This is a genomic window from Leptolyngbya sp. AN02str, assembly GCF_050565595.1.
Classification (GTDB): domain Bacteria; phylum Cyanobacteriota; class Cyanobacteriia; order Elainellales; family Elainellaceae; genus Kaiparowitsia.
Genome location: NZ_JBNXVR010000014.1, coordinates 1 through 51,867 on the forward strand (window position 1 = coordinate 1; position 51,867 = coordinate 51,867).

Genomic DNA, 51,867 nt, shown 5'->3' on the forward strand with positions numbered 1-51,867 from the left:
CAATAACACCCGCAATCAGTCCCAAGTGGTCCAAGTTCTCGATCTGCAAGGGGGCGATCCTAACTCGTCTCCCTCAGCTTATCCCCACTCCCTTTAATTCCCAGAGCAACCTGCGGAATGTCGGCTTCAAGAATGTTTGAGCTGTCAAAAAAAAGCTTTCATCTCTCAACTTCATCTCCCAAGTTTGGGAAGAAGTTTAGTTTGACGGTGTTGACCGAATAACACGAGCTGGGCGGCCATTTCTATGGCGGACTGGTCACGGGCGATCGCATCCAGGGTGAAATTTAGGTTTACAGCAAGGAGTAGAAATGACCAACCGGCCCTTGTCCATGGCCAATGCGCAAGGAGTGCAGCAATGCATGAGTGACATAATGCTTGGCAACCTGTACCGATTCCATGAGCGATCGCCCAAGCGCCAGGTTCGCTGCGATCGCCGCCGACAGGGTGCAGCCTGTGCCATGGGTATCCACCGTATCGATGGTTTGCGTGTGTAGCACCTCGAAGCGATCGCCCTCGATCAGCACATCAACTCCGCGCAGGTCGCCCGTCATACCGCCACCCTTCACCAACACCGCACTTGGCCCCAGCGATTGAATTGCTTTTGCAGCAGCCTTCATGTCATCCAGTGTGTTAATTTCCTGTCCGCTGAGCATTTGGGCTTCGTAGCGATTGGGGGTCAGGATCGTAGCCAAGGGGATGAGCCGCTGGCGCAACGTGGCGATCGCCACATCATCAATCAACTGGGCACCCGTGCGCGACACCATGACTGGATCGACGACCAAATTGGGCAGCGCCAGCTGTTCGGCTTGCTCGGCTACCGCAGCAATAATGCCAGAGTTGAGTAACATACCCGTTTTGACCCCATGAACCCCAATGTCACTAATGACGGCCGTCATTTGAGCGACGACTGCTTCTGGGGGCAGCGCATCCACCCGCGTTACTCCCTGCGTATTTTGCGCGGTAATGCAGGTTAGGGCGCTTGTGCCATGTACCCGATGAAAGGAGAATGTTCGCAAATCGGCCTGAATGCCAGCTCCACCGCCGCTATCAGAACCAGCAATGGTCATTGCAATGCGAATGTTGGGATCGGGAGTTGCCGCCATGGATCGTGCAAGGGTAAATCAGGTCACTTTTCATCCTATAGCAATCGCTCGGTGGCTTTGTTGAATTGAGAAATGCTGGATTCGCAGATGGATTCGCACTGTGAAGCGCCCTTGGGATTCTAAAATTGTTAGGGAACTCTTCGTGGTGGATAGTAGACCGTGGCTTTCAATGTAGGTTTGTTGGGTTTGGGAACCGTTGGTGCAGGCACAGCAGAAATTCTGCTGAACCCAGAATTGCGTCATCCCCTGCTGAGCGAGATTGCAATTACTCGGGTGGGCGTGCGATCGCTCGACAAGCCCCGTCCTATTGAGCTGCCTCAAAACCTGCTCACCACAAATCTGGATGACATTGTGACCGACCCCACCATTGATATTGTGGTGGAGGTCATCGGTGGGCTAGAGCCGGCGCGATCGCTAATCTTAAAGGCGATCGCCAATGGTAAGCATGTGGTTACCGCCAACAAAGCCGTCATTGCCCGCTACAGCGAAGAAATCTTTGATGCAGCTAATGCCGCAGGCGTGTATGTCATGATTGAGGCGGCCGTTGCAGGTGGCATCCCGGTCATTCAGCCGCTCAAGCAATCGCTTAGCGTCAACCGCATTCAGCGCATTACCGGCATTGTCAACGGCACCACCAACTACATCCTTACACGCATGCAGCGCGAGGGAGCCGACTTTGGTGAGGTGCTGGCCGATGCCCAGCGGCTAGGCTACGCCGAGGCCGATCCCACCGCCGACGTTGATGGCCTGGATGCGGCTGATAAAATTGCCATTCTCGCCTCGCTAGCCTTTGGTGGCCGCATCAAGCTGGATGATGTTTATTGTGAAGGCATTCGCCACATTAGCGCTGCCGATATTGCCTACGCTGAAAAATTGGGTTTTGTGATTAAGCTGCTGGCAACGGCGCTGCGCGAACCGCCCGCCAGTCCAGAGGACACCACCGATCATCTTCAAGTGCGGGTGCACCCAACCCTGCTTCCCAAAACCCATCCCCTTGCCAGCGTGAACGATGTGTACAACGCAATTTTGGTTGAGGCCGATCCGGTCGGTCAGGTGATGCTGTTTGGTCGGGGGGCTGGTATGGGGCCGACCGCCAGCGCCGTTGTATCGGATATCCAAAATATTGTGGCGTTGCTCAAGTCTTCGGGCCGCAATCCTGACGAGCTGCATCCGCTGTTGGCCTGCATTCACGAGCATTACTGCACTATTAGCCCCATGGATGAATTGGTTACTCGGTTCTATGCGCGCTTTTTAACGCAAGACATGCCGGGTGTGATTGGCAAAATTGGCACTTGCTTTGGCCAGCATGATGTGAGTTTGGAATCGGTGGTGCAAATCGGTTTCCAAAATAATTTGGCCGAAATTGTGGTGGTTACTCACGATGTGCGTGAAGGCAATTTTCGTGCTGCCTTGGCCGATATTCGATCGCTCCAGGGTTTGGCCGAAATCCCGAGTGTGCTAAGGGTGCTGTAGGGTGCTTGCTTCATTCCCTACCTTTGGTGGCGATCGCATCAAGAATCGAGAGCTAGCATTTCACAACTCTATTGATAAAGTTGTGAAATCTGGAATCCTTTATTGCGGTATGGGTCACCATAGTTTCTTGCCGAATAGCCTTTTGCTGCATGAATCGTTGTGCGGTTCCGTCGGGCAACGATTCATGCAGTAGCTCTCCATTAAGTTGCTGCAATCCGTGTTTACTGTCCGCTCCAAAGTGCTGGCATATCAAAACTGATGCGATCGCATTGGGTTCATCCATGCTTGATTGAAATCTCAGGATACGATCAGTTCTTTGCGATGCGATCGCCGTCATCTGCTAAAAGTTAGATCTTTGCGATATTCATGACAAGTAATATTGATGACACTTAATTGCGCGATTCTACGGAGTTTAGCCTTTAATAACATTTACATTGTGATGAATTCATCATCAAGTTTTATCAAAAAAAACGTCTCTCACCATAAGGTTTAGTGATAAAAAATCTCTTTATGATTGATCCCCAGAATCCTGAAGTTGGTAGGTTGGGCGATCGCCAAGACCCTTGTTTAGTAAGGACTCAAAGGTTTGTTTCAGCCTAGGTTTTAGGGCGTTTAATCAATACATCCTATCCAAAACATAGATTAAGTATTTGATTAAGGTTTTCAAAAAAACAACAAAAAATCAAGAACGAGTAAGTCAAAATAAGAGAATGCTAAATCGTTTTTGAAAATTCCCAAATTTCAGAAATTTCAGCCCAAAACTTGACCAAATCTATATCTCGCGAGACACTTGTTGCAGCGTAAATATGAGCCAAAATGCCCATAGCTACATCATTTTGGGTTCGACTTGGTAATCATCTTTACATTCTTGTGGAGGAGTGATGGTGAAATCTACTTTACTAATCAAACAGGTTCTTCTTGCATGTAGCATTGCCATCTCGGCATTCGTATCTAGCCAATCGGCTAGTCATGCAGACACGATTGAATCTTTAGAAGCGCAAAATTCTCCCAGCTCGGCACAAACCCTGCCAGCGGTTGAATCTACCCCCTTGGTTCCCGAAGCAACACCTTCCTTAACTGAACAGCCCACACTAGAGCAAACCCAGCAAGCATCGGAGCAGCTAAATTCTGAGCCCGTTGCCTCTGAATCCGTTGCATCAGAAGCGGCAGAATTGCCAAATGCCCCAGATTCTGCGATGGGTGTTGAGCCCATGGAAGCGCCCGCAGAAGCTACCGCCGAAGTGATGCCTGCCACAACTCCAGCCGATGCAGTCAGTGCAGAGCCTAATGCGCCAACGGCTGCTGAAGCACCGAGTGAAATCTACCTGAACCCCTCGATTCAAACTCCGACGGGAACTGCAGCCGACCTTTTGGCTGAGCCTGTTGTGCCATCCCTGACCCCAATGACTATCTCTGAGCCTGGTGTGCTGGAAGAGTCTCAGCCAATTCGCCAAGCTCAAACCTTTGGTCAGCTTGAGCGTCGATTCACGTTTAGCTACATTGGTGTCGGAGCCAACATCGGCATTACTGGCGATCCGGCCTTGGGAGATACCAGCTTTGCTGTTCTCAGCAAGATTGCCCTCAATCCATACCTTTCGGCTCGTCCTAGTGCTCTATTTGGCGACGATGTTTCTTTCCTACTGCCTGTAACCTATGATTTTGCGATCGCTGAGCCAGGTGGCTTTGCTCCGTTCGTGGGTGGTGGTTTGGCGATCAGCACAGGCGATGGAGAGGCGTTAGATCTATTGCTGACCGCAGGTCTTGATGTGCCTGTTACGGATACAGTAGCCCTAACAGCCAGCGCAAATATTGCCCCGTTCGACACGTTTGACTTTGGAGTATTGCTAGGGGTCAGCTATATCTTTGACTCTCGTACCGTTGTTACGCGATCGGGGCAAGCGGTTGTTTCCGATACGGTCGATGAAGTGACCGATGCTGCTGGAAACGTGATCGCTCAACTGCCTGCTGGCCGCTCGGTGAATCCTAGCTTTATCGGTGTTGGTGGCAATATTGGCATTGGTGGAGATACTGCCCTATCGGATAGTAGCTTTGCCGTGGTCAGCAAATTTACGATCGCTGACTATGTTTCTTTACGTCCTTCACTGTTGATTGGCGATAGTGTCACAGCTCTGGTACCGGTGACCTACGATTTTGCCCCTATCCGAACCGAGTATATTACGCTTGCTCCTTATCTTGGGGCAGGTTTTGCGGTTACCTTTGACGATGACAGCGAATTTGATTTGCTCCTGTCCGGCGGGCTTGATATCCCCGTTACAGATCAAATTGCTGTGACAACCGGAATCAATTTTGCAGTGCTGGATAGCTTCGATATTGGAGCCTTAATCGGTATTGTTTACACATTTGATCCTTTCTAAGTACCCCGACACCATTAAAACCAGACCTTAAAACTTTGTGCCGACCGCTTAGCGATCGGCACAAAGTTTTAAGATTTTATGTTGTTCTAATGGCTCATCACTGAATTAACGAACGGTGGGCTTTTTATTGCATCCTTCGGCTTTCTCAATCTTGTCGTGCCCACTGTAGACAGCATAAGTGCGATGCACATATGCTGTCGGCATCGCACTCTTAATCGCACTCTCACATATCGCCATAAAAACATCAGCCAACTGATAACGAGATTGGCTGGTGGTTACAATTTCTTTTCCATTGAAAATAGATGTAGCGGACAAGATGCGATCGCCCCTTAAGTTTGTCACTCAGGTGAGCAGCATTGCCTAGGCAGAGGGCATGAGCTGCGACTCTGCAATGATTTTTAGTTCCAAGTATGAGACGAGTTGGCATCGGACCTTGCCCCAACTAGTTGCGTTCGTGAGCCATCTCACGAATCAAAGGAATGCGGGAGCGAATGTAGTCACTCACGAGATACTCGTCTTTGGAGTTGAGGTTTTGGTCATGCCTGAACTGATTGACAAGCCACCGTTCTAGGCTGTTGTCGTCTAAGTTGAGCAGGACACTAGATTGAGTGTCTTCGATGAAAGACCAAAACCGATGAATCAGAAAAGGAGTCATTGATTGACCTCCTTAAGGTTTTCTTTATATTCGTTTATACCATAACGGTATTTTCAGAACTGTGGATTAGGCAACACACAAGTCGATACAACTCGATGAAAGCTGTAATATTTCGATAGTGTTCCTTAAAGTTTTGTCTGCTGTTCCGTGATGTTGTGTGATGTTGTGCCGTGGGACGAGCAGCCGTCATGGCAATTATTGGTCAAAGAGATGTGGTTTCCTGTTCTTGGATCGACATTGACACCGTTCACAGTATGGTGGGGTTCATGAACAAAAATGTGTCTTAGGATAGGTTTCGCCTTGAAGCTTGCGCACACCTAATGTGGGCTTAAGTTGGATTTTACATAATCTTGCATGGGGTTCATCACTGGTGCTTTCTATTGTGGACGGACGGGGGAAACCTGTGTGTCGCTAGAGATGAAGCGATGCATGTTGTAATCAACAGCAATTCAACTTGTAAAGTAAGAATTCAATTCTCTAACTATTCACCGCATTTGTTTTGTTCGTCTACAAAGCCTTTGGCTGATTGCACTCGACAACGTCTCTCTGCACATGAATGGACGATCGCACCATGGTTTGATAGAAAGCAATTGATGAGGGCGATCGCTCTTGTCTGTCGATGGGAAACACACCATCATCAATCATCAGCATGTCCAGAGCGGCTTTGAATAAGAAAGAACAAAAAACGGGTTTGCAATTAAAGCAAACCCGTTTCTGTTGCCTGTAGTACTCAACCCATGAGGTCTTCGCAGGCATGAATCAACTAACATTAATCAAGCGATCGCAGCACGCTCGACAACATTCCTATCAGTTGATCAATGTGATGAGTTTCGATAATGAGCGGTGGCGACAAAGCGATAATATCGCCAGTAGTGCGAATCAGTAATCCTGCTTCATACGCCCGCAAAAACGCCTCAAATGCTCTAGCTCCAGGCTTCCCAGGTCTAGATTCTAGTTCAATGCCTGCCACCAGGCCAATGTTCCGAATGTCTATCACATGGGGCAAATCTTTGAGGGAATGCACTGCATTTTGCCAGTAGTCAGCAAGATCATGTCCTCGTTGGAACAATCCTTCTTCTTCGTAAATATCGAGCGTGGCCAAAGCTGCTGCACATGCCATTGGATGGCCCGAATAGGTATAGCCATGGAACAGCTCGATAGCATTATCCGGCCCATGCATAAACGCTTCGTAAATGTGCTTGCGCACAAACACCGCCCCCATGGGTATCGTACCGTTGGTAATGCCCTTGGCTACAGTAATCATGTCGGGCAACACGTCAAAATGCTCGGCTGCAAAGGGGCTACCCAACCGACCAAAGCCTGTAATCACTTCATCAAAAATCAGCAAAATTCCATGCTTATCGCAGATTTGGCGTAGACGCTGCAAATAGCCTTTGGGCGGAATTAATACGCCTGTTGAACCTGCAACAGGCTCGACGATGACAGCGGCAATGTTAGAGGCATCATGCAGGGCAACCAATCGTTCCAATTCATCTGCCAAATGGGCGCCCCATTCTGGCTGGCCCTGGCTAAAGGCATTGTGCTCCAAATTGTGGGTGTGAGGTAGGTGATCAACTCCATTCAGCAAACTGCCAAAAAACTTGCGGTTGGGGCCAATGCCGCCAACGGAAATACCGCCAAAGTTGACCCCGTGGTAGCCGCGCTCGCGTCCAATCAAGCGTTGGCGTGTGCCTTGTCCTGTTACACGATGGTAGGCGATCGCAATCTTAAGGGCTGATTCTACGGCTTCGGAGCCAGAGTTAGCATAGAACACATGGTTCAAGTCCCCGGGTAGCATGTTGGCTAAGCGCGTTGCTAACTCAAACGGGCCAGGATGCCCCATTTGAAATGTAGGCCCAAAGTCCAGCGTAGCAGCTTGCTTGCTCACGGCTTCTACAATGCGAGTTCGACAGTGGCCTGCGTTGACACACCACAGTCCTGCGGTGCCATCTAACACCTGTCGTCCATCTTCGGTGGTGTAGTGCATATCCTTGGCAGACACAAAGATACGCGGATTGGACTTGAACTGACGGTTTGCGGTAAACGGCATCCAAAATGCATCTAGTTCAGGACGTTGCCCAGCCGTCAGTTCCGAATGAGTTAGTTCTTGTACCATAATGGTTCACTCGTTGTATTGCTTAGTTTTACCTAAAGCGAAAAGCATAAACGGATTAAAATTGTCAGCAATTTCTAACAGAAACAACGCTTTGATTCGGCTATTTTCTCCACACAAATCCATAGAAAAAACTGTGGAATTGCAAGGATTTCTAGGTGATCAACGGCGAAAGTTTGGTAAAAGGATGTCTGAAAAGTCCAAAAATCGCTCACCCTTCGGGAAGCGCAACGCTCTACATCCCCCAGCCCCTTCTCCCAAATTTGGGAGAAGGGGAGCTGCAAACCCTTTCCCCTCTCCCAAATTTGGGAGAGGGGAACACAAAGGGTAAGGACAATACACGAAGCTTTAGGCACTTTTCAGATGTCCTCTAAGGCGTAGAACTGTCCAAGCGTGCTGATGCTGGCTATTCTAACCTTCGGGCGATCGCTTTGCCTGTGCAACGAATCAGCGATTAACAATTTTCAACTATGCATGGTTACAAAAAGCGGTGGAAGAACAACTCTTCCACCGCTTTCTAGAACCAATCTATGGGTTCAATTTGGTTGAATCGGGCGATCGCTATTCAGCACCTTGCGGGAGCAATTCCCGCTTCTCGCCCGGAGAAACCTTGACTACGCCATCATCACCCACGTCTACCAGGGCAACATCGCCATTCTGAATCCGACCCGATAGAATCTCTTCGGCTAGCGAGTCCTCTAGCAGGCGCATAATGGCTCGACGTAGTGGACGCGCTCCGTAGCTGGGGTTGTACCCTTCTTCTACCAATCGATCCTTAAACTTCTCGGTAACTTCTAGGGTAATGCCCTGCTCGCTCAAGCGTCCGGTCACTTCCTTCAGCAGAATGTCGGCGATATGCTTCACCTCATCCTTCGTGAGCTGACGGAAGACAATGATCTCATCGACCCGGTTGAGGAATTCAGGACGGAAGTATTGCTTCAGTTCCTCATTCACCAACGAGCGAATGCGATTGTATTGAGACTCGGAAGGCGCATCGGTCGAGAAGTCGAAACCGAGGCCACCACCACCTTTTTCGATCACCTTCGAACCAATGTTCGAGGTCATGATCAGCAGCGTGTTCTTAAAGTCCACTGTACGCCCCTTGGCATCGGTCAAGCGACCATCTTCCAGGATTTGCAGCAGCATGTTGAACACGTCGGGGTGTGCTTTTTCGATTTCGTCGAACAGCACTACGGTGTAGGGACGACGGCGTACAGCCTCAGTTAGCTGGCCACCTTCGTTGTACCCAACGTAACCCGGAGGAGAACCGATGAGTTTGGAGACGGTGTGGCGCTCCATGTACTCCGACATATCCAGACGAATCATGGCGTCTTCGGAGCCAAAGAAGTAAGCAGCCAGAGCCTTTGTTAGCTCCGTCTTACCAACCCCGGTAGGACCAGAGAAGATGAAGCTAGCAATCGGACGGTTGGGGTTCTTCAATCCCACCCGTGCCCGACGAATGGCGCGTGATACGGCCTTCACGGCTTCATCCTGACCAATGATGCGACCATGGAGAGTATCTTCCATATGCAGCAGCTTCTCGGATTCGGTTTCCGTCAGCTTGTTGACGGGAACGCCTGTCCAGGAGGCTACAATTTGGGCGATGTCCTCTTCAGTCACCACAGGCGATGCATCTTCGCCATCGGTTGATTCTGTCTTCTTGGTTTGAGCGATCGACCGAATCTCAGCCTTGATCTCCATTTCGCGATCGCGCAGTTCGCCAGCCCGGTCAAAGTCTTGAGAACGCACAGCGTCGTCCTTATCCTTCAACACTTGACGTAACTCTTTATCTAACTCTTTGGCTGCCGGAGGAAGCTGGGAGTTAATTAGGCGCACTCGAGACCCGGCCTCGTCGATCAAGTCGATGGCCTTGTCCGGCAGGTAGCGATCGCTAATGTAGCGATCAGAGAGCTTGGCAGCAGCTTCCAGGGCTTCGTCTGAAATTTTGAGCTTGTGGTGCTGCTCGTAGCGATCGCGCAGACCCCGCAAAATCTCAATCGTTTCATCCACCGTGGGTTCGCCCACCATCACCGGCTGGAAGCGGCGCTCTAGCGCAGCATCTCGCTCAATGTGCTTACGGTACTCATCCAGCGTGGTGGCACCGATACACTGCAGCTCACCCCGAGCCAGCGCTGGCTTGAGAATGTTGGCAGCGTCGATGGCTCCTTCCGCAGCACCTGCGCCGATCAGCGTATGAACCTCGTCAATCACCAGAATGACATTCCCCGCTTGGCGAATCTCATCCATGATTTTCTTCAGGCGCTCTTCAAACTCACCTCGATATTTGGTGCCTGCAACCAGTAAACCAATATCCAGCGTAACCACGCGCTTTTCTTCCAAAATGTCAGGCACATCGCCATTGGCAATGCGCTGAGCCAAACCTTCGGCGATCGCCGTTTTACCGACACCGGGCTCACCAATGAGCACGGGGTTGTTTTTCGTGCGTCTGCCCAGAATCTGAATTACACGCTCAATTTCTTTCTGACGACCAACCACTGGGTCAAGCTTCCCTTCCCCAGCCATTTGCGTCAGGTTTGAACCAAACTCATCCAGGGTCGGGGTTTTGGTGCGTCCTTGGCTGCCGCCGGTCGAAACTTCCGCAGTTTCACCCAGCATACGGATCACCTGAGTTCGAACCTTCGTTAAGTCAACCCCTAGGTTTTCAAGCACTCGGGCTGCAACACCTTCCCCTTCTCGAATTAATCCCAACAGAAGATGCTCGGTGCCAATGTAGTTGTGACCCAGCTGGCGAGCTTCTTCCAAAGACAATTCCAGAACTCGCTTGGCTCGAGGCGTAAACGGAATCTCGACAGCGACGAAACCAGAGCCACGCCCGATAATTTTCTCAACTTCAATACGAGCGTCTTTCAGGTTGACACCCATCGATTTGAGCACTTTGGCGGCGACGCCGGTCCCTTCTCCAATCAGACCCAGGAGGATCTGTTCTGTACCTACAAAGTTGTGACCCAGGCGACGTGCTTCTTCCTGGGCAAGCATGATCACCTTAATGGCTTTCTCTGTGAAGCGTTCAAACATGGCGGTCTATATCACCTGCTGCGTGCCGGTACGCTGATTCTAGCATAGGGTACAGCGAATCAATCTGCTGACGCGGAGGTAACAGCAGACCGATGATCCCATCATTTTGGGGGTAAGGGGTGTTGGAGACGAAACTTAAGGGCGAAGCCAGGCAAGCTAACCGTTGATTAATCAAGCCTTTACCTGACGTGAGAGAAAGTGTTGCGCAAACGATCGCAACCCCGTAGGCAATAGTGCTTAGAAGTGTGGGTTTCTGTCAAGAGGAAGATTCAGGTTTTTTGAATAATGCCGGGTCCAGGTTCAGATGCCAGCCCGATTGATGCAGGCGATCGCTCACCTGAAGCTGCCACTGAGCCAACGTTGTATCAAAATCTGGCCTCTTTAAACTGTTGTTCCACAAAATGAGCGCATCTTCTTCGGGATTTTGGTAGTAGCGTTTGCGTGTACCAACCGACTGGAAGCCAAACTTTTGATAGAGGGCGATCGCAGCCGTATTGGAAGGACGCACCTCTAGTGTGGCCCATGACATGCCCTGCTGTTGCCCCGCACCCAACAGCGACCACAGCATTGCCTGACCTAGCCCCTGCCCACGATAGACCGGGTCAACCATCAGGATCGTAATGTGGGCTTCTTCCAAAATCATCCACAAGCAGCCCAGCGCCACCAGAGCAGAATGAGAAACACTGCTTAGACCGTGAGAGGCTTCGTTGAATGCAGGTGTTGGATAAGAGGGGTAGATTTGAGCTGTCTTGCCAGAGGTAAGATTTGCAGCTTCCAGCCGTTGTGAGCCAATGCCTTCTTGTCGCATTTCGACCGGGTTCGTCGTTTGCAACGTCAACAACACCGCATTGGAGCTGTCTAGTTCGCGCTGATAGCCCTCCGCAGTCCACAGCCCACCCAAACACCGTTGATCAAGCTCGACTGCTGCTAACACCTGGTCAGCCGTGAGCGGTTGCAACACAAGATTTCTCACAACACTTCCCGCTGGATGTGGCTTTATGCACAGCCCTGGATTGTACACTAGGTAAAGATTAAGCTGCCATTTAAAAGCTAAATTCGGTCTGAACCGTGACAACCGAATCTAGGATGGCGATTTTGTGTTCTAGCTTAACCCTTATTGCCTGTTCTCAATTTTAAGGATAACGACCCGATGGTATCGACTCCTCTAGCCGTCAGTGAAAATTCTGGCCTTCAGTATTTGCCCAATGTTACTCCAGAGGCTCCATCGCCCAACCAGCACTTAATGCCGCTGACGGCTCGGGTCAACGAGCACGATCATCTTGAAATTGGTGGCTGTGATGTGGTCACGTTGGTACAGCAGTTTGGTTCGCCACTTTATATTTTGGATGAGGAAACGCTGCGAACGGCTTGCCGCCAGTACCGGGATGCGTTTCGGCAGCATTATCCCGGTGAGTCGCTGGTGATTTATGCCTCGAAGGCATGGAACTGTTTGGCGGTGTGTGCGATCGCTGCCAGTGAAGGGTTGGGCATTGATGTTGTATCTGCTGGAGAGCTGCACACTGCCCTAACCGCAGGAGTTGATCCCAGCAAAATTTACGTGCATGGTAATAACAAGTCGGTGGATGAGCTGAAGATGGCGATCGCCGCGAACGTCACCATTGTGGCCGACAACTGGCTTGAGCTAGAAACCTTGGCTCAGCTTGAGAGCGATGGTCCTATCCGCATCATGCTACGGCTAACGCCAGGGATTGAGTGCCATACTCACGAATACATTCGCACGGGCCACCTAGATAGTAAGTTTGGCTTTGATCCCGACCAGTTGGAGTCGGTCTTTGAATTTGTGAGTCAGCATCCCAACCTCAACTGTATTGGTTTGCATGCTCACATCGGCTCGCAAATTTTTGAGCTACAGCCCCACCAAGATTTGGGTGGCGTGATGGTGCAGTGGCTCCTCAAAGCGGCAGAGTATGGCCTTACGATTGAGGAACTGGACATTGGTGGTGGACTGGGCATTCGCTATACCGAGTCTGATGATCCTCCAAGTATTGACCAGTGGGCTAAGGTTGTCTGCCAAGCTGTGGCTAAAGCTTGCCAAGAGCGAGGTATTGCACTGCCTAAGCTGATTGCAGAACCTGGGCGATCGCTGATTGGATCGGCCTGTGTTACGGCTTACACCATGGGTAGCCAAAAAACGATCCCCAGCATTCGCACGTATGTGACGGTGGATGGCGGCATGTCGGATAATCCGCGCCCGATCACCTATCAGTCGCTGTATCGCACCGTTGTGGCCAACAAAATGTCGGCACCCATGACGGAAACCGTGGCCATCGCCGGAAAGCATTGCGAATCGGGCGACATTTTGATCAAACAAGCTCAACTTCCCAGCACCACCCCTGGTGATATTCTCGTCGTCATGGGAACGGGAGCATACAATTACAGCATGGCCTCAAACTACAATCGTCTGACCCGTCCGGCGGCAGTCCTCGTTTCCCAAGGCGAAGCCAACGTCATTTTGCAACGAGAAACCCTTGCCGATCTCATCCGTCACGACTGTTTGCCTGAGCGCCTGTCCCAATCAACGAGCGAATGATGTTTGGAGCTTAGCCCTCCTCCAAACGGATGGTTATGTTTGGGTTCTACCCAGTGCAACGGTAGAACCCTCGATCGGATGTTTTCCTGATTTCCTTGCATGATGCGGTATTGCTTGCTGTTACTGTTGACCATTGCCTCAGTGGTTAAGCGTCTATCGCTGACGATTCGGGCTTAAGATCAAATCCAAACCAATCTGATGGGTTCTCTGCTTAACCAATGGCTGACAAATCTGGGCTGGATTCTGTCCCCGCAGTTTTTAGTTGATCTGGCCCTTGTTCTGGTGTTGACCTACATGGTGTTGGTCATTATCGGCGATCGCCGTACCCTGTGGATGGTTCGCGGCCTGATTGTGCTTATGTTCGCCTCGGCACTGAGCAACGCCCTACAACTGCGACTGCTTAGCTTTGTTTTAGAAAAATTAGTGATTGGCTCTGCGGTCGCGCTTGCATTTATCTTGCAGGCCGAATTTCGACGACTGTTGGAGCAATTGGGACGCTTCGAAATTTGGCAACTCTTCAAGCCTTCAACAGATGCCATTCCCAAGTCCGACAGTGTCATTGATGAGATCGTGGATGCCATTAAGGAGCTGTCTCAAAATCGTACGGGGGCATTGCTGTTGCTAGAAACCAATCGCCCTATGGATGAGCGCGATTTCTCGGTGCCGGGAGTTCGCATCAACGCAGAAGTCTCTAAAGAGCTGCTGCAAACGATTTTTCAAACCTCAACGCTGTTACACGATGGAGCTGTGCTCATTCGGGCGTCGCGCATTGTGTCGGCTGGGGTTATTTTGCCGCTTTCGGAGCGCTCGGCATCGCGGCAACTGGGCACTCGGCACCGCGCCGCGATGGGAATTACCGAACGGGTCGAAAATTGTCTCTGCGTTGTTGTATCAGAAGAAACGGGGTCAATTTCCCTGGCGGAACGGGGTATTCTAAATCGACCCCTAACCAGCAGTAAACTGAGAGAACTCCTGATTGCTCGCTTTTCTCAGACGAGCGATCGCGAACCCGTAGCCCCCCAACTGCGAAGTTTGGGCCGCCAACTTCGAGATAGGGTAAAGTCTATTGTCACTCGACCATCTCGTATATCTTCGTCGGCTTCCCGGAGACAAAATGACAGCAAAGCAAAGCGTTTTTAGTGAGTTACCTGTAGATTTGAGTCGAGACCGTTTGCCCAAGCATGTGGCTGTCATTATGGATGGCAATGGGCGATGGGCCAAGCAGCGCGGCTTGCCCCGCATTATGGGCCACCGTCGCGGTGTCGATGCGCTGAAAGATCTGCTGCGATGCTGCAAGGATTGGGGAATCGAGGCACTAACGGCCTATGCCTTTTCAACTGAAAACTGGGGGCGTCCACTGGAAGAGGTGGACTTTTTAATGACTCTGTTTGAGCGGGTGTTGCGTCAAGAACTGCGTGAAATGCAGGCCGAGAATGTGAAGATTCGGTTTGCGGGCAATTTGGCGGCGCTGCCTGCTTCGTTGCAGGCTGAAATTGAGCGATCTATGGAGGAAACGCGCAACAATACGGGCACTCAGTTTACGGTAGCAACCAACTATGGTGGTCGCCAAGAGATTGTGCAGGCATGCCGAGCGATCGCCCAAAAGGTTCAGCAGGGCCAACTTCAGCCCGATGATATTGATGAGGCGCTGTTTGAACGGTACTTGTACACCGCGGGCGATCGCGATCCCGATTTGCTCATTCGCACCAGTGGGGAAATGCGCATTAGCAACTTTTTGCTATGGCAAGTTGCCTACTCAGAGCTGTACGTGACCGATACGCTGTGGCCCGATTTCGATCGGTCAGAATTTCACCAAGCGCTATGTTCCTATCAAAAGCGCGATCGCCGCTTTGGCAAGGTATCTTGAACCCGTCTTCAAGTCAAAATTCGTTAAGGTTATTACACCTGTTCAACGCACCTGTTTCACCCTCAAGGTCCGCTAAAGATGACATCATCTAGATCTTGGCGGCTCAGCGAGTATTTGAACGTTCGAACAATGTCTTCTCCGGTATCGCCTGCGCCAATGTAACGCACCGTCAGTGCATCTACATCCATTATCAGCTCAGCCTGCCAGGTGGCTTGGCGCAGCGACCAGATGTGTAGTTCTTCTGTATTTTGCTGGCATCCGTGATCGAGGAGCCAAGCTTCAATATCAGGAAGAGGATGGTTGTAGAGCGGAGTTTCGGGCGGCGGTAGCGACATAGCTTCTTGGAACATGGCTGGAACGGGTTAGAAATGGGGGAGACAAGAACCTTAAGGAAGGTTAGGAGCAGTGAACGATCGCCCTGGCAGATCTGGGGTCATGCTGGAGGGAGTCATGGGTGCCTTTAGGGGATAGGTTCCTTCGGTCGGTTGCGGGGGTGTAGGTGATGGTGCCTCATGGGCCAACTCTGTATGGATGGCTTGGCTGGGTGTCAATGCCTCAAGCGCAACCGAGCCCCGCGTTAAGCCAATGGTGACGACCAAAATCAGACATCCAAGAAATGTGAGCCCCAAGATGAACAGCGCAAACAGCTCACCCGCAGATAAGGGGCGATCGCCGGGTTCGGTAAACCGGGTGGAGCGAGCTTTGCCAACTGTCGAACTAGGCGAATCCAAATTAAAGGAGGGCTGAATCACCCGAACTCGTGAATAGCCATGTTTCAGATCGTAGGCAGCGCGACGATCGGGACTGCTCAGCGTGGCGTAAGCCTCGTTCAATTCCTGAAACTTAGCCGTTGCGATCGCCGGAGCTAGCTCTGTCGTATCGGGATGGTAAAGCTTGCTCTGTTCTCGATACGCCCGGCGAATCTCTTGAACAGAGGCAGTTGGCTTAATGCCAAGCAAGCGGTAAAAGTCAGCACTCATGCGGTCGTTGGGCACTGCGCACCTTCCAAGCGTAGTAACCACGTGGGTTTAAGCAAAGATGTCTCGTTATTTTAACCGCTATTGTGGACAAGAGGCAGTGGGGAGATCGTCAATTCGTCGGATCCCCAAAGATTGCCAATGGTTACGATTTTGCAGTGCCATGGGTAGGACATGGAGGAGCAGAAACAGAGCGATCGAGCCATCCTGTTGCCTGCTGAAGACGCACCAAACATTCGTCGGGCTGCTGTTTGAGGAGGTAGACCAAGGCGATCGCAGCTTGTTCGGCGGCGCGTGCGGTGCGGTTGCCCTTGAGCTTGTGCCAGTCATTAGGGGCGATCGCCAAACGCTCAGCCAACGCTTGGGCTAGCTCTACTGTACTCATATCAGCCAACGCACTTGACTCTGGCGTGACCAAGGGGGCAGAAATAATCGGCTGGATTTTTGAAGAGTCGGGCATATTGGTATTACAGTCTTGTAGACTAGCAGCGACAATCCTTATCTTTATAGGCTACATGAAGCCAACCTCAGATGCGTCTTCATCGGACGTACCCGACCTGAATTCGGCGCTTGATGACTTGGAGCGATCGCTTCAAGACCTTAGGGCTCGCTATTCCCAAGTGCAGTCCGACCAGTTGCAGCAACAACAGTTACAAAAACGGCTGGAACAAGCCCAACAAGAGTATCGCCAAACTCGGTTGCAATCCCTTAAAACAGAGATTGAGCAACTTCAAGAGCGCTTGAGCGAGCTGGAAGTATCCCTCGAAAGCCGCCTCATTTCGGGCACTTGGGTTCGCGAACTGTTCTGGCAAATTATTCGCTTTGGCAGTCTGGGGGTTGTACTGGGCTGGGTGTTGCGATCGTGCTCTAGCTAACGTTCACGCCGGAGAGCACGAGGCAATTCGCAAATCAGCAAAAAAAACCTGGCGATCGCCAGGTTTTTTCAATGGTGTGAGAAGCATGAAGCCGTTTCATCGTAGCCACCGAATGTTGCAAACATGTGACGATCGCAAGATATTGACATTGCGCCTTCATGCCGACGGGTGAAGCGTTTCATTCCGGCTCGACTTACCATAAACCGGACGCCTTTTGCTGTGCCTGCGCTGTATCACTGGTTGCAATGAATTCCCCTGCAAAGCCCTCCACCAGCCGCATTGTCATTATCCTTACCATTGGAATTTTGTCGGTTTCCACGTCTGCTATCTTTATTCGGCTGGCGTTTCAATCGGCAAATACTAACAGCATTGGGTTTAGTTTGGTGCTGGCTGCAGCCCGGTTAACCTTGGCCAGTGTGGCCCTGATTCCAGTTTGGCGAACCTTGGGCGATCGCCCCTTTCAACCCCGTGCGCTCTACTATTCTGCTGGGGCTGGTTTGTTTTTGGCGATTCACTTCGCTGCGTGGATTAGCTCGCTGTCCTACACGTCCATTGCCGCATCCACATCATTAGTTACAACCAATCCCATTTGGGTGGCATTGCTATCTTGGCTTTGGTATCGGGATGTGCCCTCTCGCCTGACAGTTATCGGCATGAGCTTGGCGCTGGCTGGCAGCGTGCTGATTAGTATGGGCGATGGAACAAGCAACATTGGCACCAATCCCATGCTGGGCAATGGATTAGCCTTATTGGGTTCTTGGGCCGTCAGTCTCTATTTTTTATTTGGACGCGAAGCTCAGCAGCGTGGACTGGCTATCCGTCACCATGCCGCCGTTACCTATTCTGTTGGAGCACTGCTGCTGCTGCCGTTGCCGTTGCTTTTGGGCACTGGGTATGGCAACTATCCCAGTTCGGTGTATCTTTACATTTCGTTTATTGCGCTATTTCCCCAACTCATTGGTCACACGAGCCTCAATTGGGCGGTGCGCTGGGTTTCACCCACGTTAGTTACGCTCACCATTTTGGCGGAACCGATTGGCTCTAGCCTGCTGGGGTATGTTGTATTTCGCGAAAACCCAGGCCCACTGGTGGGATTGGGGGCACTCACGATTTTGCTAGGCGTGGCGATCGCCACCCTAGGAGCCAAACGCGACGTTGCATCCCCCTCCAGCTCATAAACCGAGATGTCGAGCTAACCCATGAATGCCAGATGCCATCCGCAAAGCCGAAACAAGTACAGCCACAAAAGCTAAAACAAATGCAGTTATCAAGTACAGCCACATTGCTGTAACTGGCCCTACGATGCCGCAAATCGAGCCAAGGATTTACCGAAAGAAAGGATCATCCCACGCTGAGGGGTTGGGTTGCGATGGGGGTGGTGTAGCTGGGCGAGCCGAATTTGTAGCTGAAGGACGATAACCGTGAGCCCGCAACCGCTCGCGGGCCGCTGCTGGCGATGGAGCCGATGGATTGGCTGGCGGAGACATTTGCGGAAATGGAGAAGATGCCTTTGTATAGGCGGAGCCCGGACGCCGTATTGAGGAGGGAGTCGCCGCTACTGTAGAGGTCGCTGATGCAGCAGCTCGAGAATTGGCAGAGGACAGCATCGTTTCTAATACCGATGGCAAACTTTCCCAGCTCAGCTGATCGTTGTTGAGGAGCTTTCTAATTTGCCCCATCACACCCTGAATGACTGGTGGCTCCTTTAGCTTGAGCGGTGCAGACGAACGAATGGGATCACGATGAACTGCTGCGATCGCCCGTTGTACGGCTTGAGTAATTTGTGGGGAAAACTTGGCTCGGCCAACCTGCAACTGGTACTGGAGTCCTCGTTGACTTGTGGCATATAGCGACGGTAGTTGGTTCAGCGCGTAAGCCGTTAATTCTAGTTTATTAACCCGTACAGCGTTTCGTTGGGGGATGGCATTGAGCTGGCGATCAATTTCTTGCTCAACCAGCACTTCCATAACGTTTTTGTAAATTTGCATGAGTCTGCACTCCCGCTTGAGCGTGCAATAGTGGTTATCAGTTACGGCAATAGAAGCGATCCGAACAGCACACCCTGACACATGCGCCCACCCGATTCAACCTATATCTTTACTACTCTCCCTTGTGCGGACTTCGTTAGAGTGGAAACGGGGGCAACGATGATTCAATCATCATAGTGAATTCCGCAGGTTTTCTGCAAACCTCAACACAAGCTTTTCCGTAATTTCACGCAAAAGATCAGGAGTTTTAAGTAAATTCCGGTTTTTAGATTTGCAATCCTTGACATTTCACCTTTTTCCCTTACTTCTTTAAAGTTGCTATGAATGCTTCACTGACTCAACTGTCTGCGATCGCTCCCTACATCGTGATTTACGATGGCACTTGCAATCTGTGTGTCAATCTGGTTAAGGCATTGGAAATGGTTGACCGGGGAGAGCGATTTCAATACGCGGCAATGCAAGAAACCGAAGTGCTGCAAATATTCAACATTCAGCCGCAAGACTGCGAAATGGGCATGATTTTGATCGATGCTCAACAGCCCGAACGTCGTTGGCAAGGTAGCGATGCTGCCGAAGAGATTGGCCAATTGCTTCCGTTGGGAAATGGATTTGTGATGGCGTATCGAGCGCTTCCTGGCTTGAAATGGGGTGGCGATCGCCTGTATGAGCAAATTCGTGACAACCGCTATGCCCTGTTTGGCAAACGAGAGCAGGTTTATACTTCGGCATATCCAGCCTGTGAGTCTGATGCGTGCCAAGCCTATTTCTCAGCAGCCAAAACCGAGCAGGCTTGACGAAGTCTAGTGTTCACTGGCGATCGCCTAGCCGCAGCAATCCAGCCGCCAATCAAGCCACTACAAGAGCGCCTGAGCGTCATGCGTGCGCTGACGTACGGCTTCGGCAGAGGCCTGTAGGGCGGCTAATTCATCGGGAAACAAGTCCAGTTCCAGCACGCTCTCTACACCTCGGCAGCCTACTCGCGTGGGCACGCCAATAAACACATCTTTCAGACCGTACTGACCATTTAGATAAGAGGCAATGGGCAACAGGCGCGATCGATTTTGCACAATGGCTTCTACCATGACACAAGTCGATGATGCGGGTGCATAGTAGGCCCCACCCGTTTTCATGAGTTCTACGATTTCAGCACCCCCATTGCGGGTTCGCTGTACTAACCGCTCAATGGTGTCTGCATCCATCAATTCGGAAATAGGAATGCCATTCACGGTGGAGTAGCGCGGCAGGGGCACCATTAGATCGCCGTGGCTACCTAGCACCATGGCGCTTACGTCTGTAGAAGCCACGCCCAACTCCAGGGCAATAAACGTCTGAAACCGGGATGAATCCAAAATTCCGGCCATGCCCATGACTCGCTCTGGGGGCAATCCTGATGCTTTCCAAGCCAGGTAAGTTAAGACATCCAGCGGGTTGGTCACCATGATCAGCACCGCATCGGGAGAATGGGCGATCGCCTGTCGGGCAGCATCCACCACAATTTGCGCATTGGTTTTCACCAGGTCATCTCGGCTCATTCCGGGTTTACGAGGCAAACCAGCGGTAATCACCACCACCGATGACCCAGCTGTATCGGCATAGTCTGTTGTGCCACGAATGATGCGATCGTGCCCTTCAATACCGCGCGACTCCATCAGATCCAGCGCAATTCCCTGAGGGCGGCCATCCAGCACATCCAGCAGTACAACATCGGCCAGGTTGCGCTCGGCAATGCGTTGAGCCAGGGTGCCGCCAACGTTTCCTGCTCCAACAACGGTTACTTGGGGCGAGGTACAGGTAATAGATGAGGAAGACGATAGGTTTAACGTAAGTGGATTCATAGCGTTAAAGGGCGATCGCAACGTCTGCTTTTACAGTAACGATGCTCTCCCAGACATCCCCAAAATCGTATGAATTAATTAACCTGAGCATTAAACCGCATGCATAAATCGGTCGCGTTTCAAATGTGTGGTTATTGGTTGTGGAAGGGGTGCATCGTACTCCTTCCACAACCAATAACCACACGTCTAGAACATCACCCATAAATCATTCAACTGCGTCAGTTCTGGCGTAATTGAGCTTCGTTGTATGAGCTGCTTCTTGGGGGGAAAGGCTGGATGCTCAGCCGTGTAACCCTCACGCAAGAAGTCTTTCATGCGATAGCCCAACCTTCGCGATGCAGTGCATTAAGAAGATTGGGCTATCCAGTGTTGGTGGAAACTGGGGAATTGTGCGATCGCTACTCAAACTTTTCGAGCTGATCGGCTTTTAGCCAAAATGCAGGCGTTGGCACATGCCCAAACTGCACCAGCATGTAGTCACCCTTCGCATCCAAAATTTCGCCTTTGGTTTCAAAAATGTAGGCAGGGAAGCGAGTATCGCTGGCTTTTGCTTCCATGCTGTTTTCAAGCTTGTCGCGCACTACGCGTACGATATCGCCTTTTTTAACGGCCATAGTTCACACCATCCAGGGTTGATCAGGTTCAATATTCTTGACAATGTCGCTCTTTCAGCATTGTAAAGGGAAGCGAGTCGCCTCTATCAACGCATTCCTCATGCTTGTTATAAGTCAGGACTTACGCATTTGTGTTGTGGGTGGGGTGCTTCCCCCCCCACCCACAACACAAACACACCAGATTTAGTGGACTTGCGTAAGTCCATTAAGTGTTGGCGAGTGGATATAGGCCCAGTATTTTTTGAGGACGTTGAACAGCAAGGTCCCCAAAAGAGATAAACCCTGATCGGCACATGCCACGCTGAGTCATCTAACGACGACCTGTTCGCACGGGTGCCGGGCTGATCGCCTGAAAGAGGTGGCATAGCTCAATAACCTTGCTTTGCATCCATATGCGCTCATCAGCTCCCTGCTTCAGGCCCATTTCCAACTCCAGCAGCACAGGCAAACTTTGGCGCAGTGCTGCCAGCGATATAGATTTCACGTCCTGCTGCAAAAAGTAAATCCGTTTAGGATTGGCAATTTCGGCTGCTTCGGCAATCTTGCGATCGTCTCGTTCTCCTGATTCCACCATCAGCTTGACCCATAGCCACATGCGAAACTGCCCTACTAATGTGGCCACAATGCGTAGTGCAGGCTCATTGCGATTGAACAGATCGGTTACTAGGGCGATCGCACGACCTGTTTCTCCCTGCCGAATGGCGGTGGCCAGTTGCAAACTGTTTTGTGTTGTTGCGGTTACCAAGGCCGTTACTGTATCCTCGGCGATCGCGTGTTTTCCTTCTCCTGCAAAGATCTTGAGCTTTTCCAGCTCGGTGTGAAGCAGGCGCGTATCGTTGCCCACGGCTTCGGCCAACAGTTCAATTGCTTTGGGCGATAGCTTTAGGCCAATTTGCTGGGCCGTTTGTTTGACGCGTTGCTCCAGCAATTCCGTCTTCCAGGGTGGAATGGAGGCAAACTCGCGAATTTCGGCATGTTTTTGCAGCAATTTGGTGGATTTGATACGACCATCGGGTTTGTTGGTGCTGGTGAGGAGCAGCACCGTTTCGGTAGGAATGACCGGGAGCGATCGCTCCAATTCGGCAAATAATTCTTCGGAACAGCGTTGGCAAATGGTCGTTTCTACCAACCACACCAACCGCTGCCCCATGCCAAAGGGGGGGGTCATTGCCTGGTTCAAGGCTTGAATCACCCCATCGGCCTGCTCTGGAGGAATTTTGTCGTAGTTGAAGCTTGACCACGCTGCGTCTAGTGTGCGATCGCGCAGCTCCGCAACGGCCTGCTGCATCGCAAAGTCATCATCTCCCCAAAACAGATAAATTGGCATGGAGGTTCCATCTGCACTTAACCTATGCTATTGTAGTTAATCGCACGGACGCATAGCTCAGTTGGTTAGAGCACCACGTTGACATCGTGGGGGTCACTGGTTCGAGTCCAGTTGTGTCCATCGCTGAAAAGCTCTAATTTATATAGGTTCTAAGCTTTTTGCGAGAACGGTAACCAATTTGCTGATTCTCAATAAGTGGCGACAAGTCTAGACAGAAAATCGACATCCCGCGACATTGCTGGTCGAGAATTGGTAGACCAGTTTTCGACCAATTTGAGGATGGAGCGCTCGCAGAAGGGTAGTGTCAAAGTCGAGGCCGATAAGGGTTGGCTGCGGCTGCGGTGGAGTTGGGGTGGCAGACGGTTCACAATGTCGCTGGGGCTGCCAGATGACGTGACCAACCGGGCGATCGCCCAACGCAAGGCTGAAATCATTCAGGCTGATATTCGATTAGAGCAGTTTGACCCAACGCTGGCCAAGTATAAGGCGGAGCCCGTTACGGGTGGGTTATCGGTTGTTGAGCTGTTTGAGAAATTTGTTGAATTTAAGCGCCGCCAGGTGGAGCCACGCACTTTGGAAAAGTATCGCGGGCTGGTGGGACATTTGCGGCAGTTTTTTCGAGCCCAAAAAGCAGCCCATATCACTGAGCTGCAAGCGTTTGAGTTTCGAGATAAGCTGCTGAAAAAGCTGTCGGCTGCAACGGTTTCAGAGCGGATAGGGTTGCTGCGGGCCTGCTGGGATTGGGCTCTGCGGCGTGGGTTTGTGAAAGAGGACCCGTGGGCTGAGGTGAAGGTGAGAGTGCCACCGAAGCAGCGCCCGCGCCCATTCAGCAAAGCCGAGTGCGAGCGCATTTTACACGGATTTCGGGAAGACAAGACTTACCACTATTACGCCGATTTTGTGGAGGTGCTGTTGGCGCTGGGATGCCGCATTGGGGAGCTAGCAGGGTTGAAGTGGGAGCACTTGGCACCAGATTGCAGCGCAGTGTGGGTGGGCGAGTCGTGGAGCCGTGGGCGACAGAAACAGACGAAAACCAATAAGGCTCGAAAGTTCAATCTCTCACCACGAGTGCAGCAACTATTGCTGAGTCGCAGGCCTGAGACTTATGCACTGGGCGATCGCGTGTTTACTACGCCACGAGGTAAGCCGTTTGATGATCACAATTTTCGGAACCGTGCGTGGATGCCAATTTTGGAGCGAGTTGGAGTCGAATATCGAATGCCCCGCAACTCTCGCCACTCATTCATTAGTAGGGCGATCGCAGCGGGACATAATCCGGCTGAGGTGGCTGAGATTGTGGGCAACTCACCCAAGACGCTGATGCAGAACTATCTGGGTGTGGCTGGAGGGGTGAACTTGCCTGAGCTGTGGAATTAGGGGCGAGCACCCCCAACAATAGGTATTTCAATCACAATTCCGGCTCATCCATCACCCAACATTCACCAGACGCCAAATCTGCCAATTTTGAACGCAGATCTTTGCGTAGGATCTTCGCTTGACCCTTACTTAGTCCCTCAGAGGTGGTTTTCTCATCGAGCCCGGTGATCCCTGCATGTCCGTTAGCACCTGGGCGCTCGTCTCTAACATTTTTCGTTTCAGGATCCAGGAAAAGATAGTCCCAAATGACATTTAGAATGCCGGGATACACTTTCTCGGGGCCAGCAACACCTTTGATGTTGCGAACATCCTCTACCTTAAGGCGAAGGACTAACCTACACCGAGAACTTGGGGAGTTCTCTACAAGAAAACCGTATGCTTGTTTAGGTGTTGTGAGAGACTCAGCCCACACACTTAAGGATGGTGGCAATGCCTTTTCGTCGCTACTGCTTAGCTGAAAAGCAGCGTCCATAGTTACTGCAGAGATCTGTCCTGTCTGCTCATAATCTGTTGGTAACCGACCCAAACGGATGACCCACAGTTCACCAGGGAGTGGGCTAAGATTCTGGCTTTCAGAGTTCATCGGTTGGCTACTTGCTGAAGAGAGCCAACTTCTCAATCGTGTCAGAAGAGAACCCATCCTCAAGCGTTGTATCTTCTCCGTAAACTTTTTCAGTACGCCTGTTCCGATAGAAAAACTCTACCTCACCACTGCCAAATATTTCACACTCAAAGTAGTGTTCGGCATTCGACCAGGTGTACATGAAGTTGTCCCGGCTGCCTGGACACGCACTCGGCACTTCTAAGGCCAACCTTCTAGCCTCAAATTGCTCTCTCAAAGCAACCCAAACTCGCCAAGCCAAATCTATTACTCCAACAGTAAATTCAGCTTCGTGGTTTGATATTGCCTCGGCACGCCACGACTTCAAAAACTGGCGTAAGCGCTGTTCACGTTGCTTATTAGGATTTGAGCGCTGATAATTATTCCGGGCAAAGGCTTTATATTTAATTGGAGCAGAGTCATCTAACAACTCTTGAATTCTCTCATGAATTTCCTTGCCTTCTTCACCCTCGGCTTGGGGGGCAAGTCCAGACGCACTACCGACTGAGGGTCGGTTGGTCATTAAGTCCCTTGTGATAGTGGCCATTATTTAAACAGGCTCCTCGTTTTATTCGTGATGCAAGCCTCAAACACATCGTTTTTTCTGATACGAAATCTTTCTAATAGCTCCCAGGCATCTTCTTCGGCAATAGGTGTTTGAGGCTCGCGGAACAAAGTAATGTCCAAGGCTATAGAAACAACATCACTAACTCCAGAAGGAGTAGGGACGACTCCTTCTTGCAGCATTAGCCAGCTGTCCAACTCACGTTCAGGGATGATTACCTGCATAACGTAATCTGCCAGATCCTGAGATAAGTCAGGTGACAGTTCCGGAAACGTTCGCAGATAATCCTTGAAGTCTTCAAGAGGCAGAGGCAAGTCTAAGCGATTGATATAGCGAACAGCAACTCGCTTAATGGAGCTTGGTTGAGCCACCGCACTGTAGACTTGCCAGAGTTTTTTTGCTTCATTTCGAAAAGGTTCCCAAGCACTGTAAGGGGCCAGTCGGCTAAACGCAAACCCATCTAGTCGAGCTTGCAAAACCTGCTTTCTGTCATCACTCAAAAACCGACAGCCAACCGTTTTATGGCTGGCAGTTGTCGTGAAGTCAGGCCCAGTTTGGATTTGGCTTTGAAAAGTGATTAAGTCCTCAGAGCGTGGATAGTCAGCCTGAATATCGCTCTGAATGCTCTTGAGATTTGTCACCTCCACTTCAGGTGGCAACTCAACTCGAAAATCAATCAGAGCTTCAGTAATAGGCGCTTTTGTATAAGGTCCTGCTTTAGTCATACATCAAAGCTTAGAGCTTATCCGAGAGGGAGAACTCAATCTTTAAACTCCTTACGGTTACAGCGGGCATAGTGACTTGGTATCCCAGTATTTCAGCTTTTGACAACTAAAGTTGCCGCTGTATTTACATAATGTACTGCAATCGGGTGCAGCCCACATCGCTCAAAAGCCGCCATAATGCAGAGCTTGAAGGGTTTCAAACGAATTTAATAGACTGACTTGGCGGGTGGTCTGGCAATGGTTGCCGGACCACCCGCGATCGCCTCTACCTGCCAATTCCTGCTAATCCAGAAGGTGCCATCTGCCAAAACCACCACATCACCAGGGCAAAGTGCTGGCAGGAGTTCATTGGGCAGACGAAAACCAGCAGAAAGGGCGATCGCATCTAGCAACTGTTGTCGTGTTGCCGGAGCACCAAGTTTGCTCCAGTTAATCCCTTCATGAGCATGCCAGTAGAGCGCAATTGGCATGGCATTATTCGGGCAAACACCAGAACTCACACCAGTAACGGGAATCGGATGCTCTATCATCCCCTCTTCCTCTTGCTGCTCAACAACTTAGCCCGCTTTGCTTCGATCGCCCGCTGATGAGCTGCTGGGTTGTTGCGGTTTCGCTGCCAGTCGCGAATCAACTCCAGGTCAAAGACCAGTTTTCCGCCTTCTTCCCAGTAGTGGACATCCTTAACCAGTTCAGGTAATCGGCGCTCTAGGGTTCTGGGGCTGATTTGCAGGATTCTGGCAGCATCCCGTTTGTCGCCTGTTTCAGGCAGAGCTGCGTCTAGCTTTTGCTCAATGCGTTCTAGGACTATGGCTAGCTTTTCAAGGGCGTTGGCCAATATCAAATTGGTGTCTATGTTCACGCGCTCTCAGCCTCCTCGTCTTGGGCAGCTCGCCACAGGTCAGCTACTGGCTTCTGTTGTTTGGGGTATAGCTTCTGAATTAGCAGGCACCGCTCCACGCTATTGAGCTTTCCAAAGACGCCGCGCATGGTGGTTTGCTGGTGTGGGTCTGTGATGCACTGTAAATACTCTTGAATCAGCCTCTCGGCTTCACGTAACTCAGGAAATGTCAGGTTCATGGCGATTTCCGCTCCACTTGCTCCAATCGTTCGATGATGTGCTGTAACTGATTGGTGGTTGGCTCTAAAACTTCAACTGCGATCGAGTGAATAATTTCGCGGCTGGAAGTTTCAGATGCAGCGTCCCAAGCGGGCACGGGGTAAGGGTTTAGCGGTCTGCCCAGGTCGTTGATGAGGCTAGAAATTGTTGCCCAAGCCTCGATGTATCGGTGGACAACGTGGGGCGGAGGGTTGCAGTCTAGCAGGTCGGGCAACTTAGCCCGGATCACTTGGCTCGTCTCTGCAAGGATTTGAATAAGTTTTTCGTTGTCAGTCATGGCGATCGCCCTCCTTTGCCAATGCCCCGATAATTTGCTGAGCCATGCCCATTGCTTCACGCTCCAGATTCACATCACCCTTTTCAACCAGCTCCATCACCCACTCTGAGAGCATCCCTTCCAACAACAGGACTACTCCGGGGTTGGCGACAAACTCAATGCGATCGCCAAATCTCACAGTAGTCATACCCTCACCTTCTCCCCACTCTTCAAATCGCTCAACCTCCTCCGGTGGATAGCCGGACATGCTGACGATGGCTGCAACGGTGTTCTCTGCCCACTGTCTGTTGGGCTTGAAAATGTCTGGTTTATGCATCGCGATCGCCCTCCCAAAACAGCTCCTCGTATTCTTCATGCGTCACGTCGAACTCTGGATGCCAACCCTGCTCAATCGTTTCGGACAGCAGCGGGTGAATTTGCCCCAGCCTTGCCTGCAACCGTTGCGCCATATCGCGGGCTACATCTGCGGATGCGCCTGTGTTGCCGGGGTGGCGTAGCGCTAGCTGAAGATGGGCAACCAGCACGTAAGCCCGGAACGGAGTAATAACCATCTCGATTGGTTCAGCAGCTTCCAAGATTTTGCTTATGGCTTCAAAATTAGGCAGTTCAGACATTTGAGGCTCCTTTGTTGATGGGTGGTTGGTAGATCAGGCCATATTCACCAAACGCTTTGATAAAGCGCTCAGGATGGTGGCCAAAGTAGAACAGGGATTGGCCCTGGCGGTTGCTTTCACCGGTTTTGTATGGGTTGTGGAAGGGGATACGGCCTGTGAAGTCGAGCCGAAGGGTGCAGGCCACGGCCAACTCCTGATACCAGCCGGTTTCGGTGGCATTGTTGGTGATGGAAAGGGCTGCGGTGATCTTCTGCTCTTGCCAGTGCTCAATCAGCCGTTCGTTAAACAGTTCGATCAGCGGAAAACTGTAGGGTGCGTTGAGCCATACGTTGCCAAACCAGGGTTGTTTGAGGCCATTGGTTTGGATGGTGTAGTAGTGCTTGGCCTGCACGGTTTGTTGGGCGAGGTCGTTGCTGGCAGGGTCGAGGGTGATTTCTCCGCCAAAGACCAGGCGAGCTTTGGTGATGATTGGGTGATCTGGGGTGTCTGGGGTGCCCCATTCGTCGCCTTCCCTAAAGGGCTGTGTTGCCGGGGTGGCATAGGATTTGCAGCCTTCGTTCATCTCCATCCAGTTGTGCTTGAGCAGCAGCGTGTCGTCGAATTCGCCCAAGTCGCACCAGTAGCGATCGCCGCTATCGGTGAGCATGCGATGTTTGCAGAGGTGACAGCCAGTGAAGGTAGAGCGCTGCATTTCACGGTTGAATTCCTCAGGCGTGATGGCAGGTTTACAGACTATGGGCTGCTCTGTGGCCTGAACTGCTGCGCGAATTGCCTTGGCGGTGGGCTTACCGTTGGTGGTGGCGATCGCTGTTCTGAGGGCTTCTGCACGCTGCTCAGGAGCGATTTTTTTCAGTTCGCGGGTTTGGCTAACCGAAGTGGGCAATTCCGAGTCCGGAATTCCGGATTCTTGCAGCTCGTTGGTGATTTTGCCCGCTTCTGCTACCTCATAGGCGTTGCTTCGCTCCCAGCCCCAGCGCTGTTTGCAATAGGATTCAAAACTCTCGTGCCCGGAGACACGCCACAACTGGTGCTGCTGAATTTCGGCAACAGCCTGCCACACTCTCTGTTTGCCAGCCTCAATTTGTTCTAGCCCTTCGCTGATCTGCTCTTCAAGCAAATCGAGTCGCTCTTCATCACCGGGCACAATTTCGGCTGGGGTGGCGGGGGCGATCGCCGCTGATGATTGATCGCCGATAATTTTGAGTGATATTTCGCCCTGCTCAACAACCCTCAAAATCGATTCAACAGGAGTTTCGATAATAGCAGTGGCGTTGTTATCGGCAGCATCGACTGTGGGGGGCCGAGTCGCCTTCTTTCGCTTGGTTTTGCAGATTTGCATTTCCTCAATGGATTTCCAGTGGTGGCAGGTGGCGTTGCCGTTGTCCCATGTGATTTCGATCAGGCTGGAGGTGAGGTGCTTAGTAACGGTGCCGTAGCTTTCGCCCCAGCCCCTATCGGCGGCCACCACACGGCAGTCAACGGGGAAGGCTTTGCAGATATCCGGGGGTTCGTCCGGAGTTCCGGACTGAGGTTGGGGGGATTGAGGGAGAACTGAGGGGGGATTGCTGATGACTTCAGCTATTTCTTCGGCAAAGGACTTGCCAGCGGGGCGCTCCACCAGCTCCAGCTCATGGGATGAGATCGGCCAGCCTCGTTTATCCTTCAGTGCGATATCGACTGTGCCTGGAGAGATGACTTCGAGCACCTCAGTTTCCTGGCCCCAAATGCTGGAGTTGAGTTTGTTGCGCTTCAGCACTCGGACGCGATCGCCCACTTGAAATTCAACGGCTTTCAGTTCGCATGGCTCCAGTTCGGAAATCTGGAAGGAGCGCAGTTTGCCGTTAGGGAATTCAACGCTGACACTGCCGTTGATACGGGGGGTGGACTGGATCACCCCCTCATCTCCCCAGAACTTCTGGCTGCTGGTCTCGACGGGGGAGATGCGCACGCGATCGCCCACTGCAAATTGTTGTTGTGCTGCAACCATCAGGCCACCTCCCACTTGATAAGCAGACCGTGGAAAGTCAATTTATGAGTGGTTTTGAAAAAACGGAACATCTCGATCCATGACTCGAAGCCGTCGGCAGCGGCGATCGCCTCTCTCGCATCCGCGTCGGTAATCCATAGCCCATCGACTTTAATGCCCAGTTCGTAATGGATAACAACTGGCAGCACTGCCACACAGAGCGGATCGACTTCGACGATTTTGCGGCAGGCCTTTGTCCTCATTCCCGTGTAGAGCTGCAACGATTCACCGGGTTTTGCGTGGCGGCGCTTGCCATTCGCTCGGATTGTTTGAGTTTTGCGGCCTGCCTCGATTGACGGTACAAAGCGGCCTTGAAAGTTATACGCAACCATCTAGCCCTCCTCCGATGCTGCGTACTCGGCTTCCAGTCTTGTTTGGGTTGCTTCGATTGCAGCCAGGTCCAGGTACTCATCCACGTCTTCAAGCAGAATGACCAGCGCACCCAAAGCTTTGTCGCCTTGCGAAATCGTCATTGAGATCTGGCCAGCATTCATTTCCTTGGCGGCTTTGAAAAAGTCTGCGATCGTTGCTTCCCAAGGGTTCAAAAAGGGGCTCTGCTCATTGGCTTCGGGTTCCATCTGGTTATCCTCTAACGGTGTTCGTAGCATTGCTCCACTCCTCTTTCAATGGGATTTGTACTTTGCTAGGCTCCTTCCCGTGGCCTGCGGGTTCAGGCGGGGTGAGCATTTCTAGGGTTAGTTGGCCCTCTCGCTCTAACCGGAGCCGTCGTTTGCGGCCCATTTGCGCCAAGTCATAGCGACAGTGACAGGGGGCACACCAGGCGCGTAGTTCGGCGTCTGGGTTTTCGGGGTCGTGGTTGAGATGGGCGGTGGTGAGCACATAGCGGGTAGGATGCTCGCTCATGGTGGCTGCTTCGCCCACAGTGACGTTGAGCCGGAGCAGGAATGCCAGCCATTCTTCGCCCGATTGCAGGCACTGTTGGCCGCATTGTTGGCAGGCCCAACTGGCTGATTCTTTGACCTGGAGAGCGATCGCCTCCCAGTTGTCGGGGTATCTAGACCGATCCATCGGCATGGTCATCACCTCGCTTCAAAACATGGGCAAATTCGATTCCGAACACGCTGGTTCTGGCGGTTTGCTGCTGTCGCACTTTCACCCGCTTGCCGTCTTTAGAGATGCTGAGCACTTTGCTGGGGTTGGTGAGTTCGATCATCAGCCCGTCATTCAGCAGGTTGATGGGCACTTCTGGCTCACTGCGGTATTTCTTGGGCACCTGCTCCCATGGGAGTTTGTCGCTGCCATTGCGAATCCACACCGCGCTAGTAGAGATGAGCACCAGATCGCCCACCTCGGGCGGTGGCTGGGCTTGGGTACTGAGTGCTGGTTGATACTCATTTTTTTGCTCAGACCAGGAGGCAAGGCCCTCTGCATTTTTTCGATCAACGAGATCAACCAGAGCCTCAGAATCGTCTGAAACAGTTGATGGCCCTGAGTTTTTCTTGTTGATCTCCTCGATCAACGGCAGATCAACAACGGGCGTGGAAAGATCAACAGGCGTGGGTGTGGTGACGCTTGTTGATCTCTGTTGATCTCTACAGATCAACAGAGTATTTTCAGTAGTAGCAAGGGTTTCAGGCTCATTTTCTGGGTCTGTTGATCTCGTTGATCTCGTTGATCGACCTCCCGATTTTTCGCTGTAGTCTTTGAGGAAGGTTTCGGAGAGTTCGTAACACCATCGGAGGGTGCGCTCGGGTGGGTTGGGTGGGCAGCTCTCGCTGGCGGTGAGCTTGGCCCGGTAGTAAGCGCGGCTCTGGTCTTCGTCGGAGTGAAACTTTTGCCGAGATTTCTCTAGCCCTTTGCTGAGCAGCAGCGACTCAATGATTTTGCGGTTGTAGCTGACTTTGTACTCGCGGTCTAGCGCCGTCCATACGCCAGGAACGTAGATGGCCAGAACGCGATCGCCATCATCCTTCTCAATCCAGCGGCAATTCCACTCGCCAATTTTGGATTCTGACTGGAGTGAGAAGACCTTTTCCAAAAAGTCGCGCAGGCTATCGCCTGATTCATCTGGATCGTTGACCTGGGCGCACACCACATTGAGCACATACCGTTTCAGCGGTGCTGCATCCACGCCCGCCAACTCTGCCACGCGCATGGCGTAGCAGAGCAGCAGGGCTAGTGATTTGGCAATCCTGAGGTGGGCATTGGGAATTTGGGCGGCCAACTCCTGCTCCAGCTCGTACACAGCCTGGGCGGGATAGCCCAACTCCACCAGCTGGGTAAAGCAGCCGGATGCAGCAGCCTGGAGCTGGGGCAACTCCCGAAAGGCACTAGCGTCGCCATCGGCAACTTTGGGGAAGAATAGCCGGACTAGGCGCGACTGAGTAGCGGCGCTATTTTCGCCGCAGGCGTGGTTTGAGGTCACCATCAGGGGTGAGTGGGGCTTTTGGGTGTTGAAGCCCGCGTTATCCTTGCCGCGCACCACCCTGGCTTTGGCGTTGTAGAAGCCTTTGAGAAATTCGTCCAGCTGCTCATCTCGTTTGGGGTCGTCGAGGCAGTGGAGCAGGCCACCAGCCAGCTTTAACCGCTCGTAGGCTGCTGATACCGAAACCTCGACCATCATCCCTTCCTTGTGTTGGCCAATGAGGCTGAGGGCGCATTCTGCGGCGGTGGTTTTGCCACTGCCGGGGTCACCGTAGAGGTTGAGGATGGGGAATGCTCCCTCGCGCTCTTGAATTTCCTGATAGTGAACACCTGCAACCGCATACCCGAGGGTGAGCAGCGCTGGCTCAAAGTTGCTACCAAAGGCCCGCTGCATGGCGGATACCAGGGCTTTGATAGCGTTGGGATTTTGGGGAGCGACCGCCGGTGATTTGAAATGGGATTCGTCACCGGTGATCTCGGGGTTGTAGACCCATAGCGATTTCTCTTCAGTTGTGGGCTCACCTTTGCGGGTAAATTGGCAATCTTTGAATACCCAGGTGCCATCAGACTGTTGACCCACGCGATCGATGAGCCGATAGGCTTTGCCCCGGCGAGTGTGGCGATATTCGTGCAAACGAACCCGGATCAGCGATTGGAGTGAATAGCTGTTGAGGTTGCAAACAATGCCTCCACCGAGCGATCGCTTGAGCGCATCGGTGGAGGCATTGTACGCTGCTGTAGTCGGCAGATTTGAGATATACCCGGCGCTGGCTGCTGTCGTCGGCCCGCTTCACTTGCAGGACCAGACCACCGCCCTCTTCGCTAATTAGCTCGCGCTCGACTTGAAAATCAAAATCGGCCTGGGGTCGGAAGTAACGTTTGCACGTTTCTTTGTCTTCTTTCCAAAACCCCAGCTCTCCCCGGTAGGCTTCGGGTGCTTGCCAGCGTTCGCGCTGCTGGCGGGCAAAGATTTCGTTTTCCTGCCGATCGATCGCCTCATCGATGGCGGTTTCCAGAGTCCGAATCACCTGCTCTGGAGTCAGGTTTGCCTGATAGAGCAGATTCCAGATATCGCCGCCGACGGGCATTTCTGGCCACAGGTCGGTTGGGTCGAGGGTAACAGCGGGGATTTTGGCAAAGTCGCACTCGCGTTGGAGTTCTGAGAACTTGTTTTCTCCGGTGATGTCGTGGTCGGGGTGGATGACCAGCATGGGCTTTTGCCCGTCGCCTTTGGCGATGTGGAAAGCCTCGGCCAAGCGCTCGATAATTTCCTTGAAATTGCTTTCGCCACCCTGGCAGGTAGTAGCCACCAGCCCCAGCAGTCGGTAGCACTCGACGGCCTGCTCGCCGGCGACGACAAACACCATGCCACCGCGCAGAATCTCTTCTTTGGCTTCGGCTTCGCGGTATAGGGGCCAGGTGCGATCGCCCTTGCCCTGGCTCCACATGCCTTCGTCGATGCGGCCTACCCAGTGATAGGGGCGAATTTGTTTGGATTTGGGTTTGCTTTTTTTCCGCTCGCAGTAAACGGAGCGGCGATCGCTCCATTGACGGCGCTCTACTTTGCCCAACGGTGTGCCGTCGTGGTGAGGGTACAGGTACTCAATCACCTGCTCCACGTCGCCCGTTTGGGGGTCGGTGGTGGCAATTTTGATATCCCCTTCCACGATGTCCCACGTGCTGGCATAGGTTGCCCCGTAAGGCGTGGCGGTGATGAGGGTTTGCCATTGGCCCTGGCGCTCACCACCGCGCGTTTTGTGAACGACAAATAGGGAGTCCGGAGTTCCGGACTTGAACGCCACCAGATCACCAGGCACGATGGGGCGATCGCCTGGATCGGTGGGTTGCCACTGGGGAATGTCGGCAGGAATGGGGCGAGGTGACAGGGAGACAAAATCGGGGAAGTGCTTGCGTTTGGCGCGGTTGTAGCCGTGTTTGACGAAGATGCCCCGGCCATCTTTGGCGGTGCCTGCTCTGTCCCAGCCTTCGGCCTGCTCTGTCCATTGGCAAATGGCTTTGAAAATGGTGCCGTTGTCGTCTTGTACGAGGTAGCAATAGTGGTCGCGATCGCACAAGGGGCAGCGCGTTGAGGTGGATGCTTCTAAACCTGTGCCTTGGTTCATGATCTGGCCTCTCCGCTGGGTGGACGAATGGTGGAGAGGGCGTTGTTGAGCGCTTCGAGCTGGCTGTAGTAGGCTCTGATGTCGTCGGTTGCTGATTCGGGGATGGCCCCAAAGTCGTAGAGACAGCTTAGAACCTCAACGAGTAATTTGTTAGTTTGCTGCTGAGAGGTGCGCAGCGCTTGAACTTGAGCCTCTAATCGGGCTATGCGTTTTTCGGTCATGGTGCGGTCTGTAGGGTGGAGAGGAAAGCCCCGAGGAAGGGTAGCAGCTGCTCCGGGGCGAAGGCTTTAGATGCGTTGCAGCACTTGTTCGCTGGCAGGCTCAATCCAATAAACTCGGCTGAGAATTTCGCGGTTGAGCATGTTGGCATCTTGCTGGCACTTGTCGCGCAGATAGGGCGTTTTGGCGCGATAGATTTCGTAGGGGTGCTGGGGGTCACACCAGCACAAAACCCAGTAGGCTTCAATCATTTGACCTCCAATGCTTTGATATAGGCGGTGAGTAGGGCGATCGCCGGGTTGAGATTTCGGTCGCTTTCACACCGTACGGTTGCTTCCCATCCCAGGCTTGGAATGCGGTGCAGTTGGCAGATCCAATTCCGGTGGGCGATCGCCAGTTGCAGGGTGAACTGTAGGCAAGCTGAGTCGATGGCCGACATAGACGGACTGACCGGATCAACCTCAATCCAGTAGGATTCGCCTGTTTTTGGTTCGGTGATACAGAATTCGCCTTCTACGGGCTCCTCATCCAATCCGATAGAAACGTTGCAGCGTTCAGGCTCTAGCTCTGCCCAGCGCTTGAGCAGGGTATATGGGCTCATGCTGCCTCCACCCATTCGATTGGGATGAGCAGGTGTTGATGCTCAACAAAAAATCGCCTAACCCTAACGGGAGCGATTTCGAGATAGCGGGCGATCGCCCCAAATGTGGAGGCATGGGGCAGCTCACTAGGGCTGAATTCTAGATAGTCTTGCCCGTCGAGGCTGAATTCTCCTTGGGTGGGGATGCCATATGGATAGACCTTTCGCAGTTCCGCAATGGGCTGCGGTACACTTGTATTTAAGTTTGTAAACATCGATTTGTTCCTTGCGAAGGGGACAAGCAGAACCCGCCCACCGTGCCGCCAAGCAGAGGGGTGGGTTTTGTTTTTGGGGCTAGGAGGCGATCGGCTCTTGGGGTTGTTCGCCCTTCTTTTTGAGCCACTCTGCGACGGCCTCGGTGGCTGCATCGTTTAGTGAAATCTGGTTCTGTCGGCAATAGGCCCAAAATTCCAAAGCAGTCCGACCACCGAGCACCGGGCGTACTGATTTGGGAGCAACTGACTCAAGAGTTGTGTTCATTGGCTCTTGTACAAAAGACATCGCCATCATAGATCGCTGTTTGCCATTTTGCAATTTGAATTTGCATTTCACATTTTGCAGAACGCTATGAAATCACTGGTGTAGTTTTGTAGGTATGAACAGCGATCGCGAATTTACAAGACAGGGCTTGATTCGGCTAGGAGCGTTGATACAGCAGGCGATTGACGATCGTGGGCTATCGCAAAAGGGCCTGGCTGAAGAGCTAAAAAAGCTAGGTTATCCGGCTAGGCCGGACGAACTTTCACGGGTATTGCGCGGCCAAATCGACAAGCCAAATGCTGCTTTGCTATGGGCGATCGCAGATCTGAAATTGCTAAAGCACGACTCTGGACCGCCTTACAGCTTAGAAAACTTGTTGGAAATCGCCTGTGGCAAAGAGCCGACAGTCACGCTGGCAGAGGCTTCTGGCATGTATCGAGTGCAGCCCAAATTTGCCGATGCAGTGACGCTGCTGCGGCAAATTATTGGAGATCGTACGGTGGAGCAAGCGGCGCATGATGCGGCTCTAGAGCCAGAGGAATTGGAAGAGTTGCTGAAGGGGCAAGAAGTGCCCACCCACTACCAATTCGCGCTACTAACTGGACTGTTTCCTGGACACAACATCCGCCCGTTAATGGCGCTGTATGGCATTTCCCCAGATGACCGTCCGTCATCCACTCACAACAATGGCTCCAAACCTAAGTCGGCTCGCGGCTGAGCGTTCGCATGAGCCGAATTGGCACTCCATTGTGCCAAGCTAGCCAGCCATTCACAGTGAGGCGAATCAGTTCACCCTGGCCGTTGAAGCCGAGGTATTGATACTCGTGGATATAGCCGTGCTTCAAAATTGCCTGGTTAATCCGCTCAAGCTCATGCGGAAGCCAGTATGGGGCAACATTTATAGACGTCCAAGATCTGCCAAGTCTGCTGTTGGCATCAAAGCTTTGGCTACTCCATAGGCAAATGTGGCTGTCTACCGTTACAGCGCACAAATCATCATCAGACTGTGGCAGTACCCAGCTGATGGGCATGGGCGGCCGTGGCTTTGGCATTTGGTTTATGAGTGGAGGCTCAATTGCTGTACTGCGATTACCCGACTTCACATTGATTCGGGGGGTGTTGAACTTGCTGGCACAATCGCACAAAGCCTTAACCACTGCTGGGTATCGCTCAGGTTTGCATTCCACCGTAATTTCGCCCGATTCGTGGCGAAAGAATTGGCAGTTTGAGAACTCTTGAAGTTGCTCAGGGGTGTTGGCAAACTGGGCGGCTATGAACTGATTGGGAGATGAGTACATCGTTCAATGCTCTAACAGGTGCGCTAGCCATAATCACTACGATATGCAAGCGGGACTACTTAAGGGCATTTTTTTGGCAATTTCAGAATGTGTTGGCCAAAAATAGAAAACCCTGCTATGGCAGGGTTTGTTGCTCAGGCTGCCCCATTGGGCATTCTGAGATGGTTATTCTCATTTGGTAGGTTACCCATGACTACGACCCCTAAATCACGTTCGGGCTTGTGGAAAGGTTTAGGAATTGGGGTGTTGGTTTTTGTTGGATTGGGTGTGATCGGAAATTTTTTGCCTGAGACTGAGCCAGTTGCGGAGACTGCACCGGCTGTGGAGGAGCCAGCAGTAGAAGTTGCTGAAGTGGAAGCGAGTTCGGCTGCTGAACCTGAGCCAATTGCAGAAGTGAGCAATAGTGGTGAATTGCAGGAGGACGTTGAAACCTATACCAATTTGGTACGCACTGTAGATCCTGAAAGCACGGCTGTGGTCAGCATTGCTGCTGACCCAAATATTGAGGGGCAAATCATTATTGAGGTTTCGCAGGCGTGGCATTACGACCCTAAGCAGGTACGACTGCAAGCGGCCCAGGCCCTTTGGGAGAGTTGGGCAAAGATTCACAATCCCAATGAGCCTGACAAGGCGCGGATTCAGCTTGTGGATGGGAGAGGTAACTCGGTGGGTGGATCTCGGTTTTTGGCTGGTTCGCTGATTTATGTGGATGATTAACTATGCCCAAGATAGAAGGATACTTGGGCTACTTGGGGCTTGGCGATTGGTGGCTTTCGACGTTTACAGCAGCGGAGCGAAAGTACATTGAACAGCTTTATGAACCTTTGGGTGGTGATCCAAAACTCACGCTGACCCGTGGCAAAGTTCAGGGTTCATCTATTCGAAAAGCTCAACTTCTGCATGGCTTGGCGGGGTGGTTTCTGAAACCTGGCGATCGCCATATTGCTCGACGTATTCTCGCTAAGGCTGAGGATGTTGGCCGTAAAGAGAATGACATTTTGGGGCTGCACTTTACCTACTCGCAAGCGGTAAAAACCTACTACAAAGATCGTGATGTGGAGCCGCAGGCGTTGGAGATGGCGATCGAGTTTTGTGAGAAGCAGATTGAGCTGGCTCCAGTTGCAGCTGAAGCTTTTCGCCAGGAGGTGCGATCGCGTGAGAAATTAGGCAAGGAATTTGAGAAGCAAGGCATTAGTGTCACTCCAATCCCTGAAAATGCCTATGACCTGCCTGCTCATGTTGGGTTTGAACAGTTGGCGATTATTCGAGAAAAACAGAAGGACTTCGCTGAAGCAATTCGACTCAGTACACTGGCTAAATCCCAAGGATGGGCAGGTGATTGGGATAAACGAGTTGAGCGGTGTGAGAAGCGTCTGAACAAGTGATTCGGCATCATGCCCTAAATTAAACCCCGTCAATGGAAATTGACGGGGTCTTTTGGTACTCAGATTTGCCCACAGGGCACTCTGAGAAGGATATTCTCATCTGGTAGGTTACCCATGAGTGCTACTTCAAAATCACGTTCCGGTTTGCAGAGGCTTCTAAGCATCGGGGCGCTGATCATTATTGGCTTGGGTGTGCTTGGCTTTCTGTCTCCCCTGCCCGCAACTGCCGCAAATAACTCGGCAGCGGACGTAGCGATGCAAGTGGATGTTGATACTTACACTAAATTGCTTCGTACCTTCGATCCAAATGGGCAGGCAATTGTAAGTGTTGAAGCAGATCCGTTCGTCCGTGGAAGAGTGGTTTTAGAGGTCTCAAATGCTTGGCATTATGACCCTAAACCGATTCGGCTACAAGCAACACAAAGCCTTTGGGAAGGCTGGGCAACAATTCACAACCCAGATGAGCCTGACAAAGCAAGAATTAAATTGGTCGATGCTAGGGGCAATCAGGTAGGTGGATCAAGGACTCTTGCGGGTTCGCTCTTGTATGTCGATGACTAAGCTATTTCACAGCTAATATCAAATTTCAAGTTTTGGTATTGTGCCAAACATCGTTCAATAAACCCCGTCAACCTGAAATTGGCGGGGTTTATTGTTGCGTATGAAACCTCTATGAAACAGGGTACGAAGTGCATATGAAATGCCTACGAAACCCTATGAAAAAGGGGTGAAATGCTTACGAAAACCCTACGAATTGGGATGAAATGCATATGAACCAGCCTATTGATCGACCCCATACGATTACTTCGATTTCGACCGATTTCCGTATTCAGCGCCGCACGGTGCAGCTGTGGCTGCAAAAGGCCAAAGCCGATGGACATGACCTGGGTGAACTGATTGACGATGTGCGCCACTTTAGCGATGAAGAGCGCGGAATTTTAGTGCAGTACGGGAAAACGCCTAAAACGCCTGCTCCAACAGACTTTATCGAGGAGGATGAGCCGCCTGCGATCGCCACTCAGGTTGACTTGGCACTACCAGAACGCTTTAGTGCAAATGCTGCGATCGCTCGATTTGACGGTGCTTTGGGAATGACGACAGATCCATTGCAAATTGTTGATATGGCACAAGCAATGTACGGCGCAATGGGAAATGCAATTCAACACAAAATTGACCTGCAACAGCAGGAGCTGCAACAACATGAGGAAGCTCTGCAAAAGCTAAAGGATATGGAGCAAAGTGCAATTACAGATTTGAAGATTCGAGCACTTGAATCGCGCTTGCTTGCCCAGAAACAAAATGCTGTCACCAATGAATTGCAACAACAGTTTGGCAAGATTTCTGATTTGGGAAAGTCGGAATAATTGTTGCGTTGGTATTGATATGTTGTCTGGGGTATTGGCTACGGCTTAACCAGTGTGATCCACCAGTAAATGATGCACTTTTAGAATCTTTGGCTCGGTGCCAAGAATGCCACCAGTAAACCGCCCCTACCCTCTGTAGGGGCGGTTTATTTTGATGGGGAAAACCTAATTGAAGTGCAGGGAGGAATCGCCAAACTCTCGCCCTGCACCCAATACCCCTCGTCAAAGGAGGCTTTTTCATTATGGAATTAAACCCATTTGGAGCGCTAATTCTGTTAGCTGCTACTGCTGGGGTTGGAACCGCAATAGATGATGCAATGCAGCGAACTCGCCAGATGTCTTCAGCATTGCCATCTGCACCGGAACAAGTGGAATCTGCCAGCTTTGGTGGTGGAGGTGACCAGGTTGAAGACCATCAACCAATATCTAGAGCAGACCTAGAGCTGCTGCTGAATATAGGTGGTGGGATTGATGCAAATGGCATATTTTTGCAGCCCATTGCGTTGAACTGGGGGTATACCCCAAGTGCGTCCACTGTGCGAATGCCTTTTGCCTGGTCACCTGATGAAGCCGCCTTGCTTCGGGTGCAGAACGGACACTATGTAGCGATCGACTTTGAAACGGGGGCTTGGTAAATGCAAAGCACTGACAAGAACTCGTCTCCAATGTTGATACTGGTCGGTTTGGCTGTTGTGGGTGTGGTGCTTTTGCCCAATTTGGGCAATGCTCCAACTCAGCCCAACACGTTTCCTATTGCGCCGCATGAGGTGAATATCCCAGAGCAGCAAGAGGTTCATGGAGCCACGTCTGCGGCTGCTTGCCAGCAGATGGAGAGAACATTTATACTCCAAGGCAGAAATCTCAGATTGAAAGAGATTCGGCGCAACGATGCGAACAAGGGTGGTGGAGTTCTCACGCATCTTTGTGTGTTTGAAGGTACGGATGCTCAAGACTCATATTTTCAAGATCGTCGTTACGAAACGGAGAGCTGGTAAATGATTTATATCTATTCGCCCGTTAGCGAAGACTTGGTGAAGGATGGTGAGGAGTTCACTTCTATTGTTGATAAGGCTGATGAGCCTGTTGAAGTTGGCGATTTGGTGAGCATGGGTGGCGATCGCCAGTGGCGAGTTATGGCTACCGAAAGCTACACCTCTGAAAGCGGGGTGATTTGCCTTGCACTGGTGATTCCTGATAGTGAGGAGGTGCCAGATGCAAGCCAGTGGACGCACAACATTTTGCGCGATGGTGAGCAGCTATCGTTTTGTGTGTACCGCTCTGAGGCTGGAACGGTTACCTATGGCTGGATGATGCACGGATCTGTGCCGGGTGGCAAACTAACGGCCTATGAGCCAACGGAGCATCCAACGCTGATGAAACCTGGCCCTGATGAATGGTCGATTGATGCGGTTGAAACTTTTGTGCCAGAGGTTGAATCGCCAGTTTTTGACCATGTGTATGTGGCGAAGCTGTCTAAGCTGGAGCCAGTAGCAGCCTAAGTCAAACCTATTTCTCGCGAGGCCAAGAACCCCCAGCGCTTTATTGCTGGGGGTTCTTGGCTTTAATGGGTTAACGTCAAATCCGTTTGTCTATCACTTTTCGCATTTTTTGAGAGACAAACTTTGAATGCCTTCCAAAGAAAAAGGCTACAGCTCTAGAGCTGTAGCCTTTTGGGGGAGTCGCAATTGAGTTCAATTTTTGGTGTTACCTTTGGTGCCTAGCCACTCGCCAGACCAAACATAGTGGGCGATCGCGAACCGGAGTTTGTGCTCGGGTGTGGGTGAGCGGTGGCGTGAGTTTGTGGGTTTCATGAACCAGCGGTTGACGGTATCGAGTGAGCAGTGGGCGACGCGGGCAAGCTGTTCGCGGCTGAGGCTGTAATGCTGCTGGAAGTCGGCTAGCTCCATGCTGGGTGATGCCAAATCGAGCTGTACCCAATGGCGACGGCATAGCACTAGAGCTTCGGTGGTTTCAGTTTGCATGGTAGACCTCCGCGTAGGATGTGATCATGCTGGGGCTGATGCGGGAGAATAGGCTGCCGTTTTGGTAGATTTCGATCTCTTTGATACCGGACTTGAGGGCGGTGGTGGCGAGGCTGAGAATGATGGGATCTGTGAGGGTGAAGTCGCCTTGGCTGGAGTCGGGGATGTGCCATTGCAGGTGCATGTTGGCGGTGATGGCAAACCAGGTGGGGGCAAGCAGCAGCTCGATGATGGGGTTGCCGTTGGCGCAGAATTTGCGGCAGGCTGCTTGAAATTCTGCACTGTGCTGGGCTGTATTTTGCGCTGGAAGGCGTGTGGGTGGGCTGCTGGGCCTGTGGGTGGCTTTGAGCCGGATGGGCTTGCCTGTGGCGCTATAGTGGCCGCGGGGATTGCGCAGAACAATGCCCTGCTTATGCAGCTTGACTAGGCTGCTGCGAACGGTGTTGGGGTTGATGCCGCTGCGCGCTACCACTTCAAGCGGGGTGATGCCTGGATTCTCGCTGACGAGGCGGAAAACGGTCTGGATGTTGAAGGTGTCTTGTACGACCAGAGACGGTTCTGGAGCTGCGGTTACAGGTTGCCGAACGAACTGCTGTAACCGCCGTTCGCACTCCAAAAAGTAGCGCCGAACTTCTTTGCCTTTGGCTGTGCCTGCCATCATGGCCAGGGATTTGAAGCAGTCTAAGGTGAGTGAAATTGCTTCAACCTTAGTAGCGCTGGAACCATTGCTGTGAGCGACGTTCATCCACTTGGATAAGTAGTCTATTCCAGCCTCAAAATTACGAGTTAGCTTCTTTTTCGCAGCCTGCTTGGATGAGTAGCCGATCCACTGCCAAGCGTTGTCAAAAATGACCGGGAACGGCTCACTAGAACATACCAACGCTTCTACAGCACTTGCTGATAGATTTGTCATAGCCTGTACCTCTTGTAGGGGGATGGGTGAAGGAGCGATCGCCGGAGTTGTCCAGACGCAGGCGGTCGCTTTTGCTATGGATTTCAACTCTCGGGCTGTTTTTCCGGCTCCAGCAAATCTGCCAGCTCCTGAACGGTGAGGCTTAGCGTTTGACAAAGTTTCGCTGTTTGCCTCGGGGTGAGCTTTGGCGCGTAAACACCTCGCTCCCAGTTGGAAACAGTTTGATCTGTAACACCAATCGCCTCAGCCACCTGCCTTTGAGTGAGTCCCAGCTTTTCTCGGAGTCTCATAAACTCATTACCTGAACTCATCTTTACAAGAGTCTACTACAAGAATTAACTACAAGCCAACTTGACAACTACAAGCAGGCTTGTAATAATCATATCAGTCGGGGGAGCGGCACCCTGTTAAAAAGCCTCCCCGCCGGGTGGGTTCCGGGACTGAGGATAAAAGCCCGCTGTTATGCAACTCCTGCCAACCCTGGCGTTTGCGCCGTTTTGTTGAGCAAAGGAGGCTCGTGTTATGGTTCGACGTTCTGACCGTGAAGCTGCGATCGCGCAGGTTGAGGCCACCCTCGCTGAGGTGGAAGAGCTTGTGCGTGAGACGCGGAGGGCACAAGCCCGATTTGAGCGAGGCTTGGACGAAACAGTTCAAACCCTCGACGATTGGGGCATGGAGATTGAAGCGCTACTCGGCGCGTTGGATCGCTTCGTTGAGGCCCGTCCCTATTTGCAATAGGGAGACGACCTGAGCATGTCGTTAAAAGGTTCTGAGTCCGGAATTCCGGACAAAAAATTCCCCTCTCGACCAAATGCTTTCTCAGGGCCAGAGGTCGAAAGGGGAACCCCAAACACACGTTGAGGTATAAGCCTTATGGTTGCACAAATTTCTGTTTCTGAAACCCGTTTAACGGTTGTTTCTGCTGAGGAGGATGAGCGTGGCTCGGGCCGGGTGGCCTGGGAGGATAGCGCTGATGACCTGTGGTTGCTGATGGATGTGGCGCGAGACTTTTTCGCGGCGCGCGATCGCGACGATGTGGCTGAGGCGGAGCAGTTGTACAGCCGAGCGCTGAAGCTGGTGAACTGCTTTGCGGTGGTGCATGCGGACATTCATTCGGAGCTGCGCCGGATGGATCAGAAGCTGGGTGTTCGTCAAGTTACGGTTCCTGCGGAGTTTGAGGGTACCTGGCAGGTTGTGAAAGCGTAGGTGAGTCGAGGGCGATTTCCCCTAGGAGAATCGCCCTTCCTTTCAAGAATTTATTCGCACACCCAATTTGGAGAGACCTATGAGTTTGGCTGATTATCCCGCGATGATTGCTGAAGCTTCGACAGCTTTGCTGCGGCAGGAGCAGAAAACGCGCAAGCTGCAAGACATTGTGGCGATCGCGCTGGCTGATGTGGATCAGCAGGTTGCCTTTGACGAAACCTTGAAAAATGAGGCCCAACGTAAAGCTCGAAAGGCTGAACTGTTGGCAGATCCAGACCTAGCATCGGTGTTGATGGATTTGCAGGATGCTAAGGATGCCCAACGCGAGTTGGAGATCCAGCTAGAGCAGTTGCGCAGCGAATTTGCGGTGCAGAAGTTGGCAGAAAGACGGGCGATCGCTGTGATGGAGCTGCGGGCCTGTCAGGTGGCATGACATTTAACCCTAGGCTCTGTTCATTCGGGCAGAGCCTAGGTGTAGGAACTATCGGGGTGATTGAGTTCAAATCACCCTTATGCGCCGTTTCCTTCGCTCTAGACAACCGCTCCGATTCTGTAAAGGTGGCTCCGGCTCCGGTGGCGGTGGTGGTGGCGGTGGCGGTGGCGGTGGCGGCGAAGCTGAACCACCACAGCCAATTCCGATTGATGATTTGGACCTGCCTCCCGGCGTGGAGGTAAGCGATTACGACACAAACCGATATTACGAGTTTCAGATTGAGGGTAACGACGTTGAGCTGAGGATTTCCAAGGATAGTGGAGATGGGTATGTCGAGTTTCAGGTGAATGGGGACTACGACATCGGCAGCGCCTTGTCCCGAGAGGGAGCAAACCAAGCAACAAGAAGCCTGTTCAACATTATTGAGCAGGATGCGAAAACCCGGCCTAATGGCTTCCAGTACCGCACGACTGCCTATGAGGGCGATGGTGAGGGGGCAAAACGAGCGGCAGCTTATGAAAGGGCAGGTTTTAGCAGGCCGATCACTGGTGAGCCAGGTAATACCCAGTACGCAATTGTAGAAAACGGCAGGCTGGTGCCAGACAACGGAAGGTTGTCGAGTGTTGAACGGCAAGCAGGCATTACGGCCAGCCAGGTGCAAGCAAACATTAATGCTGCGCGGGCTGAGCGCAATGCACGACGACAACAACGTAGAGACGCGAATAGGAGGCAACAATGATGAGCGACCGAAACCAGCAAGACAGCAACGCGCAATGCAGTTGGACCGACGAAGATGAAACTTTGTTCAAGCAGTTGTGCGAGGAAGTCAAAAGTCTCTCAGATGAAGAGACTATGGCCATTCTGAAGAAGTATCCTCAGCACATTGCAAAAGAGTATGAGGAGAACATTCTCTGGACTGACGAAGACGAGTCGCAAATGCGCCAAATGATGGCAGAGATTAACCAGAGCGACCTCTCGGATGAGGCAGTGAGGGCAATTGAAAGCAGGTACTCCAAGAAAGTTGTGGAAGAGTACCAGGATATGTGTGATGCGGTTGTGTCAGGGGCGATCGCTGCTGGTAAGGCTGCCAAAGAGAAGCAGGAGCAGAAGGCTGAGGGCTCTGATCAGTAAGCCAATTGTGATGTAGGAACTATCGGGGTGATTGAGTTCAAATCACCCTTATGCGCCGATTTCTCCGCTCTAGACAACCGCTTCAATTCCATAAAGGTGGCTCCGGATCTGGCGGTGGCGGTGGCGGTGGCAGTGGTGGTGGCGGCGGCGGTGCTGAAGCACCTGCACCAGTAGCTGTTGAACCAGAACCAAACGATCGCGTTGCTGGTGGTGGCAGGCTTGGTGAAAATGTCCAGCTAACTGGCGATTTTGAAGGCGTTTCTGTATTCAACTCACAGAATGGAAACAAAAGGGTTTATACGTTCCGAGCTGGTGATAAACCTGTCCAGCTTGAAATCAATAAGAATGGCGACAGCCATAATGTTGTCTTCACTGTCGCTGGACGCCTTTCGACCAATAACAGTCTCAGCGATGGAGAATCGGCTGTGGCTGTGAGACGGCTACAGCGCATCATTCGGGAGGACGCGAAAACCCGTCCTGAGGGTTTTCGATACGATACGAGTGCTGCTGATGGCGATCGCCGTGGCATGGTACGAGCAGTTGCGTATGAAAGTGTGGGCTTCTCGGTTCCTGTTAATGGGCAAGTTGGCAATACCCAATATGGGGTTGTTCGCAACGGGAAACTGACCCCTGACAATACGCGGCTGAATGCTGTACAGCGGATTTCAGGATTCAACAGTGAAGAGGCCGCAAGTAATTGGGCTGCGGTGCAACAATCTAGAGATTCCGCAAGAAATAGGCGACGCCAAACGAATCAGCGCCAGGAGCGAATTCGCCAGACTGCTAACCGCCGTAGAAATAATGGCTGATAGTGAGGAAAACTTATGACTAATTCTGAAGGCTTGAGCTTGACCAATACAGAATGTGGGCTGATGCATCGGCTCAATAACAAAGAACGTGGGCTGATGTGGAAGATCAGTGAAGAGGCTTTGGGTGTTGAGGACGATGAAAAGCTGGATGAGATTTTGGCCAAATATCCGCTCAATGTAGTTAATGCTTGGGCAGAGATGTACGAGGTTGGAGACTTGAGTTTGACGGACAGGGAACGTGAGCTGATGGATCAACTGGATGACGAAACATTTAATGTTGAGGATGATGAAAAGCTCGGTGAGATTTTGGCTAAATATCCGCTCAAGATTGTTGCAGCCTTTTGGGAGATGACCGAAGGCTTTGCAGCGGTGGTACAGGGTGCGATTCATCAGGCTCAGGGGCAGGAAGGCCAGGACTAGCTCAGCAATTTTGGCCAATGGAGTGGGCTGTTGCCGCGCTGGCCACCGAGGTAGGCCGGCTGGTTGAACAGGACTTCGCGGATGCTGGTGGGATGCCAGGTGGAGTCTCGCGGGCTGGGGATTTGTTCGGCATTGAGATGATTGGCGATCTTGGCAAACGATCGCCCCTCATTTCGTAGGGAAAAGATGCGCTCTACTACATTGGCCTGGGCGGGGTTAATGACGATGCCTGAGGGCGATCGCTGGTAACCGTAAGGTAAGCGGCCCCCTTTCTCTCCATCGATAGCTCCGCGTTCGGCGAGGGCGGCGCTGGTGCGCTCGGCGATGAGATCTCTCTCCAACTGGGCGAGGGCGGCGAACAGCGTCAAAACGAATTGCCCCTGAGGGGTGGAGGTATCCAAGCTCTCTTTACAGGAAACCAGCGTTACGCCGTATTTACCGAGTTCATCCACCAGGTCCAGAACGAGGCGGGTTTTGCGACCTAGGCGGTCGAGGGAGAGGATGATGATGGCATCGAGCTTGCCTGAACGCACATCGGCCATGAGGCGAGCCAATTGGGGACGTTTGGAGGCATCTTTGGTGCCGGAGATGCCCTCGTCGATGTAGTGGGTGGGCTGTGGCCAGCCTTTGACCTCGGCCATAGCCTTGCAGCGGGTTTTCTGGGCTTCTAGGCCAAAACCCTCGCGGGCTTGCTCTTCGGTGCTGACGCGACCATAGATGCCAATGTGCTGGATCTCTCGCTGATGCTGGATTTTGGGCTTTCGCTTTGCCACTGTTCAGTAACCGTTACGTTGTGCAGTAACGGTTCCCTTACTGCATATCCTTTGGTTGAAATAGGATTAAGTAAGGGCGTCTCTTCATGTGTCCTCTTAATTTTTTTCGGTTGTGAATCAATCACCTGAGTTTGATGATGCTCGACAGAGCATTGAGGCTATTAAGCAAAAGTTGCGCTATTGGATTGTGGATCATGCTGGGTTGGCGCCTTCACCTGAGCTTGCTTTGGAGTGGGCGATCGCACTGGAGGAGACTGCTCAACAAATTCGTAACGGCTCACACACGTCAAACCTGTGAAGCTTGCATGAGGAACTCTCATAGATCAGTGATTTCTCTCTAGCCGATTGATGCAACCCTCGCCAGATTGAAGATACTGGCGAGGGCTTTTATATGGCAAGGGTTGAGGCGGTTTGGAGAAATGCTCGTGAGCAGGCCTCTCTTTTTCAGATTTATCGGCAGACAGGTGATGTCAAAATTCGGAATCGGCTGGTGCTGCTGAATGACAGGCTAGTGTGGCAGATTGCAAGGCGGGAGGCGGAGCTTTGCAATGTGGAGGCGGAGGAATTGCAGCAGATTGGTCAAATGGGGCTAATTTGGGCTGTCGAAACGTTCGATCCTGGAAAGGGGTTTGCATTTAGCTCGTATGCGGTGCCCAAAATTCGAGGGGCCATGCAGCACTTCCTTCGGGACCACGGTTGGGATTTGGTAAAGGTGTCGCGCCGGAACCTGGAATATAGGAGTCGGGTAAAGAAGGCGAAGCGCCGGTTATTGGCAGATGGCTACCGTGAAATTGAGCTGGACGAGGTGGCGATCGCTCGAAGCCAGGGCTTGTCACGAGCCAAATGGCGGGAGGTATCGGAATCAACGGCTCGCAAACCGTTGGTGCATATTGACGATGCTCATCATGTTGCTGCTGAGACTGATGAATTGCCGCTGCTTTGGGCTGAGGTGCGTCGCGAACTGTCTGCTCTGCCCAATCCCTATCGCTCGACCCTGATGGATGTGTACTTCAAGGGAATGAGTGAAGCGAAGATTGCCCGAGCCAATGGCGTAACGCTGCAAGTGGTGAACGACTGGATTGTAGAAGGTATGCGTCGGTTGAAGCTGAGCAGTTTGGCAGATAGGAGAGAAGCATGATGCTGGTAGAAGTGAGTGGCTTTGATTACAACCGGGTGGGCGATCGCTCTTCGCTTGAGCAGGCGCGCGATCGCATTAACCGGCTGAACTCCACGACGGTGCGTAACATCATTAAAACTGGGATGGAGCTGCTGAGGATTAAGCCATCCCTGAAGGAGGAAAAGGTGTATTTGGCCTGGGTGCAGGCAGAGTGGGGCTGGAGCCGGCAGGATGTGAACCGATTTGAGAGCGTAGGCCGCGCATTTGGTGAGCATGTCGCAATTTGCGACAAGTTCGACGTTTCGGCGCTGTATGAGCTATCCCGCCCCAGCACGCCTCCTGCAATTCGAGAGCATGCGATCGCCGCTGCGACAGCAGGTACGAGAATCCGCCATGCCCGTGCCAAGGCGATGATTAGCGGAAAAGAACTGCCCCAGTTGATTGTGGGTAAAGCGGCTGTTGTGGTGGATAAGTCGAGCCCACGGTTTGGGCAAAGCTACGTTGTGCAAGCCGTTGATGAGGCAGATGGCTTAGTTTCGGTGAAGGATGAGCATGGTTCACGCTTGGTGCCGCTATCAGACTTTGGGGCAGAGCCAGAGGAAAAGCCTATCTCGGAACACAACTCTAAAAAACCCAGTCCGGCAGAGGTTCTATCAGCGGAACTGGATGTGGCTAATCTGCGAATTGAAAAGCTGGAGGGGGTACTGCGACGGCTGGTGATGGCGGCTCGTGCAGGGGAACTCAACGACACCTTGCTGGCAGCGGCAGAGCGGCTGATTTAGCGCGGCTGTCGGCGCGGTTGGAGCACATGATTGCCCTTAAAAGCTTTGAGGGCATAACTTTCGAGTAGGGCTAGCCAATCGGTTGCATCTACCAAATCTACCCAGGCTTGATAGCGGGCAGGTGCCAGGTAGAGCGTGCGCTTGGCCATGGCTCGCACGATGACGATGGCGTAGTTGTCACCTGCGGCCCACGCAAACGTCATTCCTACCAAGTCGGCAGGAATGACGGCTAATGGTCTCGCCAGATATGCTCTGCGTTCGCCCTTTAAGCGAGATGGAATGCGCGATCGCCATGCGACGACGACGATATGGCTAATCTGTCGGGTATCGAGACCACCGGATGACTCAAGGTAGTCACTTAATTGCTGTTTGAAGGAGGGGCCTCTGCGCAGGCTAAATGGATCAGCATCACGCCGATATTCAGCCCCTCTCCCGAAATCTTCTCGCAACTGGGAGATGGAGATGAGACTGAGCACGAGATCTGAGTGGGCGTCGGAATGACAAATCCACCAGCTGGTGACCACGCCGGGTTCGCTGGAAGGGACTCGATAGAGGGTTGCACGCTTGGTGTAGGCTTCCAAAAAGCCAGGAGGTTTTTGAGGTTGCTCCAAACCGAGCGCTCCTTTAACCCAAGCAAAGAACCTTTTGAGTAGGTAACTGCCACTGATCACGGCTCCTCTGTGTGGTGTGTCGTTTTGGAGCCGAGCAGCGGGATATCCAGGGCCTCATCTACACGCTCGGTCGGTAAGGCGCGGCCTGCGCCAAGGATTACCCCTGCGGAAGCTAACCAGGTTTGGGCGTGCTCATGCGGGACTGTAAAGGCTTTCCAAACACAGGCTGCGGCGATTGCCTGAAAGATAAATTCGGTTGAAAGAATTCGTTGAAGAGGGCTCTGGCGTTTTTTCACAGCTTGTTCTCTGGCTCTGCGGCATAGTTCCCCTTGAAGATAGTTACGCTGCGCAGCCCATTTTTTTGGGAAAGCTTAGGTATGGAGACTTTCTCTTATACATTGGGTTGGGCAGCGCTTAGGCGCTGCCTTTTTTTCGAGAGACGCCATCACGGAGAGGAAATGCTGAAATCTTGGTTTGTCGTCGAACTCTAGCGCTAGAATTCCTTGAAAGCGTTGGTTTTAGAGGCTTTTATGAATAAAGGTGAATTGGTAGACAAAATTGCTGAAAGCGCAAATGTGACCAAGAAGCAGGCCGATGCCATTTTGACTGCGGCAACCGATTCGATTATGGAAGCTGTATCGAAGGGCGAAAAGGTTACTCTGGTTGGGTTTGGCTCGTTTGAACCGCGTGAGCGCAAAGCTCGTGAGGGGCGCAATCCTAAGACGGGTGAGGCGATGGAAATTCCTGCGACGACGGTGCCTGCGTTTTCGGCTGGTAAGCAATTTAAAGAAATGGTGGCTCCTGACTAACCTTTTGACTGCCAACTTTTACTCCTGACGTTCTAGCCTGCTTCGGCAGGTTTTTTTGTACGTTTTGTCGGCAAATTGGGCTACCGACAAAGCCCGGATTCCTGGTTTGGCGGGAACTCTCGCGATGTCGGTGTCGGTGGAATGTCGGTGGATAAGAAGGCGGTAGCAAAGCGGCTGTATGAGCAGGGGCGATCGTATGCGGCGATCGCGCTGGATGTGGGCGTATCGACTCGTACTGTGGAGCGCTGGGGCTCGGAGGGGAACTGGGCTGTGCTGCGGCAGGCCAATGTGGTGCCATTGGAGCGGTCTGAGAGCCAGCCCAGGCAACGGCCAACGCCTCGCTCCAGGCGGGGTGATGGGGCAATTGACGAAATGGAGATTGTAGAAGGGGCGATCGCTAATTTGGCGGTGCTGTTGGATGGCTCAGGAGATGTTGACCCGCGTAGCCTGGGGGGAATTGCTGGGGCGTTGGTGCGGTTGCTGGAGTATCGACGGAAGGTTCAGCCTCAGACGGCGGCGGAGTTGGCAGAGCGGGCGATCGCGCTGAATATTAACCCGGCTGAGTTCGCGAGGGAGCTGCGTGAGAAGTGGCAGCTCAGGGCGTAAAGCGGAAGCAAGAATTTGTTGAGGAGCTGGAGCGGGAATTTGACCTAGTACATGAGGTTGAGGAGGGCGATCGCGCTGTTCTGAGCTTTGTGGAGTTCATTAACCAGGTGAACCCAAAGTACAAGTGGTCCACTATGAGTGAGCGTCTGGCTGCGTTGCTGCAATCGGTTGCTGATGGTGCACTGACCCGGTTGATGATATTTGTGCCTCCCAGACACGGCAAGAGTGAGCTGGTGAGTCGATTGTTTAGCGCGTATTACCTGTATCGCTACCCGGAGCGGTGGGTGGGG

At 52.2% G+C, this 51,867-nt stretch carries 70 protein-coding genes and 1 tRNA gene (1 of these 71 only partly in view); 31 read left to right on the forward strand and 40 right to left on the reverse strand.

The features are described 5' to 3' along the window. Positions 1-290: 290 nt before the first annotated feature. Positions 291-1,103, reverse strand: a complete 813-nt coding sequence (gene thiD, locus ACQ4M4_RS12575; protein ID WP_430684826.1) for a bifunctional hydroxymethylpyrimidine kinase/phosphomethylpyrimidine kinase — start codon at positions 1,101-1,103, stop codon at positions 291-293. A 159-nt stretch (positions 1,104-1,262) separates the two neighbouring features. On the opposite strand from thiD, the gene ACQ4M4_RS12580 reads away from it, so the two are divergent. Then, complete coding sequence (locus ACQ4M4_RS12580; RefSeq protein WP_430684827.1) at positions 1,263-2,576, forward strand: homoserine dehydrogenase; 1,314 nt, start codon at positions 1,263-1,265, stop codon at positions 2,574-2,576. A gap of 881 nt (positions 2,577-3,457) precedes the next feature. After that, on the forward strand, positions 3,458-4,951 hold the full coding sequence (locus tag ACQ4M4_RS12585; RefSeq protein WP_430684828.1) for a hypothetical protein: 1,494 nt from the start codon (positions 3,458-3,460) through the stop codon (positions 4,949-4,951). Positions 4,952-5,393: 442 nt separating this feature from the next. On the opposite strand, the gene ACQ4M4_RS12590 is transcribed toward ACQ4M4_RS12585, so the two are convergent. The 5 genes from ACQ4M4_RS12590 to rimI form a co-directional block, all read right to left on the reverse strand. Then, positions 5,394-5,606 carry a hypothetical protein gene (locus ACQ4M4_RS12590; protein WP_430684829.1) on the reverse strand — a complete coding sequence of 71 codons (213 nt, stop codon included), beginning with the start codon at positions 5,604-5,606 and terminating at the stop codon, positions 5,394-5,396. 507 nt (positions 5,607-6,113) lie between these two features. Then, positions 6,114-6,257, reverse strand: coding sequence for a hypothetical protein (locus ACQ4M4_RS12595; protein ID WP_430684830.1), 144 nt, complete (start codon positions 6,255-6,257; stop codon positions 6,114-6,116). 118 nt (positions 6,258-6,375) lie between these two features. Continuing rightward, positions 6,376-7,722 carry an aspartate aminotransferase family protein gene (locus ACQ4M4_RS12600; protein WP_430684831.1) on the reverse strand — a complete coding sequence of 449 codons (1,347 nt, stop codon included), beginning with the start codon at positions 7,720-7,722 and terminating at the stop codon, positions 6,376-6,378. A 558-nt stretch (positions 7,723-8,280) separates the two neighbouring features. Next, complete coding sequence (locus tag ACQ4M4_RS12605; protein WP_430684832.1) at positions 8,281-10,755, reverse strand: ATP-dependent Clp protease ATP-binding subunit; 2,475 nt, start codon at positions 10,753-10,755, stop codon at positions 8,281-8,283. Between the two features lie 256 nt (positions 10,756-11,011). After that, positions 11,012-11,716 carry a ribosomal protein S18-alanine N-acetyltransferase gene (gene rimI, locus ACQ4M4_RS12610; RefSeq protein WP_430684833.1) on the reverse strand — a complete coding sequence of 235 codons (705 nt, stop codon included), beginning with the start codon at positions 11,714-11,716 and terminating at the stop codon, positions 11,012-11,014. Positions 11,717-11,905: 189 nt separating this feature from the next. Here rimI and lysA point away from each other — a divergent pair, with 189 nt between their 5' ends. The 3 genes from lysA (at position 11,906) to ACQ4M4_RS12625 (ending at position 15,173) form a co-directional block, all read left to right on the forward strand. Next, positions 11,906-13,306, forward strand: coding sequence for a diaminopimelate decarboxylase (gene lysA / locus ACQ4M4_RS12615; protein ID WP_430684834.1), 1,401 nt, complete (start codon positions 11,906-11,908; stop codon positions 13,304-13,306). Between the two features lie 198 nt (positions 13,307-13,504). Further along, positions 13,505-14,446 carry a diadenylate cyclase CdaA gene (cdaA, locus tag ACQ4M4_RS12620; protein ID WP_430684835.1) on the forward strand — a complete coding sequence of 314 codons (942 nt, stop codon included), beginning with the start codon at positions 13,505-13,507 and terminating at the stop codon, positions 14,444-14,446. After that, positions 14,421-15,173 (forward strand): isoprenyl transferase, encoded by a 753-nt coding sequence (locus ACQ4M4_RS12625; protein WP_430684836.1) that lies wholly within the window; start codon positions 14,421-14,423, stop codon positions 15,171-15,173. Before cdaA ends, ACQ4M4_RS12625 begins: the two co-directional genes overlap by 26 nt. A 62-nt stretch (positions 15,174-15,235) precedes the next feature. Here ACQ4M4_RS12625 and ACQ4M4_RS12630 read toward each other — a convergent pair whose 3' ends face one another. From ACQ4M4_RS12630 to ACQ4M4_RS12640, 3 genes are all read right to left on the reverse strand, one after another. Next, positions 15,236-15,523, reverse strand: coding sequence for a DUF3143 domain-containing protein (locus ACQ4M4_RS12630; RefSeq protein WP_430684837.1), 288 nt, complete (start codon positions 15,521-15,523; stop codon positions 15,236-15,238). 36 nt (positions 15,524-15,559) lie between these two features. Beyond that, positions 15,560-16,153: a J domain-containing protein gene (locus ACQ4M4_RS12635; protein ID WP_430684838.1), complete on the reverse strand. Its 594-nt coding sequence runs from the start codon at positions 16,151-16,153 to the stop codon at positions 15,560-15,562. Between the two features lie 142 nt (positions 16,154-16,295). Next, a complete protein-coding gene (locus tag ACQ4M4_RS12640) occupies positions 16,296-16,610 on the reverse strand; it encodes a DUF6439 family protein (protein ID WP_430684839.1) in 315 nt (104 codons plus the stop codon). Positions 16,611-16,665: 55 nt separating this feature from the next. On the opposite strand from ACQ4M4_RS12640, the gene ACQ4M4_RS12645 reads away from it, so the two are divergent. Both ACQ4M4_RS12645 and ACQ4M4_RS12650 read left to right on the forward strand, forming a co-directional pair. Beyond that, positions 16,666-17,025 carry a hypothetical protein gene (locus ACQ4M4_RS12645; RefSeq protein ID WP_430684840.1) on the forward strand — a complete coding sequence of 120 codons (360 nt, stop codon included), beginning with the start codon at positions 16,666-16,668 and terminating at the stop codon, positions 17,023-17,025. Positions 17,026-17,270: 245 nt separating this feature from the next. Further along, positions 17,271-18,203, forward strand: a complete 933-nt coding sequence (locus ACQ4M4_RS12650) for a DMT family transporter (protein ID WP_430684841.1) — start codon at positions 17,271-17,273, stop codon at positions 18,201-18,203. 147 nt (positions 18,204-18,350) lie between these two features. Here ACQ4M4_RS12650 and ACQ4M4_RS12655 read toward each other — a convergent pair whose 3' ends face one another. Next, the gene (locus tag ACQ4M4_RS12655) at positions 18,351-19,013 is read right to left on the reverse strand and encodes a late competence development ComFB family protein (RefSeq protein ID WP_430684842.1); all 663 of its coding nucleotides are present in this window, start codon (positions 19,011-19,013) and stop codon (positions 18,351-18,353) included. Between the two features lie 320 nt (positions 19,014-19,333). On the opposite strand from ACQ4M4_RS12655, the gene ACQ4M4_RS12660 reads away from it, so the two are divergent. Beyond that, a complete protein-coding gene (locus ACQ4M4_RS12660) occupies positions 19,334-19,807 on the forward strand; it encodes a thiol-disulfide oxidoreductase DCC family protein (protein ID WP_430684843.1) in 474 nt (157 codons plus the stop codon). A gap of 60 nt (positions 19,808-19,867) precedes the next feature. On the opposite strand, the gene mdh is transcribed toward ACQ4M4_RS12660, so the two are convergent. From mdh to holA, 3 genes are all read right to left on the reverse strand, one after another. After that, entirely contained in the window at positions 19,868-20,848 is a 981-nt protein-coding gene (gene mdh / locus ACQ4M4_RS12665) for a malate dehydrogenase (RefSeq protein ID WP_430684844.1), read from the reverse strand. A 398-nt stretch (positions 20,849-21,246) separates the two neighbouring features. Continuing rightward, on the reverse strand, positions 21,247-21,462 hold the full coding sequence (locus ACQ4M4_RS12670) for an NAD(P)H-quinone oxidoreductase subunit O (protein WP_430684845.1): 216 nt from the start codon (positions 21,460-21,462) through the stop codon (positions 21,247-21,249). Positions 21,463-21,772: 310 nt separating this feature from the next. Further along, positions 21,773-22,789, reverse strand: a complete 1,017-nt coding sequence (holA, locus tag ACQ4M4_RS12675; protein ID WP_430684846.1) for a DNA polymerase III subunit delta — start codon at positions 22,787-22,789, stop codon at positions 21,773-21,775. Between the two features lie 46 nt (positions 22,790-22,835). Here holA and ACQ4M4_RS12680 point away from each other — a divergent pair. Beyond that, positions 22,836-22,909 (forward strand) — tRNA-Val (locus ACQ4M4_RS12680). Positions 22,910-22,984: 75 nt separating this feature from the next. After that, positions 22,985-24,166, forward strand: a complete 1,182-nt coding sequence (locus ACQ4M4_RS12685; RefSeq protein ID WP_430684847.1) for a tyrosine-type recombinase/integrase — start codon at positions 22,985-22,987, stop codon at positions 24,164-24,166. Between the two features lie 31 nt (positions 24,167-24,197). Here the strand turns inward: ACQ4M4_RS12685 and ACQ4M4_RS12690 are convergent, their stop codons facing one another. The 20 genes from ACQ4M4_RS12690 to ACQ4M4_RS12785 all read right to left on the reverse strand — a co-directional run bounded on the left by ACQ4M4_RS12690 (position 24,198) and on the right by ACQ4M4_RS12785 (position 35,938). Then, positions 24,198-24,749, reverse strand: coding sequence for a hypothetical protein (locus ACQ4M4_RS12690; protein WP_430684848.1), 552 nt, complete (start codon positions 24,747-24,749; stop codon positions 24,198-24,200). Positions 24,750-24,756: 7 nt separating this feature from the next. Next, a complete protein-coding gene (locus ACQ4M4_RS12695) occupies positions 24,757-25,290 on the reverse strand; it encodes a hypothetical protein (RefSeq protein WP_430684849.1) in 534 nt (177 codons plus the stop codon). Positions 25,291-25,313: 23 nt separating this feature from the next. After that, on the reverse strand, positions 25,314-26,057 hold the full coding sequence (locus ACQ4M4_RS12700) for a TIGR04255 family protein (protein ID WP_430684850.1): 744 nt from the start codon (positions 26,055-26,057) through the stop codon (positions 25,314-25,316). 206 nt (positions 26,058-26,263) lie between these two features. After that, positions 26,264-26,587: a hypothetical protein gene (locus tag ACQ4M4_RS12705; RefSeq protein WP_430684851.1), complete on the reverse strand. Its 324-nt coding sequence runs from the start codon at positions 26,585-26,587 to the stop codon at positions 26,264-26,266. Then, positions 26,584-26,916: a helix-turn-helix domain-containing protein gene (locus ACQ4M4_RS12710; protein WP_430684852.1), complete on the reverse strand. Its 333-nt coding sequence runs from the start codon at positions 26,914-26,916 to the stop codon at positions 26,584-26,586. The genes ACQ4M4_RS12705 and ACQ4M4_RS12710 overlap by 4 nt, the downstream gene beginning before the upstream one ends. After that, positions 26,913-27,134 (reverse strand): hypothetical protein, encoded by a 222-nt coding sequence (locus tag ACQ4M4_RS12715; protein ID WP_430684853.1) that lies wholly within the window; start codon positions 27,132-27,134, stop codon positions 26,913-26,915. The genes ACQ4M4_RS12710 and ACQ4M4_RS12715 overlap by 4 nt, the downstream gene beginning before the upstream one ends. Next, positions 27,131-27,451, reverse strand: coding sequence for a hypothetical protein (locus tag ACQ4M4_RS12720; protein WP_430684854.1), 321 nt, complete (start codon positions 27,449-27,451; stop codon positions 27,131-27,133). Before ACQ4M4_RS12720 ends, ACQ4M4_RS12715 begins: the two co-directional genes overlap by 4 nt. Beyond that, a complete protein-coding gene (locus ACQ4M4_RS12725; protein ID WP_430684855.1) occupies positions 27,444-27,767 on the reverse strand; it encodes a hypothetical protein in 324 nt (107 codons plus the stop codon). The genes ACQ4M4_RS12720 and ACQ4M4_RS12725 overlap by 8 nt, the downstream gene beginning before the upstream one ends. Next, positions 27,760-28,065: a hypothetical protein gene (locus ACQ4M4_RS12730; RefSeq protein ID WP_430684856.1), complete on the reverse strand. Its 306-nt coding sequence runs from the start codon at positions 28,063-28,065 to the stop codon at positions 27,760-27,762. Before ACQ4M4_RS12730 ends, ACQ4M4_RS12725 begins: the two co-directional genes overlap by 8 nt. Beyond that, positions 28,058-30,052 (reverse strand): DNA N-6-adenine-methyltransferase, encoded by a 1,995-nt coding sequence (locus ACQ4M4_RS12735; RefSeq protein WP_430684857.1) that lies wholly within the window; start codon positions 30,050-30,052, stop codon positions 28,058-28,060. The genes ACQ4M4_RS12730 and ACQ4M4_RS12735 overlap by 8 nt, the downstream gene beginning before the upstream one ends. Beyond that, on the reverse strand, positions 30,052-30,423 hold the full coding sequence (locus ACQ4M4_RS12740; protein ID WP_430684858.1) for a hypothetical protein: 372 nt from the start codon (positions 30,421-30,423) through the stop codon (positions 30,052-30,054). The genes ACQ4M4_RS12735 and ACQ4M4_RS12740 overlap by 1 nt, the downstream gene beginning before the upstream one ends. Further along, complete coding sequence (locus ACQ4M4_RS12745; protein WP_430684859.1) at positions 30,424-30,699, reverse strand: hypothetical protein; 276 nt, start codon at positions 30,697-30,699, stop codon at positions 30,424-30,426. Next, positions 30,674-31,126, reverse strand: coding sequence for an HNH endonuclease (locus ACQ4M4_RS12750; RefSeq protein ID WP_430684860.1), 453 nt, complete (start codon positions 31,124-31,126; stop codon positions 30,674-30,676). Before ACQ4M4_RS12750 ends, ACQ4M4_RS12745 begins: the two co-directional genes overlap by 26 nt. Next, positions 31,107-33,110 carry a hypothetical protein gene (locus ACQ4M4_RS12755; RefSeq protein ID WP_430684861.1) on the reverse strand — a complete coding sequence of 668 codons (2,004 nt, stop codon included), beginning with the start codon at positions 33,108-33,110 and terminating at the stop codon, positions 31,107-31,109. The genes ACQ4M4_RS12750 and ACQ4M4_RS12755 overlap by 20 nt, the downstream gene beginning before the upstream one ends. Next, a complete protein-coding gene (locus tag ACQ4M4_RS12760) occupies positions 33,040-34,599 on the reverse strand; it encodes a hypothetical protein (protein WP_430684862.1) in 1,560 nt (519 codons plus the stop codon). The genes ACQ4M4_RS12755 and ACQ4M4_RS12760 overlap by 71 nt, the downstream gene beginning before the upstream one ends. After that, the gene (locus ACQ4M4_RS12765) at positions 34,596-34,820 is read right to left on the reverse strand and encodes a hypothetical protein (protein ID WP_430684863.1); all 225 of its coding nucleotides are present in this window, start codon (positions 34,818-34,820) and stop codon (positions 34,596-34,598) included. The genes ACQ4M4_RS12760 and ACQ4M4_RS12765 overlap by 4 nt, the downstream gene beginning before the upstream one ends. Positions 34,821-34,886: 66 nt before the next feature. Continuing rightward, the gene (locus ACQ4M4_RS12770; RefSeq protein ID WP_430684864.1) at positions 34,887-35,069 is read right to left on the reverse strand and encodes a hypothetical protein; all 183 of its coding nucleotides are present in this window, start codon (positions 35,067-35,069) and stop codon (positions 34,887-34,889) included. After that, positions 35,066-35,419: a hypothetical protein gene (locus ACQ4M4_RS12775; protein WP_430684865.1), complete on the reverse strand. Its 354-nt coding sequence runs from the start codon at positions 35,417-35,419 to the stop codon at positions 35,066-35,068. The genes ACQ4M4_RS12770 and ACQ4M4_RS12775 overlap by 4 nt, the downstream gene beginning before the upstream one ends. Further along, positions 35,416-35,673 carry a hypothetical protein gene (locus ACQ4M4_RS12780; RefSeq protein WP_430684866.1) on the reverse strand — a complete coding sequence of 86 codons (258 nt, stop codon included), beginning with the start codon at positions 35,671-35,673 and terminating at the stop codon, positions 35,416-35,418. The genes ACQ4M4_RS12775 and ACQ4M4_RS12780 overlap by 4 nt, the downstream gene beginning before the upstream one ends. A 79-nt stretch (positions 35,674-35,752) precedes the next feature. Then, a complete protein-coding gene (locus tag ACQ4M4_RS12785; protein WP_430684867.1) occupies positions 35,753-35,938 on the reverse strand; it encodes a hypothetical protein in 186 nt (61 codons plus the stop codon). Between the two features lie 115 nt (positions 35,939-36,053). Here ACQ4M4_RS12785 and ACQ4M4_RS12790 point away from each other — a divergent pair, with 115 nt between their 5' ends. Continuing rightward, complete coding sequence (locus tag ACQ4M4_RS12790; protein ID WP_430684868.1) at positions 36,054-36,656, forward strand: hypothetical protein; 603 nt, start codon at positions 36,054-36,056, stop codon at positions 36,654-36,656. On the opposite strand, the gene ACQ4M4_RS12795 is transcribed toward ACQ4M4_RS12790, so the two are convergent. Further along, a complete protein-coding gene (locus ACQ4M4_RS12795; protein ID WP_430684869.1) occupies positions 36,637-37,236 on the reverse strand; it encodes a hypothetical protein in 600 nt (199 codons plus the stop codon). The two genes, ACQ4M4_RS12790 and ACQ4M4_RS12795, sit on opposite strands and share 20 nt — an antisense overlap. A 189-nt stretch (positions 37,237-37,425) precedes the next feature. Between ACQ4M4_RS12795 and ACQ4M4_RS12800 the strand changes: the two genes are divergently transcribed. The 7 genes from ACQ4M4_RS12800 (at position 37,426) to ACQ4M4_RS12830 (ending at position 41,484) form a co-directional block, all read left to right on the forward strand. After that, the gene (locus ACQ4M4_RS12800; RefSeq protein ID WP_430684870.1) at positions 37,426-37,953 is read left to right on the forward strand and encodes a hypothetical protein; all 528 of its coding nucleotides are present in this window, start codon (positions 37,426-37,428) and stop codon (positions 37,951-37,953) included. Between the two features lie 2 nt (positions 37,954-37,955). Then, the gene (locus ACQ4M4_RS12805; RefSeq protein WP_430684871.1) at positions 37,956-38,621 is read left to right on the forward strand and encodes a hypothetical protein; all 666 of its coding nucleotides are present in this window, start codon (positions 37,956-37,958) and stop codon (positions 38,619-38,621) included. A gap of 114 nt (positions 38,622-38,735) precedes the next feature. Beyond that, a complete protein-coding gene (locus ACQ4M4_RS12810; RefSeq protein ID WP_430684872.1) occupies positions 38,736-39,182 on the forward strand; it encodes a hypothetical protein in 447 nt (148 codons plus the stop codon). Positions 39,183-39,391: 209 nt separating this feature from the next. Then, positions 39,392-39,985 (forward strand): hypothetical protein, encoded by a 594-nt coding sequence (locus ACQ4M4_RS12815; protein ID WP_430684873.1) that lies wholly within the window; start codon positions 39,392-39,394, stop codon positions 39,983-39,985. Between the two features lie 242 nt (positions 39,986-40,227). After that, a complete protein-coding gene (locus ACQ4M4_RS12820) occupies positions 40,228-40,620 on the forward strand; it encodes a hypothetical protein (RefSeq protein WP_430684874.1) in 393 nt (130 codons plus the stop codon). A gap of 30 nt (positions 40,621-40,650) precedes the next feature. Beyond that, a complete protein-coding gene (locus ACQ4M4_RS12825) occupies positions 40,651-40,980 on the forward strand; it encodes a hypothetical protein (RefSeq protein ID WP_430684875.1) in 330 nt (109 codons plus the stop codon). Further along, entirely contained in the window at positions 40,981-41,484 is a 504-nt protein-coding gene (locus tag ACQ4M4_RS12830; RefSeq protein WP_430684876.1) for a hypothetical protein, read from the forward strand. Positions 41,485-41,676: 192 nt separating this feature from the next. Here the strand turns inward: ACQ4M4_RS12830 and ACQ4M4_RS12835 are convergent, their stop codons facing one another. From ACQ4M4_RS12835 to ACQ4M4_RS12845, 3 genes are all read right to left on the reverse strand, one after another. Then, positions 41,677-41,967, reverse strand: a complete 291-nt coding sequence (locus tag ACQ4M4_RS12835) for a hypothetical protein (RefSeq protein WP_430684877.1) — start codon at positions 41,965-41,967, stop codon at positions 41,677-41,679. After that, a complete protein-coding gene (locus ACQ4M4_RS12840) occupies positions 41,957-42,880 on the reverse strand; it encodes a hypothetical protein (protein ID WP_430684878.1) in 924 nt (307 codons plus the stop codon). Before ACQ4M4_RS12840 ends, ACQ4M4_RS12835 begins: the two co-directional genes overlap by 11 nt. Positions 42,881-42,963: 83 nt before the next feature. Beyond that, on the reverse strand, positions 42,964-43,191 hold the full coding sequence (locus ACQ4M4_RS12845) for a helix-turn-helix transcriptional regulator (protein WP_430684879.1): 228 nt from the start codon (positions 43,189-43,191) through the stop codon (positions 42,964-42,966). Positions 43,192-43,402: 211 nt separating this feature from the next. Between ACQ4M4_RS12845 and ACQ4M4_RS12850 the strand changes: the two genes are divergently transcribed. From ACQ4M4_RS12850 to ACQ4M4_RS12880, 7 genes are all read left to right on the forward strand, one after another. Continuing rightward, positions 43,403-43,618, forward strand: a complete 216-nt coding sequence (locus ACQ4M4_RS12850) for a hypothetical protein (protein ID WP_430684880.1) — start codon at positions 43,403-43,405, stop codon at positions 43,616-43,618. Between the two features lie 135 nt (positions 43,619-43,753). Next, positions 43,754-44,086, forward strand: coding sequence for a hypothetical protein (locus ACQ4M4_RS12855; protein ID WP_430684881.1), 333 nt, complete (start codon positions 43,754-43,756; stop codon positions 44,084-44,086). Between the two features lie 79 nt (positions 44,087-44,165). After that, entirely contained in the window at positions 44,166-44,519 is a 354-nt protein-coding gene (locus tag ACQ4M4_RS12860; RefSeq protein ID WP_430684882.1) for a hypothetical protein, read from the forward strand. Between the two features lie 79 nt (positions 44,520-44,598). Further along, on the forward strand, positions 44,599-45,258 hold the full coding sequence (locus ACQ4M4_RS12865) for a hypothetical protein (RefSeq protein ID WP_430684883.1): 660 nt from the start codon (positions 44,599-44,601) through the stop codon (positions 45,256-45,258). Then, positions 45,255-45,650: a hypothetical protein gene (locus tag ACQ4M4_RS12870; protein ID WP_430684884.1), complete on the forward strand. Its 396-nt coding sequence runs from the start codon at positions 45,255-45,257 to the stop codon at positions 45,648-45,650. Before ACQ4M4_RS12865 ends, ACQ4M4_RS12870 begins: the two co-directional genes overlap by 4 nt. Positions 45,651-45,700: 50 nt before the next feature. Next, positions 45,701-46,459: a hypothetical protein gene (locus tag ACQ4M4_RS12875; protein WP_430684885.1), complete on the forward strand. Its 759-nt coding sequence runs from the start codon at positions 45,701-45,703 to the stop codon at positions 46,457-46,459. 15 nt (positions 46,460-46,474) lie between these two features. Beyond that, entirely contained in the window at positions 46,475-46,879 is a 405-nt protein-coding gene (locus ACQ4M4_RS12880; RefSeq protein WP_430684886.1) for a hypothetical protein, read from the forward strand. Here ACQ4M4_RS12880 and ACQ4M4_RS12885 read toward each other — a convergent pair. Next, positions 46,876-47,652, reverse strand: a complete 777-nt coding sequence (locus ACQ4M4_RS12885) for a recombinase family protein (RefSeq protein ID WP_430684887.1) — start codon at positions 47,650-47,652, stop codon at positions 46,876-46,878. The genes ACQ4M4_RS12880 and ACQ4M4_RS12885 overlap by 4 nt on opposite strands. Positions 47,653-47,764: 112 nt before the next feature. On the opposite strand from ACQ4M4_RS12885, the gene ACQ4M4_RS12890 reads away from it, so the two are divergent. The 3 genes from ACQ4M4_RS12890 to ACQ4M4_RS12900 all read left to right on the forward strand — a co-directional run bounded on the left by ACQ4M4_RS12890 (position 47,765) and on the right by ACQ4M4_RS12900 (position 49,551). Continuing rightward, entirely contained in the window at positions 47,765-47,950 is a 186-nt protein-coding gene (locus ACQ4M4_RS12890; protein ID WP_430684888.1) for a hypothetical protein, read from the forward strand. A 93-nt stretch (positions 47,951-48,043) separates the two neighbouring features. Further along, positions 48,044-48,790 carry a sigma-70 family RNA polymerase sigma factor gene (locus ACQ4M4_RS12895; RefSeq protein ID WP_430684889.1) on the forward strand — a complete coding sequence of 249 codons (747 nt, stop codon included), beginning with the start codon at positions 48,044-48,046 and terminating at the stop codon, positions 48,788-48,790. Then, complete coding sequence (locus tag ACQ4M4_RS12900; RefSeq protein ID WP_430684890.1) at positions 48,787-49,551, forward strand: hypothetical protein; 765 nt, start codon at positions 48,787-48,789, stop codon at positions 49,549-49,551. Before ACQ4M4_RS12895 ends, ACQ4M4_RS12900 begins: the two co-directional genes overlap by 4 nt. On the opposite strand, the gene ACQ4M4_RS12905 is transcribed toward ACQ4M4_RS12900, so the two are convergent. Continuing rightward, a complete protein-coding gene (locus ACQ4M4_RS12905; protein ID WP_430684891.1) occupies positions 49,548-50,162 on the reverse strand; it encodes a hypothetical protein in 615 nt (204 codons plus the stop codon). The two genes, ACQ4M4_RS12900 and ACQ4M4_RS12905, sit on opposite strands and share 4 nt — an antisense overlap. Positions 50,163-50,218: 56 nt before the next feature. Continuing rightward, positions 50,219-50,458, reverse strand: coding sequence for a hypothetical protein (locus ACQ4M4_RS12910; protein ID WP_430684892.1), 240 nt, complete (start codon positions 50,456-50,458; stop codon positions 50,219-50,221). 234 nt (positions 50,459-50,692) lie between these two features. Here ACQ4M4_RS12910 and ACQ4M4_RS12915 point away from each other — a divergent pair, with 234 nt between their 5' ends. The 3 genes from ACQ4M4_RS12915 to terL form a co-directional block, all read left to right on the forward strand. Further along, complete coding sequence (locus ACQ4M4_RS12915; protein ID WP_430684893.1) at positions 50,693-50,971, forward strand: HU family DNA-binding protein; 279 nt, start codon at positions 50,693-50,695, stop codon at positions 50,969-50,971. A gap of 75 nt (positions 50,972-51,046) precedes the next feature. Further along, positions 51,047-51,577, forward strand: coding sequence for a helix-turn-helix domain-containing protein (locus ACQ4M4_RS12920; RefSeq protein WP_430684894.1), 531 nt, complete (start codon positions 51,047-51,049; stop codon positions 51,575-51,577). Further along, a protein-coding gene (terL, locus tag ACQ4M4_RS12925; RefSeq protein WP_430684895.1) for a phage terminase large subunit crosses the window boundary here: on the forward strand, positions 51,559-51,867 show its beginning. 1,182 nt of this gene lie beyond the right edge of the window; 309 of the gene's 1,491 nt are visible here — the first part of the coding sequence; its start codon is at positions 51,559-51,561; its stop codon lies beyond the right edge, outside the window. The genes ACQ4M4_RS12920 and terL overlap by 19 nt, the downstream gene beginning before the upstream one ends.

What these genes read in the sequence shown, in the direction of transcription:
- ACQ4M4_RS12915 (WP_430684893.1), top strand. Translation starts at nt 50,693, where the DNA reads ATGAATAAAGGTGAATTGGTAGACAAAATTGCTGAAAGCGCAAATGTG.
- lysA (WP_430684834.1), top strand. Translation starts at nt 11,906, where the DNA reads ATGGTATCGACTCCTCTAGCCGTCAGTGAAAATTCTGGCCTTCAGTAT.
- ACQ4M4_RS12900 (WP_430684890.1), top strand. Translation starts at nt 48,787, where the DNA reads ATGATGCTGGTAGAAGTGAGTGGCTTTGATTACAACCGGGTGGGCGAT.
- ACQ4M4_RS12765 (WP_430684863.1), bottom strand. Translation starts at nt 34,820, where the DNA reads ATGACCGAAAAACGCATAGCCCGATTAGAGGCTCAAGTTCAAGCGCTG.
- ACQ4M4_RS12875 (WP_430684885.1), top strand. Translation starts at nt 45,701, where the DNA reads ATGCGCCGATTTCTCCGCTCTAGACAACCGCTTCAATTCCATAAAGGT.
- ACQ4M4_RS12795 (WP_430684869.1), bottom strand. Translation starts at nt 37,236, where the DNA reads ATGTACTCATCTCCCAATCAGTTCATAGCCGCCCAGTTTGCCAACACC.
- ACQ4M4_RS12810 (WP_430684872.1), top strand. Translation starts at nt 38,736, where the DNA reads ATGAGTGCTACTTCAAAATCACGTTCCGGTTTGCAGAGGCTTCTAAGC.
- ACQ4M4_RS12625 (WP_430684836.1), top strand. Translation starts at nt 14,421, where the DNA reads ATGACAGCAAAGCAAAGCGTTTTTAGTGAGTTACCTGTAGATTTGAGT.
- ACQ4M4_RS12825 (WP_430684875.1), top strand. Translation starts at nt 40,651, where the DNA reads ATGTTGATACTGGTCGGTTTGGCTGTTGTGGGTGTGGTGCTTTTGCCC.
- ACQ4M4_RS12780 (WP_430684866.1), bottom strand. Translation starts at nt 35,673, where the DNA reads ATGTTTACAAACTTAAATACAAGTGTACCGCAGCCCATTGCGGAACTG.
- ACQ4M4_RS12870 (WP_430684884.1), top strand. Translation starts at nt 45,255, where the DNA reads ATGATGAGCGACCGAAACCAGCAAGACAGCAACGCGCAATGCAGTTGG.
- ACQ4M4_RS12720 (WP_430684854.1), bottom strand. Translation starts at nt 27,451, where the DNA reads ATGACTGACAACGAAAAACTTATTCAAATCCTTGCAGAGACGAGCCAA.
- ACQ4M4_RS12850 (WP_430684880.1), top strand. Translation starts at nt 43,403, where the DNA reads ATGGTTCGACGTTCTGACCGTGAAGCTGCGATCGCGCAGGTTGAGGCC.
- ACQ4M4_RS12835 (WP_430684877.1), bottom strand. Translation starts at nt 41,967, where the DNA reads ATGCAAACTGAAACCACCGAAGCTCTAGTGCTATGCCGTCGCCATTGG.
- ACQ4M4_RS12830 (WP_430684876.1), top strand. Translation starts at nt 40,981, where the DNA reads ATGATTTATATCTATTCGCCCGTTAGCGAAGACTTGGTGAAGGATGGT.
- ACQ4M4_RS12650 (WP_430684841.1), top strand. Translation starts at nt 17,271, where the DNA reads ATGAATTCCCCTGCAAAGCCCTCCACCAGCCGCATTGTCATTATCCTT.
- cdaA (WP_430684835.1), top strand. Translation starts at nt 13,505, where the DNA reads ATGGGTTCTCTGCTTAACCAATGGCTGACAAATCTGGGCTGGATTCTG.
- ACQ4M4_RS12805 (WP_430684871.1), top strand. Translation starts at nt 37,956, where the DNA reads ATGCCCAAGATAGAAGGATACTTGGGCTACTTGGGGCTTGGCGATTGG.
- ACQ4M4_RS12820 (WP_430684874.1), top strand. Translation starts at nt 40,228, where the DNA reads ATGGAATTAAACCCATTTGGAGCGCTAATTCTGTTAGCTGCTACTGCT.
- ACQ4M4_RS12845 (WP_430684879.1), bottom strand. Translation starts at nt 43,191, where the DNA reads ATGAGTTCAGGTAATGAGTTTATGAGACTCCGAGAAAAGCTGGGACTC.
- ACQ4M4_RS12595 (WP_430684830.1), bottom strand. Translation starts at nt 6,257, where the DNA reads ATGCTGATGATTGATGATGGTGTGTTTCCCATCGACAGACAAGAGCGA.
- ACQ4M4_RS12630 (WP_430684837.1), bottom strand. Translation starts at nt 15,523, where the DNA reads ATGTTCCAAGAAGCTATGTCGCTACCGCCGCCCGAAACTCCGCTCTAC.
- ACQ4M4_RS12740 (WP_430684858.1), bottom strand. Translation starts at nt 30,423, where the DNA reads ATGGTTGCGTATAACTTTCAAGGCCGCTTTGTACCGTCAATCGAGGCA.
- ACQ4M4_RS12585 (WP_430684828.1), top strand. Translation starts at nt 3,458, where the DNA reads ATGGTGAAATCTACTTTACTAATCAAACAGGTTCTTCTTGCATGTAGC.
- ACQ4M4_RS12860 (WP_430684882.1), top strand. Translation starts at nt 44,166, where the DNA reads ATGAGTTTGGCTGATTATCCCGCGATGATTGCTGAAGCTTCGACAGCT.
- ACQ4M4_RS12895 (WP_430684889.1), top strand. Translation starts at nt 48,044, where the DNA reads ATGGCAAGGGTTGAGGCGGTTTGGAGAAATGCTCGTGAGCAGGCCTCT.
- ACQ4M4_RS12800 (WP_430684870.1), top strand. Translation starts at nt 37,426, where the DNA reads ATGACTACGACCCCTAAATCACGTTCGGGCTTGTGGAAAGGTTTAGGA.
- ACQ4M4_RS12670 (WP_430684845.1), bottom strand. Translation starts at nt 21,462, where the DNA reads ATGGCCGTTAAAAAAGGCGATATCGTACGCGTAGTGCGCGACAAGCTT.
- ACQ4M4_RS12785 (WP_430684867.1), bottom strand. Translation starts at nt 35,938, where the DNA reads ATGAACACAACTCTTGAGTCAGTTGCTCCCAAATCAGTACGCCCGGTG.
- ACQ4M4_RS12690 (WP_430684848.1), bottom strand. Translation starts at nt 24,749, where the DNA reads ATGAACTCTGAAAGCCAGAATCTTAGCCCACTCCCTGGTGAACTGTGG.
- ACQ4M4_RS12640 (WP_430684839.1), bottom strand. Translation starts at nt 16,610, where the DNA reads ATGCCCGACTCTTCAAAAATCCAGCCGATTATTTCTGCCCCCTTGGTC.
- ACQ4M4_RS12655 (WP_430684842.1), bottom strand. Translation starts at nt 19,013, where the DNA reads ATGCAAATTTACAAAAACGTTATGGAAGTGCTGGTTGAGCAAGAAATT.
- ACQ4M4_RS12715 (WP_430684853.1), bottom strand. Translation starts at nt 27,134, where the DNA reads ATGAACCTGACATTTCCTGAGTTACGTGAAGCCGAGAGGCTGATTCAA.
- holA (WP_430684846.1), bottom strand. Translation starts at nt 22,789, where the DNA reads ATGCCAATTTATCTGTTTTGGGGAGATGATGACTTTGCGATGCAGCAG.
- mdh (WP_430684844.1), bottom strand. Translation starts at nt 20,848, where the DNA reads ATGAATCCACTTACGTTAAACCTATCGTCTTCCTCATCTATTACCTGT.
- ACQ4M4_RS12855 (WP_430684881.1), top strand. Translation starts at nt 43,754, where the DNA reads ATGGTTGCACAAATTTCTGTTTCTGAAACCCGTTTAACGGTTGTTTCT.
- thiD (WP_430684826.1), bottom strand. Translation starts at nt 1,103, where the DNA reads ATGGCGGCAACTCCCGATCCCAACATTCGCATTGCAATGACCATTGCT.
- ACQ4M4_RS12745 (WP_430684859.1), bottom strand. Translation starts at nt 30,699, where the DNA reads ATGCTACGAACACCGTTAGAGGATAACCAGATGGAACCCGAAGCCAAT.
- ACQ4M4_RS12730 (WP_430684856.1), bottom strand. Translation starts at nt 28,065, where the DNA reads ATGTCTGAACTGCCTAATTTTGAAGCCATAAGCAAAATCTTGGAAGCT.
- ACQ4M4_RS12775 (WP_430684865.1), bottom strand. Translation starts at nt 35,419, where the DNA reads ATGAGCCCATATACCCTGCTCAAGCGCTGGGCAGAGCTAGAGCCTGAA.
- ACQ4M4_RS12790 (WP_430684868.1), top strand. Translation starts at nt 36,054, where the DNA reads ATGAACAGCGATCGCGAATTTACAAGACAGGGCTTGATTCGGCTAGGA.
- ACQ4M4_RS12770 (WP_430684864.1), bottom strand. Translation starts at nt 35,069, where the DNA reads ATGATTGAAGCCTACTGGGTTTTGTGCTGGTGTGACCCCCAGCACCCC.
- ACQ4M4_RS12700 (WP_430684850.1), bottom strand. Translation starts at nt 26,057, where the DNA reads ATGACTAAAGCAGGACCTTATACAAAAGCGCCTATTACTGAAGCTCTG.
- ACQ4M4_RS12635 (WP_430684838.1), bottom strand. Translation starts at nt 16,153, where the DNA reads ATGAGTGCTGACTTTTACCGCTTGCTTGGCATTAAGCCAACTGCCTCT.
- ACQ4M4_RS12865 (WP_430684883.1), top strand. Translation starts at nt 44,599, where the DNA reads ATGCGCCGTTTCCTTCGCTCTAGACAACCGCTCCGATTCTGTAAAGGT.
- ACQ4M4_RS12760 (WP_430684862.1), bottom strand. Translation starts at nt 34,599, where the DNA reads ATGAACCAAGGCACAGGTTTAGAAGCATCCACCTCAACGCGCTGCCCC.
- ACQ4M4_RS12735 (WP_430684857.1), bottom strand. Translation starts at nt 30,052, where the DNA reads ATGGTTGCAGCACAACAACAATTTGCAGTGGGCGATCGCGTGCGCATC.
- ACQ4M4_RS12815 (WP_430684873.1), top strand. Translation starts at nt 39,392, where the DNA reads ATGAACCAGCCTATTGATCGACCCCATACGATTACTTCGATTTCGACC.
- ACQ4M4_RS12705 (WP_430684851.1), bottom strand. Translation starts at nt 26,587, where the DNA reads ATGATAGAGCATCCGATTCCCGTTACTGGTGTGAGTTCTGGTGTTTGC.
- ACQ4M4_RS12695 (WP_430684849.1), bottom strand. Translation starts at nt 25,290, where the DNA reads ATGACCAACCGACCCTCAGTCGGTAGTGCGTCTGGACTTGCCCCCCAA.
- ACQ4M4_RS12660 (WP_430684843.1), top strand. Translation starts at nt 19,334, where the DNA reads ATGAATGCTTCACTGACTCAACTGTCTGCGATCGCTCCCTACATCGTG.
- ACQ4M4_RS12750 (WP_430684860.1), bottom strand. Translation starts at nt 31,126, where the DNA reads ATGCCGATGGATCGGTCTAGATACCCCGACAACTGGGAGGCGATCGCT.
- ACQ4M4_RS12645 (WP_430684840.1), top strand. Translation starts at nt 16,666, where the DNA reads ATGAAGCCAACCTCAGATGCGTCTTCATCGGACGTACCCGACCTGAAT.
- ACQ4M4_RS12600 (WP_430684831.1), bottom strand. Translation starts at nt 7,722, where the DNA reads ATGGTACAAGAACTAACTCATTCGGAACTGACGGCTGGGCAACGTCCT.
- ACQ4M4_RS12840 (WP_430684878.1), bottom strand. Translation starts at nt 42,880, where the DNA reads ATGACAAATCTATCAGCAAGTGCTGTAGAAGCGTTGGTATGTTCTAGT.
- ACQ4M4_RS12880 (WP_430684886.1), top strand. Translation starts at nt 46,475, where the DNA reads ATGACTAATTCTGAAGGCTTGAGCTTGACCAATACAGAATGTGGGCTG.
- ACQ4M4_RS12725 (WP_430684855.1), bottom strand. Translation starts at nt 27,767, where the DNA reads ATGCATAAACCAGACATTTTCAAGCCCAACAGACAGTGGGCAGAGAAC.
- ACQ4M4_RS12605 (WP_430684832.1), bottom strand. Translation starts at nt 10,755, where the DNA reads ATGTTTGAACGCTTCACAGAGAAAGCCATTAAGGTGATCATGCTTGCC.
- ACQ4M4_RS12590 (WP_430684829.1), bottom strand. Translation starts at nt 5,606, where the DNA reads ATGACTCCTTTTCTGATTCATCGGTTTTGGTCTTTCATCGAAGACACT.